The 57671-nt window shown below is 39.4% G+C and carries 45 protein-coding genes and 5 pseudogenes (1 of these 50 running past the window's edge); 24 read left to right on the top strand and 26 right to left on the bottom strand.

All coding sequences use genetic code 11. The annotated features are described in order from the left end of the window. On the top strand, nucleotides 1–984 hold the 3' portion of the coding sequence (locus OCV56_RS18155) for an AbgT family transporter (RefSeq protein WP_206192963.1). 537 nt of this gene lie to the left of the window's left edge; the window shows 984 of its 1521 coding nt (coding positions 538–1521); its start codon lies beyond the left edge, outside the window; the stop codon is at nucleotides 982–984. 389 nt (nucleotides 985–1373) lie between these two features. Here OCV56_RS18155 and OCV56_RS18150 read toward each other — a convergent pair whose 3' ends face one another. The 4 genes from OCV56_RS18150 to OCV56_RS26165 all read right to left on the bottom strand — a co-directional run bounded on the left by OCV56_RS18150 (nucleotide 1374) and on the right by OCV56_RS26165 (nucleotide 4318). After that, a complete protein-coding gene (locus tag OCV56_RS18150; RefSeq protein ID WP_086714187.1) occupies nucleotides 1374–1682 on the bottom strand; it encodes an AzlD family protein in 309 nt (102 codons plus the stop codon). Continuing rightward, a complete protein-coding gene (locus OCV56_RS18145) occupies nucleotides 1679–2410 on the bottom strand; it encodes an AzlC family ABC transporter permease (RefSeq protein WP_086714207.1) in 732 nt (243 codons plus the stop codon). The genes OCV56_RS18150 and OCV56_RS18145 overlap by 4 nt, the downstream gene beginning before the upstream one ends. Before the next feature lie 284 nt (nucleotides 2411–2694). Then, nucleotides 2695–3864: an MFS transporter gene (locus OCV56_RS18140; protein WP_086714188.1), complete on the bottom strand. Its 1170-nt coding sequence runs from the start codon at nucleotides 3862–3864 to the stop codon at nucleotides 2695–2697. Nucleotides 3865–3895: 31 nt separating this feature from the next. Then, nucleotides 3896–4318 (bottom strand): IS1-like element transposase, encoded by a 423-nt coding sequence (locus OCV56_RS26165; RefSeq protein ID WP_086714189.1) that lies wholly within the window; start codon nucleotides 4316–4318, stop codon nucleotides 3896–3898. 396 nt (nucleotides 4319–4714) lie between these two features. Between OCV56_RS26165 and OCV56_RS18135 the strand changes: the two genes are divergently transcribed. Further along, complete coding sequence (locus OCV56_RS18135) at nucleotides 4715–5689, top strand: alpha/beta fold hydrolase (RefSeq protein ID WP_086714190.1); 975 nt, start codon at nucleotides 4715–4717, stop codon at nucleotides 5687–5689. A 161-nt stretch (nucleotides 5690–5850) separates the two neighbouring features. Here OCV56_RS18135 and OCV56_RS18130 read toward each other — a convergent pair whose 3' ends face one another. Beyond that, on the bottom strand, nucleotides 5851–6744 hold the full coding sequence (locus OCV56_RS18130) for a LysR substrate-binding domain-containing protein (protein WP_086714191.1): 894 nt from the start codon (nucleotides 6742–6744) through the stop codon (nucleotides 5851–5853). Nucleotides 6745–6954: 210 nt separating this feature from the next. On the opposite strand from OCV56_RS18130, the gene OCV56_RS18125 reads away from it, so the two are divergent. From OCV56_RS18125 to OCV56_RS18115, 3 genes are all read left to right on the top strand, one after another. Next, nucleotides 6955–7722: a carbohydrate deacetylase gene (locus OCV56_RS18125; RefSeq protein ID WP_086714192.1), complete on the top strand. Its 768-nt coding sequence runs from the start codon at nucleotides 6955–6957 to the stop codon at nucleotides 7720–7722. Nucleotides 7723–7830: 108 nt separating this feature from the next. Further along, on the top strand, nucleotides 7831–9678 hold the full coding sequence (locus OCV56_RS18120) for a hybrid-cluster NAD(P)-dependent oxidoreductase (RefSeq protein WP_086714193.1): 1848 nt from the start codon (nucleotides 7831–7833) through the stop codon (nucleotides 9676–9678). Nucleotides 9679–10160: 482 nt separating this feature from the next. Beyond that, complete coding sequence (locus OCV56_RS18115; RefSeq protein WP_086714194.1) at nucleotides 10161–10910, top strand: 3-oxoacyl-ACP reductase family protein; 750 nt, start codon at nucleotides 10161–10163, stop codon at nucleotides 10908–10910. Nucleotides 10911–11517: 607 nt separating this feature from the next. On the opposite strand, the gene OCV56_RS18110 is transcribed toward OCV56_RS18115, so the two are convergent. Next, the gene (locus tag OCV56_RS18110) at nucleotides 11518–12225 is read right to left on the bottom strand and encodes an SDR family NAD(P)-dependent oxidoreductase (protein ID WP_086714195.1); all 708 of its coding nucleotides are present in this window, start codon (nucleotides 12223–12225) and stop codon (nucleotides 11518–11520) included. Nucleotides 12226–12393: 168 nt separating this feature from the next. After that, entirely contained in the window at nucleotides 12394–13365 is a 972-nt protein-coding gene (locus tag OCV56_RS18105; RefSeq protein WP_086714196.1) for a LysR substrate-binding domain-containing protein, read from the bottom strand. 1120 nt (nucleotides 13366–14485) lie between these two features. On the opposite strand from OCV56_RS18105, the gene rarD reads away from it, so the two are divergent. The 4 genes and pseudogenes from rarD to OCV56_RS18090 all read left to right on the top strand — a co-directional run bounded on the left by rarD (nucleotide 14486) and on the right by OCV56_RS18090 (nucleotide 17460). Then, nucleotides 14486–15415 carry an EamA family transporter RarD gene (gene rarD, locus OCV56_RS18100; protein ID WP_086714197.1) on the top strand — a complete coding sequence of 310 codons (930 nt, stop codon included), beginning with the start codon at nucleotides 14486–14488 and terminating at the stop codon, nucleotides 15413–15415. Nucleotides 15416–15513: 98 nt separating this feature from the next. Continuing rightward, a pseudogene (locus tag OCV56_RS18095) lies at nucleotides 15514–16544 on the top strand (IS630 family transposase). Between the two features lie 359 nt (nucleotides 16545–16903). Next, nucleotides 16904–17065 (top strand): diacylglycerol kinase, encoded by a 162-nt coding sequence (locus OCV56_RS26160; protein WP_206192964.1) that lies wholly within the window; start codon nucleotides 16904–16906, stop codon nucleotides 17063–17065. Nucleotides 17066–17154: 89 nt separating this feature from the next. Then, nucleotides 17155–17460, top strand: a complete 306-nt coding sequence (locus OCV56_RS18090) for an IS30 family transposase (RefSeq protein ID WP_158094629.1) — start codon at nucleotides 17155–17157, stop codon at nucleotides 17458–17460. A 291-nt stretch (nucleotides 17461–17751) separates the two neighbouring features. Here OCV56_RS18090 and mrdA read toward each other — a convergent pair whose 3' ends face one another. Both mrdA and OCV56_RS18080 read right to left on the bottom strand, forming a co-directional pair. Further along, nucleotides 17752–19641 (bottom strand): penicillin-binding protein 2, encoded by a 1890-nt coding sequence (gene mrdA / locus OCV56_RS18085; RefSeq protein WP_086714199.1) that lies wholly within the window; start codon nucleotides 19639–19641, stop codon nucleotides 17752–17754. 187 nt (nucleotides 19642–19828) lie between these two features. Next, entirely contained in the window at nucleotides 19829–21124 is a 1296-nt protein-coding gene (locus tag OCV56_RS18080) for a dicarboxylate/amino acid:cation symporter (protein ID WP_086714200.1), read from the bottom strand. 494 nt (nucleotides 21125–21618) lie between these two features. Between OCV56_RS18080 and OCV56_RS26155 the strand changes: the two are divergent. From OCV56_RS26155 to OCV56_RS18055, 4 genes and pseudogenes are all read left to right on the top strand, one after another. Next, a pseudogene (locus tag OCV56_RS26155) lies at nucleotides 21619–22604 on the top strand (oxidoreductase). A gap of 200 nt (nucleotides 22605–22804) precedes the next feature. After that, nucleotides 22805–23596 (top strand): indole-3-glycerol phosphate synthase TrpC, encoded by a 792-nt coding sequence (gene trpC / locus OCV56_RS18065; protein WP_086714121.1) that lies wholly within the window; start codon nucleotides 22805–22807, stop codon nucleotides 23594–23596. A gap of 705 nt (nucleotides 23597–24301) precedes the next feature. Next, entirely contained in the window at nucleotides 24302–25027 is a 726-nt protein-coding gene (locus OCV56_RS18060; protein WP_086714120.1) for an EAL domain-containing protein, read from the top strand. A gap of 73 nt (nucleotides 25028–25100) precedes the next feature. Continuing rightward, complete coding sequence (locus OCV56_RS18055) at nucleotides 25101–25658, top strand: AbiV family abortive infection protein (protein WP_086714128.1); 558 nt, start codon at nucleotides 25101–25103, stop codon at nucleotides 25656–25658. 1049 nt (nucleotides 25659–26707) lie between these two features. Here the strand turns inward: OCV56_RS18055 and OCV56_RS18050 are convergent. Then, entirely contained in the window at nucleotides 26708–27634 is a 927-nt protein-coding gene (locus tag OCV56_RS18050) for a LysR family transcriptional regulator (RefSeq protein WP_228761174.1), read from the bottom strand. Between the two features lie 152 nt (nucleotides 27635–27786). On the opposite strand from OCV56_RS18050, the pseudogene OCV56_RS18045 reads away from it, so the two are divergent. Continuing rightward, a pseudogene (locus tag OCV56_RS18045) lies at nucleotides 27787–28295 on the top strand (transposase); the annotation flags it as partial. A gap of 280 nt (nucleotides 28296–28575) precedes the next feature. After that, on the top strand, nucleotides 28576–29346 hold the full coding sequence (locus OCV56_RS18040; protein WP_086714118.1) for a TerC family protein: 771 nt from the start codon (nucleotides 28576–28578) through the stop codon (nucleotides 29344–29346). A gap of 770 nt (nucleotides 29347–30116) precedes the next feature. Here OCV56_RS18040 and OCV56_RS18035 read toward each other — a convergent pair. Then, nucleotides 30117–31343 carry a tyrosine-type recombinase/integrase gene (locus OCV56_RS18035; RefSeq protein WP_086714117.1) on the bottom strand — a complete coding sequence of 409 codons (1227 nt, stop codon included), beginning with the start codon at nucleotides 31341–31343 and terminating at the stop codon, nucleotides 30117–30119. 580 nt (nucleotides 31344–31923) lie between these two features. Here OCV56_RS18035 and OCV56_RS18030 point away from each other — a divergent pair. The 4 genes from OCV56_RS18030 to OCV56_RS18015 all read left to right on the top strand — a co-directional run bounded on the left by OCV56_RS18030 (nucleotide 31924) and on the right by OCV56_RS18015 (nucleotide 35685). Continuing rightward, complete coding sequence (locus OCV56_RS18030) at nucleotides 31924–32244, top strand: hypothetical protein (RefSeq protein ID WP_086714116.1); 321 nt, start codon at nucleotides 31924–31926, stop codon at nucleotides 32242–32244. Nucleotides 32245–32357: 113 nt separating this feature from the next. Continuing rightward, on the top strand, nucleotides 32358–33365 hold the full coding sequence (locus tag OCV56_RS18025) for a helix-turn-helix transcriptional regulator (RefSeq protein ID WP_086714115.1): 1008 nt from the start codon (nucleotides 32358–32360) through the stop codon (nucleotides 33363–33365). A gap of 190 nt (nucleotides 33366–33555) precedes the next feature. Further along, complete coding sequence (locus OCV56_RS18020; protein ID WP_086714114.1) at nucleotides 33556–35001, top strand: pyridoxal phosphate-dependent decarboxylase family protein; 1446 nt, start codon at nucleotides 33556–33558, stop codon at nucleotides 34999–35001. A 120-nt stretch (nucleotides 35002–35121) separates the two neighbouring features. Continuing rightward, complete coding sequence (locus OCV56_RS18015; RefSeq protein WP_086714113.1) at nucleotides 35122–35685, top strand: hypothetical protein; 564 nt, start codon at nucleotides 35122–35124, stop codon at nucleotides 35683–35685. 16 nt (nucleotides 35686–35701) lie between these two features. Here OCV56_RS18015 and OCV56_RS18010 read toward each other — a convergent pair. The 9 genes and pseudogenes from OCV56_RS18010 to OCV56_RS17970 all read right to left on the bottom strand — a co-directional run. Next, a pseudogene (locus OCV56_RS18010) lies at nucleotides 35702–36034 on the bottom strand (c-type cytochrome). A gap of 399 nt (nucleotides 36035–36433) precedes the next feature. Then, a complete protein-coding gene (locus tag OCV56_RS18005; protein WP_086714112.1) occupies nucleotides 36434–37123 on the bottom strand; it encodes a helix-turn-helix domain-containing protein in 690 nt (229 codons plus the stop codon). Nucleotides 37124–37218: 95 nt separating this feature from the next. Further along, complete coding sequence (locus OCV56_RS18000) at nucleotides 37219–38100, bottom strand: hypothetical protein (RefSeq protein WP_086714111.1); 882 nt, start codon at nucleotides 38098–38100, stop codon at nucleotides 37219–37221. Then, nucleotides 38090–40474 (bottom strand): fimbria/pilus outer membrane usher protein, encoded by a 2385-nt coding sequence (locus OCV56_RS17995; protein ID WP_086714126.1) that lies wholly within the window; start codon nucleotides 40472–40474, stop codon nucleotides 38090–38092. The genes OCV56_RS18000 and OCV56_RS17995 overlap by 11 nt, the downstream gene beginning before the upstream one ends. Before the next feature lie 91 nt (nucleotides 40475–40565). Further along, nucleotides 40566–41252, bottom strand: a complete 687-nt coding sequence (locus OCV56_RS17990) for a fimbrial biogenesis chaperone (RefSeq protein ID WP_086714110.1) — start codon at nucleotides 41250–41252, stop codon at nucleotides 40566–40568. Nucleotides 41253–41254: 2 nt separating this feature from the next. Next, nucleotides 41255–41980 (bottom strand): fimbrial biogenesis chaperone, encoded by a 726-nt coding sequence (locus OCV56_RS17985; RefSeq protein ID WP_086714109.1) that lies wholly within the window; start codon nucleotides 41978–41980, stop codon nucleotides 41255–41257. A gap of 83 nt (nucleotides 41981–42063) precedes the next feature. Next, complete coding sequence (locus tag OCV56_RS17980; protein WP_017080976.1) at nucleotides 42064–42561, bottom strand: hypothetical protein; 498 nt, start codon at nucleotides 42559–42561, stop codon at nucleotides 42064–42066. 77 nt (nucleotides 42562–42638) lie between these two features. Then, on the bottom strand, nucleotides 42639–43163 hold the full coding sequence (locus tag OCV56_RS17975) for a hypothetical protein (RefSeq protein ID WP_190960448.1): 525 nt from the start codon (nucleotides 43161–43163) through the stop codon (nucleotides 42639–42641). Between the two features lie 755 nt (nucleotides 43164–43918). Continuing rightward, nucleotides 43919–44093: pseudogene (locus OCV56_RS17970) on the bottom strand (low-specificity L-threonine aldolase); the annotation flags it as partial. A 567-nt stretch (nucleotides 44094–44660) separates the two neighbouring features. On the opposite strand from OCV56_RS17970, the gene OCV56_RS17965 reads away from it, so the two are divergent. From OCV56_RS17965 to OCV56_RS17945, 5 genes are all read left to right on the top strand, one after another. Next, on the top strand, nucleotides 44661–48296 hold the full coding sequence (locus OCV56_RS17965; protein WP_086714108.1) for an ATP-binding protein: 3636 nt from the start codon (nucleotides 44661–44663) through the stop codon (nucleotides 48294–48296). Continuing rightward, nucleotides 48286–49452, top strand: coding sequence for an EAL domain-containing response regulator (locus OCV56_RS17960; protein ID WP_086714107.1), 1167 nt, complete (start codon nucleotides 48286–48288; stop codon nucleotides 49450–49452). The genes OCV56_RS17965 and OCV56_RS17960 overlap by 11 nt, the downstream gene beginning before the upstream one ends. After that, complete coding sequence (locus tag OCV56_RS17955; protein WP_086714106.1) at nucleotides 49449–50036, top strand: response regulator transcription factor; 588 nt, start codon at nucleotides 49449–49451, stop codon at nucleotides 50034–50036. The genes OCV56_RS17960 and OCV56_RS17955 overlap by 4 nt, the downstream gene beginning before the upstream one ends. After that, nucleotides 50033–51418, top strand: coding sequence for a sensor domain-containing diguanylate cyclase (locus OCV56_RS17950; protein ID WP_086714105.1), 1386 nt, complete (start codon nucleotides 50033–50035; stop codon nucleotides 51416–51418). The genes OCV56_RS17955 and OCV56_RS17950 overlap by 4 nt, the downstream gene beginning before the upstream one ends. A 182-nt stretch (nucleotides 51419–51600) precedes the next feature. After that, the gene (locus OCV56_RS17945; protein ID WP_086714104.1) at nucleotides 51601–52485 is read left to right on the top strand and encodes a LysR family transcriptional regulator; all 885 of its coding nucleotides are present in this window, start codon (nucleotides 51601–51603) and stop codon (nucleotides 52483–52485) included. A gap of 116 nt (nucleotides 52486–52601) precedes the next feature. On the opposite strand, the gene OCV56_RS17940 is transcribed toward OCV56_RS17945, so the two are convergent. From OCV56_RS17940 to OCV56_RS17915, 6 genes are all read right to left on the bottom strand, one after another. Continuing rightward, on the bottom strand, nucleotides 52602–53195 hold the full coding sequence (locus OCV56_RS17940; RefSeq protein WP_086714103.1) for a response regulator transcription factor: 594 nt from the start codon (nucleotides 53193–53195) through the stop codon (nucleotides 52602–52604). 172 nt (nucleotides 53196–53367) lie between these two features. Continuing rightward, nucleotides 53368–54990, bottom strand: a complete 1623-nt coding sequence (locus OCV56_RS17935) for a response regulator (RefSeq protein ID WP_086714102.1) — start codon at nucleotides 54988–54990, stop codon at nucleotides 53368–53370. A gap of 97 nt (nucleotides 54991–55087) precedes the next feature. Beyond that, the gene (locus tag OCV56_RS17930; RefSeq protein ID WP_086714101.1) at nucleotides 55088–55438 is read right to left on the bottom strand and encodes a hypothetical protein; all 351 of its coding nucleotides are present in this window, start codon (nucleotides 55436–55438) and stop codon (nucleotides 55088–55090) included. 172 nt (nucleotides 55439–55610) lie between these two features. After that, complete coding sequence (locus OCV56_RS17925; RefSeq protein ID WP_086714100.1) at nucleotides 55611–55928, bottom strand: c-type cytochrome; 318 nt, start codon at nucleotides 55926–55928, stop codon at nucleotides 55611–55613. 89 nt (nucleotides 55929–56017) lie between these two features. Further along, on the bottom strand, nucleotides 56018–57022 hold the full coding sequence (gene ltaE, locus OCV56_RS17920; RefSeq protein WP_086714099.1) for a low-specificity L-threonine aldolase: 1005 nt from the start codon (nucleotides 57020–57022) through the stop codon (nucleotides 56018–56020). Between the two features lie 17 nt (nucleotides 57023–57039). After that, nucleotides 57040–57555, bottom strand: a complete 516-nt coding sequence (locus OCV56_RS17915; protein WP_086714098.1) for an NUDIX hydrolase — start codon at nucleotides 57553–57555, stop codon at nucleotides 57040–57042. Between the last annotated feature and the right edge of the window lie 116 nt (nucleotides 57556–57671).

The raw sequence follows: 57671 nt of genomic DNA, 5'->3' as shown, positions 1-57671 counted from the left end.
ACTTATGACGTTGTGATTGCAGGCATCACGACCTCTGCTGCTCAACTGATTGATCCGACTATTATCGTCAGCCCTCTGGCTAACTATTTTTTTATGAGTGCCAGCGTATTCGCTCTCGTTTTAGTAGGCTCGTTTGTTTCGATTAATATCGTTGAAAAGCGTCAAAGTCGATTCGCATGCCATTATGCTACGCCTGAACAAAGGTTCACTGACAGCTATGATTTCGATAACAACAAAGCTGCCAATAATGACAAAGCCATGTGGGCCGCAGCCGTTGTATTCGTCATGGTTGCCGTGTTTGTTGTACTTTCAACCGTCCTACCCAACGGCTGGCTAGCCCCATACGAAGGCCAACCTTTAGGACGCAGCGAAGTGATGCGTGGACTACCTATTATTATTGCCGTTACATTTGGTTTAAGTGGATTAACCTATGGCTACCTCTCTGGAAGCTTCAAGTGCGAGCGCGATCTGCTGAATGCTTGTCAAAAAAGCATGAGCCAACTTGGAGTGTTTTTACTGATCATCTTTGTTGCGTCGCAGATGATCTACCTCTTCAAGCTCAGCCAGTTGTCGGGTGTATTAGCCATGTCGATGAGTAGCTTAGTGACAGAGGTACAACTACATCCAGCAATAATTCTCTTATTGGTCGTTATTTTGTGTGCCTTTCTGAATATCTTTATGGGATCACCGATTGTTCAATGGAGCATGATAGCGCCCGTATTGATCCCTTCATTGTTCTATGTCGGCATTCCACTAGAAGTGACACAGGCGGCGTTTCGGATTGGAGACTCAGTCACCAACATTATTAGCCCACTGTTTGGCTATCTCGGGTTAATTTTAGCGGCCGCACAAGATTACGATAAGGAGGCTAAATTAGGCACCCTGATGTCATTAATGTTGCCTTTTAGCTTGGCGTTTTTGTTGGTGTGGACGACCTTACTACTAGTTTGGGTATACGTATTGCAGTGGCCGATGGGGTTATAGACTTGACTAATTCTGTGTAAATCCATTGTTATATTGATGTGGGTGATGTGGATTGTAATAACCAACTGGAAAAGCAGGGGTAGACTCACTTGCTCGAGAAGTTTCAGACAAGTATCATGTCGCTACTGTAATGGAATTGTTATGTATAGGCGATTAGATTATGAGCTTTTTTAACAAAATTATTTTATTTCTTTGACCACTCTATCTCTATTGGGTTGTAACAATAATGAACAACCGTCATACTGATCTGCACCAGTCAGACTGGTGCAGATCACTTGGTTTATATCCGTCACTTTCAGGTATTGGGTAAGCCTTGATAGCATCGAAAGATGTGACCAAGGCGCAGATGTGGTTTAGCTATTTGGGGAGTTTCGTAGTAGTGGTAATGGCTACAAAGATCGTACTGCCGCCGCGGCAATGATTCCTGCTGCGATTGCTGGTAGAGGTTTTTTGATGACGAACATGACGACAGCTGTAGAAAAGAGTGCAGCTCTAGCTCCGTTGTCACCTTCTACGGCAAGAGGTGTGAGAAGGGCGACTAATACAGAACCTGACATCGCTGTAATAAAACGTTGAACACGCTCGCTAATTGGAACAAATGACATGACATATACACCACCCCAGCGTGTAGCTAATGTGACCAATGCCATTGCAATGATTATCAATAAAGTACCACCAACATTTGTTTCAATACTCATGATTTCTTCTCCTTCCAACAAGCACCCAACACCCCACCAGAAATAGCACCAACAACAACATGGCTGTTTTCAGGTAAATACCAATATGCCAATATTGAAGATGCCGCTGCTGTGGCCCAAATAATAAAGATTCTTGAGTTTTTAGGCCCAACGACGACCATGGAAAGTAAAAAGCAGCCCATAACCATATCGAGCCCAAGCCCCACTGGATCTTGGATTACGCTGCCAAAGTAAATGCCAACCCAAGTGCCGATGATCCAAAATAACCAAAGTGCTAAACCACCGCCAACGAGCAATCCAAAACCGGGTTCCTTCCTTCCAAAGGCATGGAGTGCCATTGCCCAGTTTGCGTCCGAAGCTATCAACATCACACCATATCGTTTTGTCGGGGGGAGTTGACGTAACCAAGGATATAGCGTGGCCCCCATCAAAAGGTGGCGAGCATTGATCGCAAATACGGTAATAAGAACTGGAATAAGGGGGACTTCTGCTCCCCACATATCCAACGTAGCAAACTGTGAAGCACCTGCAAAAACAAGTGTGCTCATTAACATAGTTGGAAAAGAATCCAGTCCAGTTTGTACTGCAGCGACACCGAATGCGAAACCAAATACGATCACAAACATAGAGAGAGGCAAAAGTTGGGTGAAGCCGCTCCAGATGTCGGTACGTGTAAACTCGTGTAACTCAATCGAGGAGCGTTGAAGGTGTTGAGTGTTTTCTGTCATAGAGGTCCTAGCCAGTAGGCAAAAGAGCAGATCCATTGAAGGATCTTTGTTGTTATTTTTTAAGCCGCATGTTTAACATCAATTAGTTAGGCTTTCAAACGTTATGTCACAGATGAAAAAACATAAACGGTGGTGAAGATAGGATCTTGAAAGGGCTTTGTACGTAATTCAGGAGAAATAAACAAGCCCCTACGATCTGAACAGCTGTTTGGGGGATGGAAACTCAAAAATAATGCAGGCTTTCGTGATTAAGGCTCTAGTCACGAAAGCCGCATTTTCATAGACTAATTCACTTTTGAAAGTTTGAGATCTGAACTTTTCTTCTGGTTAAGTAAGATGCTAACTAATGCTAACATCGTAAAGACTAAGCTTGATAAAAATAGATTTTCTACGCCGAATTGAGAGATAAACCATCCCGCGATAACTGAGCCAAGAGTAATTCCTAAGTTAGAAAAAGACACAAAGAGGCTATTTGCAAATACTTTTGAATCACCTGCATTTTCCATTATCCATGTCTGGCTCACGATCAATCCTGCAGAATGCACTGCACCCCAAAACGCGACCATGCCGATCATAAAGTAGAATGAGAACCCCATGAAGTAAACAATTATGAAGGTAAGACCGAATATTATAGGGTACAGCATCACTGTTTTAAGAATATTTTTACTGAGTAGCTTACCAAAAATGAAGTTTCCAAAGATACCAAAGATACCAAACACCATCAGCATTGCACTAATCCACGTACCGTTCATATTCGTTACAGTACTTAAGTATTGAGTAATAAAACTGTACGAAGAAAACATCGCTGCAAAGATGAATATAACGGTGAATAATGACAACCACATTGATTTGCTGCGTAAGATAGTTACTTGAGAGCCGAATGACATTTTTTCCTTAACGGGAGCACTTTCCATCAAGAACATCACACTCACTAACGCAATGGCGCAAGCGGCTAAACCAAAGTAAAAGGCATAAGCGAGAGAATATTCTTCAGCAAGAAAAGCACTAATCGGAATACCAAAGACTAATCCTACGGCTACTCCACCAAAAACTTTAGCAGCGGCGTTGCTTTGTTCTTCAACTGGAACCATTGATGTGACAACCACTAAAGCGACAGAAAAGAATACAGCATGTACTAACGCCGGTAGAACGCGAAATATCATCATGGTTGTGTAATCTTGCGTCATAGCGTACACAAGGTTAGAGACAACGAATAGAGACAAAATGCCGACTAGAACATGCTTTCTATTCCATCCAGACATCATTAACGTAATAAAGGGGCCACTCACCGCGACGACAATAGCGTAGACACTGACTAATAGACCAGCTTCTTGTACATCAATATTGAAGTCTTTCATGACTTGTGGAAGGAGACCAATAATACCAAGCTCTGTCGTGATAACGCCAAAAACGGCTAAAGATAGAGCAAAGATAAACAAGCTTTGTTTTTTCATTGTTTCAACTCAAATTATTAATATGCGGTAATTACGTACCGTCGATATTGGTTGTTGTTAGAGCCCTAAGTCCAAGTGTTGGAAAAGTGGCACAAAAATGTTGTTTTTTATCCAATAAAAATGCCGTTTTCAATGTGATTGAATTCGGCAACGTATCAGAATTCGTATTATCAAAGGGTGGAGACTTTTTTCTTACCCGATGACATGTGCTTAGAACTGTGTTGTAGGCAACGTGTAAATGACGACTGGTTTCTCGCTTTCCATGGTTTTGTGCGGTCATTTCAATAATCCTATTTCGAATTCCTGGTTTGCAGGCCTCGTAACAATAATTCACTTGAAAGGTACGGCGGCAAGCAAGACAGCGAAATCGTTGATGGCCATTGGGGCCATAACCATGCTTTATGACACTGTCACTCTTATGACAGAAGCGGCAGTTGGGTTTATTCGTTGTCACATGGAACCTTAAATCTCACCAAAAGATATCTGTAGTCGTTTAAATTTAATTATCAACTTGGACAGCATAATAACGGATAAAATGAATTCAATTAAGTCTTAATGTTTATTAATAGATATTCCAATTGGGACTTAATGTGTTATTTAGAGGTATCGGTCGCCAAATCAGAAATAGAATGAAACTATTTAAGTTATTGTTTTTAATGTTTTTTATATTCAATTCTTCTTTGGTGGCTGTTGGGAGGATTAGTGCGCGAAATGAAGGCGTTACTCTAATTTGTTAAGAAATGTCCTGTTGACTGCTCTGAAACATCATGACACATTTTGCGCCCTGCTTCGGTATGCCATTAACTTTAAGTGCATATCGACTTAACACGTTATGAGATGATTTAACTTTATGAAAAAATGGAAGAAAACACTTTTAGTCGCATCGGGCATTTTACTTTCCTCAATGGCTTTTGCGGGTAATGAGCAGAGTCAAGCGGACAGTGAGTTTCCAATTCCTTCTGGTTTTGAAAGCAGCTTTAAAGAAGTTAACGGAGTGAAGCTTCATTATGTAATTGGAGGGGAAGGGCCTTTATTGGTAATGGTCCATGGCTTTGCTCAGTCATGGTACGAATGGCACCAGTTAATGCCTAAATTAGCAGAAGATTACCAAGTTATTGCTATGGATCTTCCAGGTCTTGGTTTATCTGAGCCGCTAGACTCCACTTATACAGGGCAGGACGTATCACCTTATATCCATTCTTTAGCTAAGACCTTTAGCCCGGATGATAAATTCAATGTCATAGCTCATGATATTGGTGGCTGGGTCACATATCCTATGCTAGCTCAACATCAGAATGATATTGATAAGGTCGCTCTACTGGAGACCATCGTACCAAGCGACTTAATATACACGTTCCCAGCTTATACTCCTCAGGGAGAGTCGACCGCGTGGCACTTTAGCTTTTTCTCTGCGAAAAACGAATTGGCTGAATCACTTATATCAGGCAATGAAGATAAGTTTTTTAAGCACTTCATTCTTGAGCATGCAGAGAATAAGAATGCATTTTCAGATGAACTGTTCGGTATGTATGCGGAATCTTATAAAAAACCTCAAACTCTAAACGCTGCTTTTGAGTATTACAGAGCACTTCCTGAATCTGTGATTCAAAATGACAATCTATCAGAGAATAACTTGTTGAAAATGCCGATTCTGACGATATCAGGTAATGGTCAAGGCAGTTTAGGAGCGACTCAATTTAATCAAATGAAAGAATATGCTAATGATGTTCAAGGTCATGTGTTGGAGTCATGTGGTCACTGGTTGATGGAGGAGTGTCCAGTCCAGGTTGAAGATCTAGTTATTGATTTTTTTAACAAAAAATAACTTACAAAACGAGAGCTAAGTTTTGTTGACAATGCAGTCTTGATTACTGTCGTAGATTGCCTATCATTGTTAATTCGTACCCTAGAGCCACTCTAGGGTATTTTTATATTTGAACTGCTTATAATTTGTACTCGGTTATGTAGCAATATAACGAGAACTCTTTATCCGTTGTCTATCTCAGAATGTACCCAGCGAGAAAACGCTTGGAACTTCGCTCTGGTTTCCATTCCTTTAGGGCAAACCAAATCGTAGCCTTTTCCTGATTCAATATGTGGAAATGGCGCGACTAACTTACCCGCTTGAATTAAAGGCAGCGCAAATTCTAATCGAGCAAGAAACACACCGAGTGATAATTCCGCTGCTTCCATCGCCAGTCTGTTATCACTATAGAAATCACATCGCTTTTCGCAGTCGATGCCTACACTTATCTCATCTAACCAATACTGCCACGCACTTGTATCCCCTCTATGGATAAAATTAACGTCTGATAGAGTATTGATTCCATTGTTAAGACAATGCTCCTCGGCGTAGTCAGCACTGCACACAGGTGTTCTCTTTCCAGAAAATAAACGCTCACTGTAGTGATTTGGGTATTCTCCTTTACTATAAAAAATAGCTACATCGTATGGCTCAAATTCAAAATCAGATTGGTTTTGTTTGGTTTGCAGCTTGATGCTTAAGTGTGGGTATTGCTGACGAAGTGAGGGGAGTCTCGGGATCAGCCAAGCAGAGGCGAAATAAGGTGATGTGGCTATATGTAAGCTACCAGTCAGCTCTCCGGTTTGAATGTCAGAGAGGGTGGAAAATATGGACTCAAATGATGAGTTTAAAACACTCAGAACTCTTTGCCCCTCTGGGGTGAGCTCTAGCTTTCGGGTCTTTCGAATAAACAGATTGAATTGAAGCTGTATTTCCAGTTTTTTTATTCTCTGACTGACTCCGCTTTGAGTAATAAAGAGCTCCTCTGCTGCTTGGGTAAAACTCAAGTGGCGCGCTGCAACGCTAAAAGTATGAAGAAGAGAAAGCTGTTGTTGTTGATTGGTCACTAAGTTCATGCATTACTCTAGTTAATTTATATTGAAGTTTTGTTCGTTTGTCAGAAGCTTTTAGCTATTATAGAGTAATTTTTGTAATGGGTCATGGGCGAAGTGTTAAATTTTACTCAATCAACAAACGCAAAGTTGTTGTGTGAGATGTTTAAAATAGACGTCGGGTCTTATAGATACGTTACAAGAATTGATTATTTATAAATTGGACAAGATACGATGAAACTTATATTAAACGCTGATGATTTCGGTCTGACGGAATCTGTAAACTTGGGTATCGCTGATTGTTTTCGCGCCGGGACCGTAAAATCGACCACCATAATGATGAACCAACCTGGTGTATCTCACGCGTCACAACTCTATCAGCGTGGTCTTATTCATGAAGTTGGACTGCATTTTACAGTGACATCAGGTAAATCAATATCGTCCCCTAAATTAATTCCAACACTGGTTGACGAGAATGGTCATTTTTTTGATAGAAAGGCCCTGTTTAATAAATCTGATGTGTCTTCTGATGAAGTCTTTAGAGAGTGTATGGCGCAATATCAAGCGGCTTTAGACGCGGGATTTAATATTAATCATATCGATAGCCACCATTTTGCTGGTGCCTACCGTCCTCTTAAGATAGGTTTCACGCAGGCAGCGAATGAAATAGGTCTTCCAGTTAGGCGTATTGATAGCTTTATACAGGGTCAAAGTTTACTGTCGGTTCCTACCCCAGATGCGTTTGATATGGGCTTTCATGCTGAAGGTGTCAATATTGAATACCTCAAAGCAGTATTGCTGGCTTATCAAGACAGCATGCCTAACAGTACGATTGAATTAATGTGCCACCCAGCAAGGACGCTAACTGAAGAGCTAGAGGAAATCTCTAGCTATGCTCATGCTCGTGTTGAAGAGTGGAAGATTTTAACCAGCGATGAGTTTTCTCTCTGGCTAAGAAAAAATGGTATTGAATGCGTTGGTTTCGATGCGCTTCATGCTTAAGTCCGCGAGGTAATCTTCGTAGCGACAAGATAAACCATCTGCCTTGTTAGGTCGTTAAAACAGTTCCTTTCGGTTCAATAAGTCAACACAATAATAAAGGGTGACATTGTGGTAAATCCTACCGTACTTTCCCAAGTTAATATCTATCCAGTCAAATCCATTGGCGGGCTTTCTCTCTCTTCTTCATGGGTCGAAAAGCAAGGCCTTGTTTTTGATCGTCGCTTTATGTTGGCGTTAACTGGTGATGATGTCTCCGCCTCGGCTAAATACCCAACCATGGTGACGGCGCGCCAGTATCCAAATATGGTGAAGGTGAGTTCTAGTCTAATGCCAACCGGTGTCATTTTTTCTTACCCTGGGCTGGCGGCACTAAAATTACACTACTCTACCTTCAAAATGCAGGCGACAGATGCCAGTGTTTGGAGGGACAGCTTTTCAGCCTACACAACAACCGATGAAGCGAATGACTGGTTTAGCCAAGTAATTGGGAAGCGAGTTGAGTTACTGTTTACTGGCGAGCAATCTAAGCGTGTGAAAGAAAATCTTGGTCATAATGTGAGCTTTGCCGACGGATTTCCTGTTTTGCTTATTAGCTCTGGCTCATTAGCGGAGCTAAATAGACGCAGCAGCGAAGTTCACACCATGGAACAGTTTCGTACCAACCTGGTGGTGCAATCAGACGAACCTTTTATCGAAGACTCATGGAAGCGTATCAAAATAGGTGATGTCGAATTTGAAATTGTAGAGCCGTGTGAGCGGTGCATTTTAACGACACTTGATCTGGAAAATGGAGAGTTTAGGAACAGTAAAGAGCCATTGACGACCTTTTCGCGCTTTAGAGCCAACGAGCAAGGCAAAATATTTTTCGGGCAAAACCTTGTAGCGAAAAACGAAGGTGTTGTCTCCATCAATGATGCTATCGAAGTACTTGAGTATAAATCCAAGGAGTTTTATGAAGATCTCGATGCCAAAAAACAAGAGTTGATTTGCGTTGAAAGAGAATCAGTGGCAAGAAGTTTCGAGACATTTTGGTTTGAGCCCAAAAGCGGCATGGTGCCTGAGTATAAAGCGGGGCAACATCTTCCTATTGAGCTCATGATTAATGGCAAACTGACCAAACGAATGTATACGCTGTCATCTAGCCCCTCTCGGCCAGAGCGTTTGTCTATTTCAGTGAAGCGGGTCAATGGTGGTGAAGTCTCCAATTGGTTATTCAACCACTTACAAGTTGGCAATACCATTATTGCGGATCAACCCAAAGGCACTTTCCATATTGCCAACGAATCGAATGAGCCGCTGTTGCTGCTTTCTGCCGGTAGCGGTGTGACACCCATGATCTCCATACTTCGGTACTTGACTGACCAACGGGACACTCGTGATATTGCATTTTATCATCAATGTTTGACTGAAGCGGATATTCCATTCATGGAAGAGCTCCTTATGCTAGAAAAACAACACGTCAATGTCACTGTGACTCTAGCCCTTAGCGAGCCATCAACTGATTGGCTTGGCGAAAAGGGGCATTTTAGTCGTACTCATTTAAATCAAATTTCAGAGTTTCACAAACGACAAGTTTTTGTATGTGGTCCTGGTGGTTTCATGGAGAGTGTAAAGCACTTGATGATAGAGAGTGGGCTGCCTGAAGAACAGTACCACCAAGAGACATTTGGTGTTGCAAGAGTGATCGACGAGAGCCATAAGATGGTCCAAATCAACCTTGATGGAGTCGTATTTGAAGGAAGCAACCAGCGCACCGTTCTGGAGCAAGCTGAAGCTGCAGGGCTTTCCATTTCGAATAACTGCAGAGCTGGTTTCTGCGGCGCCTGCAAAGTCACGGTGAAATCAGGAGAGGTTTACCAGCCGGATGCCCCAGGAATTGAAGACAGTGATAAGGCGAAAGGAATGGCCCTAGCTTGCTGCGCGATACCTAAGACAAATGTAAATATTGTTAGCTAGTATGTAGGTTTTATGATGATTGAGGCCACTATCAAAGTTTGATAGTGGCCTCAATATCGTTGATCTAACTAAAAACAATGACACCTAAAATATCTGATTTACTCTTATTTTAGGTAGAATGTAAGGCGTTTTTATCTAGATAAAAATGATCGCTCCTTTCCTAATGCTCTTATCTAAGTAGCTAGCTCGAGTCACAGGAGCACCCCGTTACTGATAAAATCAGTAGGGCGACGATTAAAGGTGAGCGATAAATCGAATGACTCGAACTTGGATGTTAATTCTAGTAACTTGGGCAAAATTGCTTAACTTCGCTACGATAACCAAGTGACAAACTTCTATAAGCTGACTTTGTATTTACAATTAGTTCCTGTAGGGACTTTTTGATTTTAACTTTAAGGACTTAATAATTGAGATTTAATCGGTTATGATGCAGACATTAAAAAGATGATTCACATTGACTACTTTTAATTAAGGCAAACATAATGAACAACTTAAATAGATTTAAAGGTAAGGTTGCATTTATCCAAGGCGGCAGTCGCGGTATTGGTGCTGCGATTGTTGAGAGATTGGCTTTAGAGGGCGCGTCTGTTGCTTTTACGTTTGTGTCATCCCAGGGTAAAGCAAAAGACCTTGCTGATAGCTTAATTTCAAAAGGTGGTAAAGTTATCGCGATAAAAGCGGATAGCACGAAGCCGGAAGATATCAGAAATGCAATCAGTGAAACCATCAAGCAACTTGGTAAGATTGATGTTGTCGTAAACAATTCAGGTACGCTTATCTGGGATAATATAGAAAATTTGACGATGGATGATTGGGACAAGACCATCAATACTAACGTACGAAGTGTATTTGTAGCTATTCATGAAGCCTCGAAGCATATGAATAATCATGGCAGAATAATTAATATCAGTAGTACTAATGCTCAGCGTATTCCTTTTGCTGGCGGTTCTATATATGGAATGAGCAAGTCTGCACTAACCGGATTGGCCAAAGGTCTCTCTCGCGATCTCGGCCCTAGAGGTATTACGGTCAACAACATTTTACCTGGTCCGGTCGATACTGACTTAAACCCAGACAATGGCGATACTTCAGAGCCTGTAAAAGCTATCGGTGCACTTGGTCGTTATGGTCAAGTGGAGGAGATTGCTAGCTTAGTAGCATTCGTCGCTAGCTCAGAAGCGGGTTACATCACTGGTGCTGATTTGATGATCGACGGTGGCTTTTCCGCTTAATAAAAATATGTGGTCGAGTAACTCGTTACTATCAGTCTAACTTCATGTAATCATCAATACGTGATGAGTAAATATAAGTATGATGATTGGCCTATTTCATAGGTCAGTCATTTAGAAGCTATTGGTTTTAATCTGCTCCAGTAGGAGAGACCCCCGCATTAATCGATACCTTACTTTAGAGTTTTTCGAGGATGGTGGTGGCTCTTTGTCCAGTTTCTAGTTCTTCTGCCCATTCGATTAGCTGCCGTTTGAGCTTGGCAGCATCTGCTGCTAGCTCCTCGCTCTTGCTGATTAGTTTAGAGTCTTCCTTCGAATTCTTTCACCAAGCGTCGATTTGATATTCATGTAAATAAAGCTGTCTTGTTGCCACAGCCCTTCTCACTTTCTCTGCTAGTTTTGTTGCATCTCCTTTTAATTTAAGGATTCTAGTTTCCTTAGACGTCGTTGTTTAAGTCGTTAGTGATCACTTAATTCAGTGTCTAGGAATATTGGTGTAGACCTCCCAGGTTACTCTAACTTTTTATAGTCGAACGATGGCCGTTATAGACCACTACAGTGATGTTAAGTATGGTATTAAAGGTGTTAGAGTTTCTCTGAACGTTCTTTATTACTCTAAGTCTATGATACGACAGCGTATGGAGAGTGTGCTTACGGCTGCCGCAGAAGATAAGCTTCGAATAAAATCGAGTGCTTTTGTTAAATCTTGAGTTTCAATTTTTAATTTATTATCAATTCGACCATCGTTAGTCATGTCTGTGTTTACGACACTTGGGCATAAACAACAAACTTTTACACCAAATGGGAGAAGCTCATGATAGAGCGACTCGCTATAACTGACAATGGCCGCTTTTGAAGCTGCATAAGCGGCTATTTTGGGGACTGGCGTCAAACCTGCAGTGGAACCGATGTTATATATTTCTCCAAACCTTTGTTTTTTCATTTGTTCTGCAACGATATTACAAGCAGTGATGGTAGACAGTAGGTTTACATTCATTAATTCAGAAAGTTTGACTAAAGGTAGTTTAGTGTTGCCTGCTGCCAAAATACCAGCGCTATTGACCATGACCTCAATGTTTTTATTTTTTTTGATGATTGATGTGATTGTTGCTTCTACCTCGGACGGGACGTTGAAATCGATAGGCACTACTTCTACGTTGCACGATGGAAAGAGTGTGTTTATTTCTACTTTTGCCTGTTCAAGATTCAGCTTATTCAAGGACATTAAAATTAAAGAGTATCCTTCCTGAGCGAAATAGTGAGAAATTTTTTTCCCGATACCGCGGCTAGATCCTGTAATTATGGCAACTTTAGTCATGGTGAGCTCCTAATTTAACGTATGAGACGTTGTTGAAGTAACGTATCTAAGATTTTCTTGAATACGAACATATTTCATAAAAAATAGATAGTAGTGCAAACTTTTGCATATAATAAACAGTTGGAGGTTATGTGTCACATTCTTAATGACTTGAGAGGGTAATGGTTGTTACTTATAAGTATGTAGAGGGACAGTCTTAAACCAATCTATTATTTCCGACTTAGTCATATGCTTGGTTTGTTCAATCACTACTTTTGTGAGGTGTGGTGCAAGCTTTTCGATAAAATCATACATGTATGTCTGCAAATACACGTTTTTACCAAAACAAAGCCATGCGTAACAATCGGGAAAAAATCCTTCTAATGAGCGTACGGTAAAAGAATCATCTATTGAGTGGGCAGCAACTGACGCTATGATACCAATACCGACCCCTTTACTGACATATTCTTTTATTACCTCTACATCCATTGCTGTGACAATATAATCTGGGGTTAGGCCTAGTTGAGAAAACGTATTGTCTATAGCGATTCGCCCTGTTGATTTTAATTCATAGCTAATGAGTTTTTCTTTTGCTATTTGTTCAAGGGTTAATGTGTGTGTCTTTGATAGTGGATGTTCAGAAGGGATAATTAAGCTCAATGACCACTTGTAAACTGGGAGTACCGTTAGGCCTGTCATCTCTTCAATATCCTGAGCCACAATCGCAATATCACCGGGTCCAGCCGGCAAGGAATTATTAAGATGACTTGGTTCGATTGTCGACATGTGCAGAGACACATTTGGGTAGCTTGTCAGTAAGTAACGGACGCTTTTAGGTAGTATGAAATTTGCAATGGCGTTAGTTGTAAAGATATTGAGTTTCCCTTTTTTTGGGGATGTAACTTCGGATGAAATAGCCTTGATTCTATCCTCAATCTCTAAGATTTTAATGGCTTCGTTTAGGATTTCCTTACCGACATTTGTAGGACCAGATAAGTGTTTACCTTGTCGATCAAAAATTTTCACGCCCAGTTCATCCTCTAAAAGTGAAACTTGTTTACTGATACCGGGCTGAGACGTATATAGCTGATGTGATGTAAGAGATATGTTATACCCATTTTTTTTTATTTCATTAATGTAACGAAGTTGCTGTAGTTTCATTTTCTGCTCCTTGTTATATATGGTTTTATAGCGTGAACTCTAGCTGAAGGGGTGTATTAATTAAAAAATAGGTATTAGGCGCAACGCCACTGTAAATTTTTTTAAAAGTAAAATTAAGTTAAAAAATAAAAGTGTCTTTTTATAAATCATTCACTTAATTTAAAGTTAAAACCAGGAAAAAATATTCAACTTTAAGGCGTCATCTTTTTCAGTCATCATTAATCATTTTTTCTTGTTAGTTGGAAGTGTAACTTCTGTTCTAGATAATCTATTGTGAGCTCTGATTACTTTGTATAATGTAAAAGATATTTCTATTGTTTGATATTTTTTAAACATTTTTCATGATGTTAAGTCATCTCGCTACGTAATAAAATTGGGAGCTGAATTGTAATGGTATATACCGTTTTCCTTGAGGAATGTGTCATATTTCCTCCCATTTGGCAAGGCGGTTTTTATGTAAAATTAAAATACTATCTAATTTTTTTTGTACCACTTCTCTACCAGGGTACTTCAGTTTAAAATATAACAAATCAATATAAAACAGGTGCTTAGGTTGGGTGTACTTGTCTGACTTTGTTATTAATGATTAAGTCCCGCGGGGACTGTGTGTTTATTTCTATGTGGTCTTAATTGACGGTTAGATTTGAACTATGATGCCTGCTCTTTAAACAATTCTTTGAAATAAAAGATAAATGGTAGTAAGGGTACTAGTAATGATTTTATGGGAGTGAGAATGAAAGTGGTAACCGAAAAAATATCTAGACAAATTTGTAATGAAAATTTTTCTTATAACTCTGTGTTGATATTTTAAATTGGTTTTAATAAAAATTGCTAATTTAAATAAGGTATTAAAAAATATAAGCCAGGTTGGTTTTTTATTTGCAATGCATTGCGTGAATGGTTTATATACCTATAGATTTAATGGGTGAGAATCAGTCAGTCAGTCACTCATTTATTAATTTAATTAAGATGAATTGGCATGCGTGGACTATTTAGATTTTCTAAGTGGCAATTATTTTTAATGTTTTAGTTCGTTCGATTGATAACGATCCAATAAAACAATAAATTAAAAAACTAGTATTTTCTTGAACGCAGCGCCGTAAAAAAGGCCATATTAATCATGACGTGTTTCTATTTTTCATTAAAGTGCCACATTAAAACCTTGCCAGCAGAAACCAAAGGTATTATAGCATCTATTCTTTGTTCATTTTTGTTTGCATTCATACCTGTATATGTCCAGTTTCAACCACCACTGCCCCCAAGTGAGATTACAGGGGGGGAAAGCCATTGGTTAGCAGTGCAGCGTATACTGTGGAGTACAATGTTGCTCTGCTTATTATTATTTATCTCCAAAAGAACTCACCTACTACTGCAAGCTTTAAAGGTGTGGAAAATGTGGCCCAAATACTGTGTTTCAGCACTTTTGGTTGCACCGCAATACTGGTTGTTTGTTTGGGCGCCTGTGAATGGAGAGACTTTGTCTCTTGCATTAGGCTATTTTACGATGCCAATCGTAATGGTTTTAATTGGTCGATTGGTATATCGAGAAACGTTGTCTTTTTATCAAAAGCTAGCGTGTTATCTCGCACTGTCGGGTACGCTTTATACGTATGCTTTATCCGACGGAATCTCTTGGGTGGTACTAGTGATAGCTTTGGGTTACCCAGCTTATTTTATGCACCGAAAAACAATACCATTAGCTACCGATATTGGATTGGCTGTAGATCACCTATTCCTTATGCCATTGGCTTTGTTCGGTTTTTTCTTGCTCTATCCATTAGACTTTTCTTTATCTCTTTCTGTCGGTAATTATGCATATTATGCTGGCTTAGGTATCGTATCTGTAATACCTATGCTTTGCTATCTGTACGCTTACTCTAAATTGTCAGTTTCTGTCTTTGGGTTGCTTGGTTACGTTGAGCCTGCTTTTATTTTTGTTGTTGGGTTATTGATTGGTGACGCTATTACAGTACAAGAAATACCAACTTATTTGTTGATTACGTTATCACTGTTCGCACTCGTATTAGATGGGATTAAAAGGTTTAGGTAAACTAGATTAGTAAAATTTGGGTACGAGTTAATAAGATCTATACCCGTGATCATTGAAGATGCTTGATTTTAGCCAAAATGAGGATCATGCTAGGTGACATGAAAATAACTCTATCCAATGAACAAAAGCTTACGCTGATTAACCAACATGATACAACTCGTGATGATCGAGTTCGCGACCGTATCAAAGCTGTTATTCATGCCAGTAACGGGTGGAGTCCTGAAGAAATTGCCGATGCACTACTTATCCATGAAACAACGGTTAGACAGCATCTCAAAGATTACTCGCTATCGAACAAGCTCAAGCCTGAAAACGGTGGCTCAAAAAGCTACCTATCTCAGCAGCAAACCCAAAGTTTAATCACACACCTAACCGTGCACACCTATCATCATACGCGTGAGATTGTTGCTCATGTTTTCACAGTTTATCGAGTGCAATATAGTGTTGCAGGGATGAACAAGTGGCTTCACCAAAATGGTTTCAGCTACAAGATGCCCAAAGGCGTACCTCATAAATTCGATGAAACCAAACAGAAAGCTTTTATTGAGGCTTATGAAGCGCTCAAAGCAAGCTGTAGTAAAGATGAATCGATTTTATTCATTGATGCCGTCCATCCTACTCAAGCAACCAAAATATCACATGGTTGGATACGAACAGGGCATGATAAAGCCGTTGAAACAACGGGAAGTCGAAGTCGTCTCAACCTCATTGGTGCTTTGAATCTTAACGACATTGGCGGCACTATTATTAATGATTACGAGACCATAAACAGTGAAAGCATCGTTCGATTTTTCTGCCAAATTAGAGAACGTTATCCATTGGAACACAAGCTCCACATTATCTTAGATGGTGCGGGGTACCATCGTAGTGATTTAGTCAGAAATGCTGCTTTTGTCTTGAATATTAAGCTTCACTACCTTCCACCTTATAGTCCAAATCTAAATCCAATCGAGCGGCTTTGGAAGGTGATGAACGAATATTCAAGGAACAACGTTTATTTAAAAACTAAACGGGAATTCAGAGAAGCAATCGAGAATTTTGCACCGTGACTCTTCCAGAGATCGCAAGCTCTTTGACGTCTCGAATAAATGATAATTTTCAGGTGTTCAAGCCAGCATCTTCAAGTTGATTGGGTATAGTACCTGGTTACTCAACGACTAACCGAAGCTGTTTGATGATTGGTTTCATAATAAAAATTCGAAATAGGTGAACTAATTGATATCAAACAATAAGATTTGAATTAGTGGCTGGTTTATTATCTATTTAACTTATTTAAGGGAATATATGAGATTAGATAAGGGGGCTCTAGGTTTAAACCGATTCGAAAAATTAGGAGAGAACTTAGAGGTGTCTTGCTTTCCTTATGGATTTTTCCGTCGCTTACAAATTAGCACTTTTTATCATATTGATGATTGGGTTTTTCTATTTCAGTCAATGGTTAGATTTTAGTTTGGTATTCATTGCGACCGTATTAGTCCAGTATCAGAAATGTTTAATACCGCCATAGAAGCACTATGTGACTTTGTTGAATTAAATCAAAATATTAAAATAGGTCGAATCAAAGATGTTTCTTCTGCCGCAGTAGGTGTAAGTATATTTGTATGGTTTATAATAATCGAAGTATGTCGAGTTTTTTCTAGAGTTGTTTGATTGACATGGGCAATAACGTTTCACTCGATAGATTTTTAATTTTCAGAATTTACATTATCGCGGTTGAGTGTTTAAGAATAATAATGTGCATGATAACAAGAATAGGTTCTTGCCTGACCGCCGATAACGGTAGTGAGTTTGCGAACCACAAAGAGATAGCAACAGCATTAGACGCTGAATTTAACTTTGCTCATCTATGCGGTTCATTGGAGCGTGGATCCAATGAAAATACAAATGGACTCCTTTGTCAGTATGTTCCGAAAGGGAAAAACATAAGAGAAGTTGGCGATGATGTTATCTTGCTTGCTATAGCGAGGATTAACTATAGGCCGGAGAAGTGTTTGGGTTTTAAGCAACTTGCGGTTATATTCAAAGAAATTTGCATGGCTGCTTAAATGGCGAAGTGTCGCACTTAGGACTTGAATACGGGCTATTATTTTTGTCATAAAAACTAATGCCCTAATTCATGTAGCCCCCTAACTACTAAAATCAGATTTCTGCTAAGGGGGTATTTACACTTGTCGGTACAAAAATCTCAAATATTTGTTGTTCCACCCTGCTTATCGGTGGAGGAACGTTCGTACTAAGAGAAAGTAACATCGATACATATTGAAAGATAGTAAATAGCTTTTCGTTATTTCTACAGCTATAGACTATTAACAACTTATCACTATCACTATCACTATCTATTGAACATCATTCTTCTGATTGTCGAAAGCGAAATCTAATAACTTTCTTATGTAAGGCGCACCTACTTTAGAGCCGCCATTACCATTTTCAATTACGACCGTTGCGATATACTGTGGGTACTCGTACGGTGCAAATGCAGTATATAGCGCTTGGTCATGTAAGCTCCTCGCAAGTTTTTTAGAGTTATAAACCTGGCCTTTCGCAAGATTGAAGACTTGTGCAGTTCCGGATTTACCACCACTTATATATTCTACATGCTTGAAAGCATTTCTAGCGCTACCACGGCTACCATGGTTTACCAGACGCATTGCGTTAAGTGGAATATCCCAAACTTTATTTGACACTTCCTTCATGACTCTTATCGGTGCCTGTACAATTATCTTTTGTGTACTAAAACTTTCTCCATGGTTTAACGTTGCTTTAAGTAAATGTGGAGCTGTAACCTGGCCACGATTAACCAAGATGGATGTAGCTTTCGCAAGCTGAAGAGGAGTGGAGGTCCAGTAACCTTGACCAATTCCTACTGGAATAGTGTCTCCTTGATACCATGGGATACGATAACGATCCAGTTTCCATTCTCGAGTCGGGAGGTTAGCGGTACTTTCTTCATAAAGGTCGATTCCTGTCGGTTCACCAAAACCAAACCGTTTCATCCAAGAAGATATTCGGTCTATACCTAAATCAAATGCTGTTTGGTAAAAGAATGAATTGACTGATTCTTCTATAGCTTCGGTAACGTTTACTGGACCGTGCCCCCACCTGTTCCAGTCTCGCCACACTTTCGAGTTTGGTGCAGATCCCGGGATTTTCCATTCACCATGATTATCGCGAATCGTGTTGTTAGAAATTACACGTTCTTGCAAACCAGCGATGGCCATAAAAGGTTTTATTGTTGAAGCTGGAGGGTAAACGCCTAATGTAGCTCGGTTAATCAATGGACGGGCAGGGTCATCTAATAATTTTTGGTAGTTTTTATTAGATATCCCATCGACAAAAAGATTTGGGTCATAGCTAGGAGCTGATGCCATCGCTAATACGCTGTTGTCTTTTGAGTCTAGTAGGATGGCACTACCTGTATGCGGAGCTAGTTGATGAAATAAGTAATTTTGTAGTTCCAAGTCGATGTTTAGAACGATATCTTTACCTGGTAATGCCGGTATGTATTTAATTGTTCTAACGATGCGGCCTTGGCTCGTGACTTCTACTTCTCTGTACCCTTTTTTACCGTGAAGTAAATGTTCATAATATAGTTCGACACCAAGTTTCCCAATCACTTTAGTTGCTTGATAGTTAGCCACTACACCTTTTTTATCCAGTTTTATCAATTCGTTATTGTTAATCCTTCCCACATAACCTAACACATGAGTAAGGACTTCACCATGAGGATAAAAGCGTTTTTTTCTGGCTTCGATAGATAAACCGGGAAATTGATATTTACGAACCGAAAACTTCGCGACCTCTGTTTCATTCATGTTTTCTAAGAGCGTCACCGATTCAAAGGAACGTTTGTTGTTTAAGCGGTGTTTGAAGTTATTGATTTTTTTTGTATCTAGGACTATGAATTTGCTAAGCCTTTGTAGCATCAATTCTACATCAACTGTTTGCTCTGGAATCAATGTCAAAGTATATGTGATCTTATTTTCGGCAAGTAAAGAACCGTTTCGATCATATATTAATCCACGTGTAGGAGCAATAGGAAGTAATTTTATTCTGTTACCATCAGCTAATGCTTTATAACGTTCAAAATTTATCACTTGGAGCCTGTATAAATTCCCAATTAAGATTAAAGTGAGAAAGATTATTCCAGAATATACAACAATTATTCTGGTCCTGAAAATACTAATTTCTCTTTTATGATCACGAAGCTTTATTTTTTTATTATTCATATCAAACTCGACCTTCTATATATTAGAGGCTTTTATATTATGTATGAAACATGTAATTTTTCATTGGTTTGAAGTTATGTTTTATTTTATAGGATGCACTCGTTTATATAGATTGAATTTAAACTTAGTTTTTAGAAGCCTGATATTATTACCAGGCTTTTTTTTTGGAAATAGAACGAGGAATGATTTAGGAGTTATTTCGTATTGGGTGTTCAGTTAAACCTGCCGTTGGATCATTGAAACGAGCTTCGTCTAATGCTCCTTCAGATTTTGCGACAATAATTGTTACTGCGCTGTCGCCTGTAATATTTACCGCTGTACGAATCATATCCAGAAGGCGGTCAACGCCCATAATTAGCGCTATTCCTTCTAAAGGTAAACCTACTTGATTTAATACCATTGCTAACATGACCAACCCAACACCAGGAACGCCGGCTGTACCAATAGATGCTAGTGTAGCAGTCATGATTACCATTAGATAATCGCCCATTGTTAAATCAATATTAAACGCTTGAGCTATAAATGCAGTAGCAACGCCCTGCATTATTGCAGTACCGTCCATGTTTACAGTTGCACCTAAAGGTATTGTAAAGGAAGATACTCGGTTTGCTACGCCCATGCGGTGTTTTGCAGTTTCCATTGTTACCGGAATAGTGGCATTAGATGATGCTGTCGAAAAAGCAAACATGATCGCATCTTCCATTTTTCGCAGAAACAAAACAGGATTCAAACCTGTAAAGCCTTTTAACATTAAGCCATACGTTACAAGACCATGTAAAATTAAGGTTCCGGCTAGAACTAAAAAGTATTCAGCAAGATTGAGTATTGCGCCAATACCCAAGCCACTGAACAGTTTTGCCATCAAGAAAAATACACCATATGGCGCTAGATTCATCAGTAAAGCAACCAACTTCATTATTACTTCATTTAAGTTGGAAAATAATTCAGCAATTTGTTTGCCAGGTTGGCCTGAAATGCTAATGGCTATGCCAAACAGGACTGCAAATACGATAACTTGCAGTGTATTACCCTCAGCCATGGCGCTTATTGGGTTAGTTGGAAACATGTCGATGATCACTTGGCCTAAAGACGGCGCTTCTACCGATTTAAATGAACTAGCAGCTGTGAGATCGGCACCGGATCCCGGTTCAAACAATACGCCCATTGTAAGTGCGAGTGTAATCGCGATAGCAGTTGTTGCTACATAGAAAACTAAGGTTTTCCCTCCCATTCTTCCTAATGTAGATATGTCTTTTAAGGAACTAGTACCACAAACGAGTGAAACAAATACTAGTGGTACAACTAACATTTTTAAACTAGCAACGAAGATTTGCCCCCCGACTTCGAATAGTCCATTTACAATATAGGAATCAATAAACTCGTTATAGGAAAAAAATGTGCGAATTATAAATCCTGTCAAGACGCCTATAACCATCCCTGATATTACACGGCCGGTTAAAGACATCTGCTTGTTAGTTTTCATGAAGATACTCCATTATGTTGAAATCATTTAAAAATGGTTGAGAATACAGTAGGTGGAAATACATGCTCAGTTGTGGACTTGGTGAGAACCACTACTAAAAATTTTAACAAATAAACTATAAAATCAGGTATTTACTTTCAGTTAATATTAAGATTATCAATTTAGAAAAATAATGATGTTAAATCTTTTCCCCTGCTATTTTTCTTGTTTAGAAAAATTTCAGTTAAACTATATTTTTGATGTCGGGAAATATTGATTTTATCAATTTATCTATATTTATATGTTTATGTAAGTTATAAAAGTCCATGTTAAGCTAACCCGGTTTTATCTGGTTTTCAATACTTTGATTGAGTCTCGGTGGGACTTTGTGTTTATACTATAATTATGAAATAATTTATAATTATCTTGGAATATAAATGGTACATTTAAAATTATTTTTTATGTCAATTTAATAATAGGCATTTAAATTTTTGATATTAAAAGAAAGGATTGATATGGTTGATGTGTTATTGCATCCTATTAATTTAGGTTCAATTGTTTTAAAAAATCGTATCGTTATGCCACCTGTAGCATTTTCTGAAGCCACTAAATCCGGAAACTTCGTTAACGATATGATGGCAACATATTATTCTCGACGTTCATCTGCGGGATTGATAATCGCTGTGGGAAATCTGTTTTATCCGAAAGAACAAGAGTATTCGTTGCCTTCTGCTCTCGATACTCAAGAACAGATTATGGAATGGAAAAAAATCACTGATTCAGTTCACAAAAGTGGTGGCGTGATTTTCGCTCAATTATGGTACGGTGGTCACCCCGAAAATATCGATGGTGGACAATCTATTACTTCTTCCGTAGTCAAAAAAGATAGTGTTAAGGTTTTTGTTGATACTAAAAATCGTAATCAGGAGTTTGTCGGGGCAGCAATACCAAAAGAAACTACAAACAGTATTTTCGACATCGCTGAAAAGTATCGACAAGTTGCTTTGACTGCTATGACGTCTGGCTTTGATGGTGTCGAACTACATGTAGAAAATGGCTATTTCGCTCATCAATTCATAGAATCAGAGGGCAATACCTTCGTTTATGAGTATGAAGGTTTTACAGAGAATCGCCTGCTTTTTTGAATGTGGTTGTTGATACTCTTATTAGTGCTATAGGAAAAGACCGTGTAGGGGGTCGCTTGGCTCCATTTGCACCTCTAAACGGAGCTGTCGATAAAAATACAGCAAAAACTTATATATCAGCAGTTAAATCTCTCAATAAATCGCGAGTTGTCTATATTCATATAGATGAATTTGATTCGGGTGATGACCCAGCAATCCCTATAGAGTTTAAAATAGCTATTCGAGATTTATATAAAGGAATAATAATTTCTACTGGTCGATATCATTCCGAACAGGCCAGAATAGCAATAGAGTCTGATTTAACTGATATGGTAGGGTTCGGTCCACTGTTTATGCCCCCCCCTCCAACTTACTGAATAGAATTAGAAATTTTGTAAATATAACTCTAAACTTTATTCACAATTGGTAGAATAGGATTGGTTGATTATTTTTTATTTTATTAAATTGATATTTATTAGCATCTTACGGTACATATGACAACTAATGATGATTTGATTTTATGTTAAAATGGTTTTTATATGGAAACTACTATGCATTATATTAAGGAAACGTTATTATGGATATACTTAAAAAGATAGAAAATTATAAGCTTGAAGAAATTAAGGTCGCGAAATTAACGCGTCCAGAAAAAGAGGTTAGGGAAATAGCTCTTGACCAGCCACCAACGCGTGGGTTCGTCAAAGCATTAATGAACAAAGAACAACAAGGAAAGTTTGGTCTAATTGCAGAAATAAAAAAAGCCAGTCCGTCTAAAGGGTTGATTCGGTCAGATTTTAATCCGGCAACATTAGCAGATGGTTACGAAGTAGGTGGTGCTGCTTGCTTATCAGTTCTGACGGACACGCCAAGTTTTCAAGGCTCTTTAGATTATTTGGCTCATGCGCGCCAAGCCTGCAAGTTACCTGTGTTGCGAAAAGATTTTATATTTGATTATTATCAGATATATGAATCTAGAGCTTGGGGAAGCGATTGTATATTGTTAATAATGTCCGTTTTGAGTGACTCGCAAGTTAAAGATTTCGAAGGTTTGGCTATTGAACTTGGGATGGACGTACTAATTGAAGTTCACAATCAAGAAGAAATGGAGCGAGCATTATTGTTAGAGTCTCCTCTGTTAGGGATAAACAACCGTAACCTCAGAACTTTTGAGGTGAACCTCAACGTTAGTGAGCATTTGTCAAAAATGACGCCCAAAAATAAATTGTTAGTTAGTGAAAGTGGTATTTTTACTAATGACGATTGCCTGAGACTAAGAAAATCAGGTTTTAATAGTTTTCTAGTGGGGGAGAGCTTAATGCGGAAAGATGACGTAGCACATGCAGTTAAAGAGTTAATTGAAGGTATCTAAAGAATTTATTGTTGCTCTATGAGAAGTCGATTATTATTTGTACAAAGTATGATTTCTCAAGATTATTTTAAACAAACGTATAACGATAGCATCAGTTTTTTGTTGGCTTTTAAAACCACCGTCTATGCCGGTGGTTCTTACTTTTAGAGGAAATAACCACCATAAGTGCAGATGTGGGAGGCATGGCCCGATCAAAGGAGAGTGGCATTCTTTTGATCGAAATTTTATTTTCTAAGCTTACCTAATTAATTACTTTACGATTCATAATTTATCTCACTATCGTTGGTTATCATGTTTGGATTGCTTTTAGTGCAGTCTCGATTGCTAGGCTCACAATGGACGATAATCTTGTTCAGCAAGCCACCGAAAAACTTTGATAATGTAGCTGCTATTTCTCTTCAGCTTGACTAGATCAGCGACTTACCGTTATCTATAAACCAGCCTTGCTGTTAACGCTTTGTGCCACTTCTCTGGTTAGAATAGGAACCTTATTACTTGGTGGAGTGTTTTCGATGTTGTCAAAATGGTTGTTTATGGCTTTGCAAGTTAATATTTCAAACGTTCATTTTTTATGTATAAAGTTTTGAACTCTAATTAGGTCTTGTTAGGACTAAGAGAATTGTATTTATTTAAGTTCTATCAAAGAAGTTAATAGGTTATTGTAAGTACAACTATGATAATTTTTTTAGAGGTGCATTCATTATAATGAATGACTTGGTCTTTTTTTATCAACCTAAGGTAGCTGCTAAGAAGGACGGTACTTTCTCCATATACGGCTATGAGGCTTTGTTACGCTGTAAAAAAAATGGGGTTTATAATGTTCCCCTTGATATACTTGAAAAGTGTAAAGATAACTATGAGTTTGATATATTCATTATTAGGTTGTTAAGAGATAGCCTAAAAAAAGAGAGTTGTTTCTCAAATAAAAACATCAGTGTAAATGTACACCCTTCCTTTTTTGAATTTTTTAAAATTTCAGAAAACAAAATTTTTGATGGTTTTAATTGTGCTAGTTTGGATCTTGAATTATTAGAGAGCTCAAGAGTAAACGATTTTTCTAAAGTAAATAAAGTTATGAATTTCCTGACCTCAGAATTTCCCTTTATAAGGTTAGCTCTTGATGATTTTGGAAGAGATTATACATCCTTAGAAAGAATAATTAATATTGAGAATATTAATGTAATTAAGTTGGATAGATTTTTAACCAATGATATTTTAAAATGTGAAAAAAAAAGAAAAGTTTTAAAGTGGCTTGTCGAGTTTACGCATAAAGAGTTAAATATTGAAACAGTTGCTGAAGGGATCGAAGATGAAAAAGTCCTAAAATTTTTATTAGATTTGGGTGTGGTTAATTTCCAAGGTTTTGTCTTTGGGAAGCCAATGCCTATTAATGAAATAAATAATTTTAATCTTTCATTAAGAAATGTTTGACTTTTTTATATGAAATTTTTAATTAGTGGGATCTTTTTGGAACGTTTATTATTAGGAAATAATGGCTAGTGTTATGAAGCATTTAAGTCGTAAAGAGTATAATTTGGCAATCTTTTACGTTGGTGAACTGATAGAGTCAGCTTACGTACTTTTTCTTTCGAAGAAGTATGTATCTAGTTCTATTATTCTAAGTTCAGTATTTGACGAGATATCGAAGATTAAAAAATGGCAAATTGAAATATACGGAGGTTCAAGTGTAGAAGAGCAACGTATAAACTTAGTTAAGAGCACCAAAAAACATGATACTTTGCTCGGTCTTAACTCTAGTGTGGCTAAAAGATTAGCATTAATTATTAGTGATGATCGTGTGAAAGACATTTTTCATAGATACGCATTAGGGGTGAATTTTGATAAGGAAATATTAACTCTTAATAGAGATAAGGATGGGTTAAATTCACCTTTGGATAAATTTGATATTATATTTACTGCTGAGTATTTTATTACAGTAATTAGTGTGTTTAGTAACGAGTTTTGGGGGGTTACATCCGAGTCATCAGTTATTTGTGACTCAATTGATAGTTTGTATAAAGAGGTTGAATTATGGTTAAAAAGCGCTAGAGATAACGGATAATTTGACATTTTATTTTATGGGGTTAATTTTGGGAAGTGGACAATATTTTTGTAATGCCACCAATTTTGATTTAGGGACTGTTATTATATCAAATGGTATAAATGGTTTGTTAGATAGAAATATAGGGGCAAACTTGTGGGTAATTTTTCAACGTCATCGAAATGCTGATTGGGGGCTAATTGATACAAATAGTAAGATCGAAAACGACCTTTCGACACATCGGGGCGGCGTGATCATGTCAAAATACAATTTTTGTAACGATATAATATCAGTAGTGACTAACCAAGATAGTATGGAAACTACAGTCTCTTTGTTTTCTGAGATTAGAGAACTACACGAAAATCTGAATAATTAATGATTGAAAATATAAATTAATCACGATAAAAATATGAAAATAAAGCTAAAGCCTTACTTACTCAAGTATATGGGATTATTATTACTCATTCCACTAATCTCTTTAGCTAAATAATATTTAGGCGAGACTATGATTGTAACTGCCAATGCAGGTCCAAGTGTTGATATTAATAAGGCTCCTGCCATAATGTCGGTGATTGATGTTCAAGAACAAAGGAAATACCATTTAATACTGTTACTTCTTAAGCTTAATTGACGGCTTTGATCTTTCCCAGTTCCAATTGGAGAAGAGAAAATAGATTGGGCGCGAGTTCAGACTTCTATGTCAAGATAGAGGGAGGCATAAAAGTAGAGCTATCGTTATATTAATAAATAGCAATGCTCGAATGAAGTGAACTTTATTTATCAAGAGCATGACTATACCGCCAAGCTCTTATCAGCACAGAAAACCATTTATTAAATTGTCACACGTAAAAATTGAGGCCTGAATGTGGGGCTCTAAATTACTGTATTGAAAAATCCTGTTTAATATTAAAAAATGATCGCAGCTTCTCTATCAAACGACAGCTAATAAGATTTTAAGAGATAATAGTTATGGATGCTATTGGGAGCCCACTTTATTTGGGTTACCAGTAAGTGGGCTTGATAGAGAAATATATAACGTTGTACAACTATTCTTACTAAAAATGAGTGGTTTATTCGTCTAATGAAGCATTGAAAATATTTGGGTGAGAGCTCGCTAAAGCCACGAGTTCATCTATGATGACTCTAATTTTTGGTAAAATATAAGGTGTCTTAAGCCAAATTACACTTATTGGTGAACTTTCACCTGAGATATTTTCCAATACCGGGGATAAATGTCCTTTCTCAATATGCTCTTGAACTAGCCAGACAGGTAATTGCGCTAAACCCGTGCCAGATAAAGCTGACTGTAAGATACCTTCGCAATCGGCTATTTCATGGCGGGCATCAATATGAAACGATTCATTCATACCTTTTTTATTCTTTAATAACCAACTATGCCTTTGTCCTATAGGCCAACCGACGATGCAATCGTGTTGGGCGAGATCCTCTTTTTTGGTAATACGCTCTCGAGTAGCTAAATAAGAGGGTGAAGCGCATATCACCCTTTTTTGCTCCCCAATTTTACGCGCAACAATATCGCCTGAGTTTTCTAAGTGGCCAACTCGAATCGCAAGATCAATCCCGTCGCTGACTAAATCAGTAGGACGGTCATTAAAGGTGATTGATAAATCTAATTGCTCGAACTTGGACGTTAATTCTAGCAACTTGGGCAAAATTGCTCTTCTACCGAGAACAGCTGGTAAGTCGAGACGAACACGTCCAGAAGGCAGTAATTGTTGGTTGTTTAATCGCTTTTCAGCTTCCTCTAAAATCGTCATTGCCTTAAGGCAATCTGCAAAATAAGAATCTCCATCATTGGTTAATGCGATGCGTCGAGTCGTTCTATGCAGTAGTTTTGTACCCAGTTGCTTCTCTAGTCGAAGAACGCTTTTACTTAAGGCTGAGCCTGTCATACCGAGAGCTTGGGCCGCAAGCGTAAAACTACCTAGTTGAGCTACTGTAATAAAGTGGCGAATTTCAATAATATGGCTTTTCATTATACCATTAATTCCCATGTTGACTTTGTATTTATAATTATACGGACTTAATTGGTGTCTGTGAATTATTTAATTTACTCATGTCGGTTTAGGATGAAAATCAGTTATCTTTCTTACACAAATAACAACAATATAAATAGCTTCATTCGGTTCTGACTTTTTGGAGTGATGAAGAGGTGATAATCAGGTGGGCGCGAAGTAAACCGAATAAGCGCTGGAGATCACGTCGGTACAGTGATTTGGCCATCACGACAACGCTTTTAGTGAAACGAGTGTTTTCTATGCCACTGAGATCTCTGCAAGGATTTATCGAACAAAGCAAGTTGAGGTCTCATTTAAGACTAAAACGAGAGGAGCGATACCAACACCTAACCATTGATGCAACTGGCCTTAAGGTTTATGGCGAAGACGAATGGAAAGTCAAAAACACGGGATGGATGGCAAGCGTAGAGTTTAGCGAAAGCTTCATATTGTAGTCTAGACAAACACTCATGAAATTATTGCAGCTAAGCTAAGTTTATCGACGGTTACAGATGGAGAAGCACTCCCGAACTTACTTAAACAAACACACCGAAGCATCCTTGAGGTGTCTGGTGATGGCACTTACTACACGACAGCTTGTCACGCTGCGATTAAGATTAAGAGAGCCGTATTGGTTCTATGACCCCTATGTAGCTCTGTGGCAAAGTTGTTGATTTAAATCATTAGGTCGATCTATTGGGTCTTCATTGGACTAAGTGTTGTGATTTTTATTGTCTTAATCGAGGTGCGTGAATAAGCTATTATTTAGCTGAGTTATTACTGGTTGTTTCTATTATTCGTAACGAAAAGATATTAGAAATTAATTTTTAACCGTTAACAAAGAGGTAATTTATTTCTATGGACGACTCCTTTAGGTGCCGTTGTATTCAATCGTCTTCTTTTATTGAGAGGGCAAGACAATGTTAGAACTCTTTCTACAACCCGAAATCTGGGTAGTATTTACAACCTTACTGATTCTTGAAATCGTTTTGGGTGTCGATAATGTTGTCTTCATTTCTGTTCTGTGTGAGCGACTTCCCGTAGAGCAGCGTAAAACCGCACGTAATTTGGGGATCGGTTTAGCCGTTTTAACCAGAATAGGTTTGGTCTTTTCTATTTCTTGGGTGATGTCTCTTACTCACCCTTTGTTGAGTTTAGCCGATTTAACGTTCACCGGACGAGATATAATTATGATTATGGGCGGTGGATTCTTGTTGGTTAAAAGTGGTAAAGAACTTTGGTCATGGTTGAAGCATACACCATCGTCTTACTCAACTCGTGCCAAGGCTGGACTGGCTGTAGTACTCCTTCAGATCGTAGCGGTAGATGCCGTTTTTTCAATGGATTCAGTTATAACCGCTGTTGGTTTAACGTCTGAAATACCTGTTATGGTAGCTGCTATTTTGACTTCCGCTGTTTTTATGATTTTGACCGCGGAAAAAATAAACAATTTGGTTGTGCGTTATCCCGGGTTTAAGACACTGGCTTTATTGTTTTTGGTTCTCTTAGGCGGATTGTTGATGGCCGAAGGGTTAGCAATTCATATTAATAAAGGTTATGTATACTTTGCTATGGTGTTTGGTCTTGCGCTTGAATTATGTCATATACAAATAAAAAACAAACAAAAGAGAACGTTAATTATCCATCGCATTAAAGTACTTAAGTCTAAAGCGAATCAGATGACGTTATAATAATATAATTTTCTGCATTGACGAGGTTATCAAGTAGAAGTGGAATTGACTACGACTCATTCCACTTAACTGATTGAACTTATTTTTGGTGGGGTGTTCAATAGACTTAGGTTCTAATTTAGGCCGGTTTTTCTTTGTTTACTGGAGACAACCCATTATTTATTTAATATGGCAGTTGTCGGTGCAGTAACTTATAGGTAGTAATCAAAGTCTCTTTTTACCATAATTTGTGTTCGGTGTTCTTGGTATCCACTTGGTCTTCTAGCTTCTATACCCGATTTAGATAATAAGTGCGACATTCATGAAAAGGTGTAGAAGAGGCAGCCAACTGCTGAAAGTGGTATGCTCTTCTCGCCAAAGAAACAAGAAGTACTACCATGAGTTTCTGTCCTGTTAATGCTATGCTATTTGACGTGTGGACGCATATTGAACATTGCGCTCAAGCCTTAAGGCATAATAAAATGGTGTGCGGAATTATTTTCCCACGTTAGTTTCGTTTGCTTAAGTTATTGTCCTTTGGACTAGCGTTCAAACAGTTTTGGTTTTTCAGAGGAAGTTGTTTCCCATTTTCTTTACGTACATTAAATGTGTTTGCGGGCATAGATTAGTAGTTGCCATATGGCAGAACCATCCTAAGCTCGCTTATATAGTTGCTTAATTTACCTGCAGACGTTGTTGGGTCACTCAAGCTATTCTCTATGTTTTGGCCTCTTTAAAATAGAGAGTGCTCCCGAAAGTTAACTAGAGTTATTAAATTTCAACCACCTCATTTACGTTATTCTATCGCTGCTATGCGCTTGCGTTATATACTCACTCCACCAGCGCATGAGCACTTTCCTTTTTTCGAAAAAGTCAGATCTGTTATAACTTGCTCTTGTCGTATTTTTGTCCATGTGTGATAGGCAAGCCTCAATATGAAGCGTATCGTACCCTTGTTCATGTAACGCGGTAGAAGCTATGGACCTCAATCCATGTGCTACAAGTTCATCTTTGAACCCTAAACTACGCTTCAAAGCTGCATTGGCCGTATAGATACTTATATGACTGTTTGGGTCTCGTTCTCCCGGGAAGATGAACTCCTTATTTTCACTTTGAATTCTAATGTATTTAAGAATATCTATTGCTTGTTCGGTTAGAGGTACTTTGTGTTCACGCCTACGCTTCATTTCTTCAGCAGGTATAGTCCAGCAATTATTTTTAAGATCAATATCCTTCCAGCGCGCTCTGGCCGCCTCTTTTGGGCGAGCGATGGTATGTAACTGCCACAGTAGAAGTAGTTTGGTTTTATCTTGGATGTTTTCGTTCTGTGACAAGCGAGACAGAAATTCGCCTAAAAGCTCTGGGCGTATAGTGGGCATGTTTTCAACTTGGTGTTTCTCAAACGAATGGATCATTTTTGTTAGGGGATTAGCTGCTATGACGTCGCTTGCGACAGCGTATTCCATTATTTGATTTAGACTTTGGCAAATTCTTTTAATAGTTGATAGTTTACCGTCGGTTTCCAATGGTCTCAGTGTTTCAATAGCATAACGTCGACTGATCTCACTTATGGGAAGTGCGCCTAAATGGTCGAATACGTATTTCTCCAATGTTCTCCAGGTTCGTTCTGCATGAAAGGGGCTAACAGATTTACGTTTTCTTTCAAACCACATCGTTGCAACAGCAAGAAAGTTATCGTTGTGCTTACGCAGCTCTTCAATTCTCTTATCTTCTTTAAGGCGCTTAGGGTCTAAACCTTCCGCAATTTGTTTCCGATACTCTGCTGCTTCTAATTTGGCGGCTGCCAGTCGTAAAGAAGGATAGGTTCCCATCGAAATTTTGGTTACTTTTCGCGTTACAGGGTGACGATATTTAAACTGCCAGGCTTTCGTTCCAGTTCCTGCACTAGAGCGTTTAGGTCGAATACGGAGCTGTAAGCCCTCTTCAACAGTGTAGGTATATTCCTTGTCTTTGATAACGAGCGCTTTTATTGATGTATCTGTAATCCGTTTAGCCATAATCATAATCACATAGATGAGAAAATAGAGACCATTGTATAGCAAACTAGTCTGGTGGGGTACCGGGTGGGGTACCAAAATGTTGAATTGGAGTGGGATTTACTGGAATGTCCTGGGATGGTTTCTCTATTTAAATGATTGATTTTGTGTTGATTTTGGTATTTATTGGTTGTTCTTGGAATTTTAATTCAGTTGACCCGGAAACCATTGAATAGACATAGAGATAAACCTTGATAAATATATTTGCTGCACATTGTAAGGGTTCGCTAGGGCGTGTAAAGCGCTATGTTGTACTTGAGCATACGTGACAATGCCTTTCATCAGTAAATCTATCGCGTTTTCATTACTTCATATGAGAATTAACTTTTGCGTGTATAGCCCTAAGTTCAATTACTGTTTTATTGCAATATTGGCTACTCCAATCGGTGTTTACTTAGAATTGGTTCTTTTGACTATGTCACCAAATGGCAAGTATGACGTTAGATGAATGATTAACATCCGTTTTTGAATATTTCTTTCAGCTAATTTAGTGGCGCGATAACTGAAATTAAAACAAGACTAACGTTAAACGGAACCGGATATGAAACTGATAAAGACTCTCGCATTATCTTTGATTGTGTTGACTACCAACGCGTATGCAATCACAGATGCCAGTAAGATAGGTGCAAACTCAGGTGCTATGAATTACTGCTACGATAATTTTTCTGATGCTGGGCAGAGTTCAAAATACAAAATTCTTAAGATGAAAACCTATGAAAGGTATCGAGATCTACCTAGCGATGAACGTGCTCGCGCATTATTAATGAAAACCGCTGCTGAAGATGGTGAGTATTTAGGAGATCCTCTGGATAAGAATCGATGTAATAGCCTAAGAAAGATGCTTTATATTCAGTACAACTAAATGATATGGAGAAGCCCCTTATTCTAACTAAAGAATAAGGGGCTTTCTTGTTGCAGTAATGTTTATTAATGGCACCGAGCGTAATTTATCTAATCTAAATAAGGCCTTAACACATGGAAATGACCAGTAAAGGTATTCCGCTAGTCCGTACAGGTTGTGTTCACGATTTAGCCGAACTATTCAGTGATGAAGACATCAACGTCCATTCTTTGATAAGCCGTGTTAAAGCTCCAGTCGATATACAAAGATGTGAATTTCCATTTATACCTGAAACTGTGTTACTCAACATAATAGAGATGTTTGGACAACGCGTTTGTCTAGATACATTTGTAACTCGCGTCTGGTTGATATGTAAAAACGTCTACATACCTAGCGTAATTGCCCAATTGGATAAAGCTAGAGAGGGCACTGTAAAAGAAGCTCTGGAGGAGTTCTGTGAAATCATTCGATATTATTCAAGCGGCGTGACAATATCTTTAAAGCTATACAATGATTGCTATTGGTTAGTTCGTGAAAAAGAGGGGGCTACTGAAGGTTGGTTTAAGTACGCTGAAATATTCTCAGTCATTTTTATGGATGAGCTAATAACTGCATTAACAAAAAATAACAGTAAACAAAAATATATGACAATTGTCAGCCCAGATACGGAGTGCTTTTTTGAGTGCTCGAGATTAGCACATGTGCAGTTTTTCACCCTTCGTTCAGTTACGGGTATCCGCTTAAATGGCGACATGTTGAGCCAGAAAGTTTGCATTCAGAGAAAGTCAGAAAAAAGAGCAGTGCGAGAAGTTATCCCAAGTGACTTTCTGTGTTCATTCAAACATGCCATGCAACCTTACTTATCCCTAGGGAAGCTTCCAATATCAAAGGTTGCAAACATATTAGAAATGAGCCCTCGAACTATACAGAGGCGTTTATACGATGCTGGCGTAACTTACCGCGAAGTCCTAGAAGATATTCTCTTAAATGAGGCTCAGGAACGACTGGCGCGCTCTAAAGACTCAATAACCTCAATAGCAACACGTATCGGGTATGGTGAGTCAGCTAATTTCACACGCTTTTTTAAACGAAAAACAGGGTTAACTCCCTCACAGTTCCGCAGCTTACATCAATGCCTATAGATATTTGTTTGTGAACCACCTCTTCCGGTTGATTTAGCAACCTATCTTACTTAGATGGGTTGCCTTTGTTTTTCCGTTTATTTTAGTCATACGAGATGTATTAAATCTGATTAGCGTGGCGCCATATGACAATTCCTCAAAGCTCGGATCCAATAACATTATTGGGTAGACAATAAATAGAGGAATCATCATGTCACACCGTTTTAATGAATATCGCTTACCCCTTGAAAGCTCTCTGAAACATGCCGTTTCATACCTAGAATCTTTAGCTGATAGACCTGTCGAAAAAGCTACAACGTCACAAGCGTTACGTGAAGCTATCGGAGGAGAGTTACCATTACGACCAACAAACCCATCACAAGTGATTGATGACATGGTTAAGAATGTCGATGCTGGTTTAATGGCATCTGGTGGTGCTCGTTTCTTTGGGTATGCGATTGGTAGCTCTTTTCCTGCTTCATTAGCAGCAGATTGGCTAGTGAGTGCTTGGGATCAAAATGTACCTTATTACGTTTCTAGCCCCGCGATGTCAGTTGTTGAAGAAACAGCCGCAGAGTGGATGGTTGAACTGCTCGGTTTAAATCAAGGAACAGCAGTAGGTTTTACTTCCGGTGCTCAAGAAGCTATTTACACAGGTTTGATTACTGCTCGTAATACATTACTTGAACGCGCGGGTTGGGATGTGGTGACAAAGGGACTGTTTGGCGCGCCTCGTATCAACGTTGTTGTCAGTGATCAGATCCATTCAACAATAAAACGGGCGTTGTCCATGATCGGTATTGGCCTTGAAACGATAGTAAAAGTACCAACGGACGATAATTTACGTATTATTCCAGATAACCTCAAAGAGACTATTTCTGCGCTAGAAGGACCGACTCTTGTTTGCGCTCAAGCCGGTTGTATTGATTCAGGCGCTTTCGACCCATTTAGTGATTTAGCTGATGCTGTAGAGATGCACGGAAACGCGTGGCTACACGTAGATGGTGCAATTGGTTTGTGGGCAGCCGCGAGTGATAAGCAAAAGCATCTATTGGCTGGTATTGAACGAGCAGACTCTATCGATACGGATGGCCATAAATGGTTCAACATGCCATATGACAGTGGAATGATCATTGTAAAAGATGCGGCTGTGTTATCTAAAGCAATGGGCGGTAGCAACATGGGTGATTACCTTAATGATGCAATGGAAAAGCCAGATCGAAACGCGATTAACTTTGGCATCTCTGCATCAAGAAGAGCACGTGGCGTTCCTGTGTATGCAGCATTCAAATCATTAGGTAAAGAAGGGATTGTTGAGCATATTGATCGTTGTACTGAGTTAGCTCAACGTATGGCAAAAAAACTTTCAGCCGTTCAAGGTATTACGATTTTGAATGATGTTGTTTCTAATCGTTTTTCTGCGCAATTTGGTGAAGGTGATGATTCTTACCGAAATGAACTAACCGATCGAGTGGTTCACCGTCTTCAGGAAGAAGGAACATTATACCCCTCGACTTCAGGTTATAAGGGTTTAAAAACGATGCTGTTCTCGGTTCTGAGTTGCCACACTTCCACTAAAGACATCGACCTTTCTGCGGAAAAGATTGTTGAAGTATATCTGACGGAGAAAGAACTGATGGGCAATACCGAATCTTGATTCATCGTTTAGAGAACAAGCCCCAATTTAATATTGGGGCTTGTTCCAAAGGCTCATCTAATGGGGAGTTATAGAACCCTCGGTTTATAAGCTTTAGAAAGAATAATTATGGAGTTAATAATGAAATTAAAAGCTATGGTTTACCTGTTTTTTTCATTCGTATTGGTGGGTTGTTCTGGTTCATATATCGTTGATGAACACGTTATCTCGACTGATGGTGAACATCGATTATTTGAAATCGATAGGAGCTTCGAGTTCGTTGGATACTTTGATTACACTAAGGTTAATAGTAAAAATAACAGTGTGTTAAGTACCAATCATACTAAGGTTAAAGTGTTCTTAAGTAACGGTGGTGAGATTATACTTGCACAATTATCGAATTGTAGTAACTGTGATTTTAATTTAGACCATAAAAGCAGTAAAAAACTTAACCGTACTAGTAACAATAAAAAAGATGTGATGGTTAATCGACAAGATATTAGCGATTTATACAAGCTACACCCAACTTATATTTCTAGCTTAAATCGATTGTTACCGTTGAGTAATCAAATCGATAACATGACTAATCATTGCTTTGACTACTATGAACGTCCTCAGAGGAGAAGTAACGTTAAAGTCGGAATACTTGAATCTTGCGATGTTTCCACTTTAACAAAATCAATTAAGAAGATCGAAGTAATATGATATTTGAACGAAGCTGCTATTTATTCTCGAGATATGAATAAAATGCCGCTATATTTTTCAAATCTTGATCATTGAGCTTACTGAGTTGTGCTCGCATCATTTCCGCATAGTCGCCTTGTCTTTCCCGGTTTTGATACGCTTTATTGTATTAAAGAGATAGAGGCGATCTTGACCTGAAAGGTTTGGATAAATGCTATTTGTTGATGGGTTGATGGGTTGATGGGTTGATGGGTTGATGGGTTGATGGGTTGATGGGTTATGGCAAGAATACAGCTCGGAGATTTCATTTTACCTAGGTCAGGATTACCAAAATCAGCGGCATAAAGCTAGGTGAAAGGGTAAGTAAGATAGAAGCGAAGAACTGGTAAGCGACAGTTTTAGTCCAGTGAAAGCATAACAATAAAGCTTCCCCTTAGGAGAAGTTCAAGGATTATTTGTTCAAGATGAACACGTAATATGGTTTATGGTGCTATTTGTAATTTCTTAGGAAAGCGGCGAGTCAATCGGAGCGCCTAAACGTTTTGAAAGCAGATTTTCACTTACTCGAAGAGTGCAGCGAGTCTTAAGTTTTTGATGATGTGCAGTTGTTGGAGTTTAGAGCAGAAATTTTCCAAGCCGGAACTCGGACCAAATTTTGAAATAAAGTTGTACTGTAACCTATTTATTATTACATATCGAAAGGGGGAGTTTCGCCAACTTTCATCGTGTCTGTTGGTAACTCTAATTTACTCTTATATTTGTATTGTAGTTATGCTTTGAACTTTATGTCTGGCTGTATAATAGTCTCTAAACTATTGATAAAATATGCTTTTCTTATTGCTTCTTTGCGATTTGTAACATTGATTTTTTTATATATGTTGTATACGTGCGTCTTTACCGTACTTTCTGAAATAAATAGTTCGTTTGATATTTCTAAATTTGAATCTCCTCTAATCACTCGTTTGAATATTTGAACTTCTCTTTTCGTAAGGCTAGAAAGTATTACTTTCGACTTGAAAGTGTAATCGTGTCTATTAGATAAAATATGTGACATTAACTTTCTCGGTAACCACAAATCGTCGTCACACACTGTTTTTAAACAGCGGGTAAGGTGATCAATAGGAGCGTCCTGATAGATGATTCCTTTTATATTAAACAAGTTGAATAGTTGAACTACGGTAATACTCTGTCCGGTAATGTCCGCAGGAACGTCATAGACTACCCATTTATTTGACTCTATTTTTGATAAGATGATGTTGATATCTTCGATATTTGCCAAGAGTAAGTAGCTGATAAGGACAACATCGAAAGTTTTATGATTACGTGAGCGCCCAATGCTTCTAATACACTCTCTGCTAAAAGAAAAATCACCGTATTTTTCTATTTCGCGTTGAATAAATTGGTTGTTAATACCGTTGTCACCAATTAGGAGCATGTGCTTTAAATTATTTTTATGCATAACTAATTCCTAGCCTGACAAACCATGTTTTGGTTCTATGACGTCGTGTTTTATAAAATTAAGCTCTGCGGCTTAATTTTTACATAATTGCATAATTACGGCTGCTGTGAAAGTTGTGGTTCAATAGAAATTTGTAATGTGTCGTCATATTGCCCTCCTGGTTTGTTCTCTGTTTCACCAATGACAAAATTCAAAGGAATAGGTTGACCGATCGTAGCGGAAATACGTTGAATTCTTGCTTCCAACTGTTCGAGGCTTATTTTGTCGCTATCGAGGGAAAGTTGGTATGGAATGTCCCATTTGATCTCATTAGATTCATGACGAAGCATTCCTTGATGGGATGATTCAAAGACGATGGTATAAGCTGTATTGCTTTGAACCCATAGGTTAGGCGCAGAACGAATAACCTTGTTTGAATATAATGTCCCTAGATCAAGGTCATAATGTTGTTGGGTTAATCCATAAAAATGAATTTTCGCAGCAGGCGGAACGTCAACAGATATCGGGATTGAGCTAGGGCTAATTTCTATTTGTTTACTATTTGAGTTATAAGAAGGTGAGACTTCTAAAAGCCCCTGATAGGTCCCTGACGCTAACCATTGCTTGCTCGGGAATCGCATTTGTATCGTTGCCGAAGGTTGACTGTCGGTTAATGACAAGTGCCATTGATTAGCCACTGGCATGCCAATCTGCCCTGACCACTCAAAGTTGAGTTTGTCTTGGCTAGTCCCTTTTAACGATCGACTCGTATCGTTAAGCTCCAGAATTAAGCTCAATTTACAGGGTTCGCCAATTATGTTCGCATCTATTCGGTAAGTGTTTATTGTTGCGAACGTTCCTGCGTTGAAAACATCATATTGTGATTTAGATGAGACGGGTTGAATTGTCAACGCACTAGCTTCACACGCGAATGCATAAGGCAGGTGGTTTGTGGCGATGAGGAACAAGGCTCCCCAGAGCATTTGTTTATTCAACATACACATCTCCTAGTCTTATCAAATTGTCGCTGCGCTCACTGAGGGAAATGATGACTGATTCTTGTTCTTTAGTGTCTAGTACCAATTGATAACTCCCCGGCTTTAATCCAGAGATTGCAAATATTCCGTTACGATTGGTAAAGAAGTCAATCGGCAACTGTTTTGCCTCACCAAGGTAATGCGCTACACCAGCGACAAGTGAAATAGGGTTGTTACTTTGACGATCGAATAACTTACCAATCACAGTTAATACAGCATCAGATCCGATCTGTAGTTGGAACCCTCGTTTATAACCAGGCTTAATCCAAAAAGCACCATCACCTAAGTCATATCCTGGTGGTAAGTCATCAACCTCGTAACCGACTACTTGGCTGTTATAAGCAACAAGATCAGGAACCATGGCACTAGCATCGCCTTTAAGATAAACGCGTGCGTACTCACCATCTTTTGTGGGGTCGATAGCTACATCATTTTCTTTCAAGCTTTTGTGCTTGCTGACAATTGCAAATGCTTCGCGCACCGGTCTGCCGAGCGTCGCAGAGGAACCTGCAAAGGCAAGCGCACTACTAATAGTCACGTCAGTACTGTGGTTTCGTGTTTCGCCACTAATGTCTTCGAGCCGCGAAGCGTGGGTCGCATTTAATTCATAACGGTTTGCCGTGTAGTTAACCCCGGCATCTATATCGGCATCTGTTTCTTCGTTAGTAATGACACTCGCAAACGCCGATATCCCCCCTGTGTTACCAATATTATTCTGATAGCTGTAATCTAAGGCGGCTTCATCGAGCTCTGTGGTGTAACGGCCGACAACACGAGTTTGTCGACTAAGAGGCCAACTTATGGTGACCGTAGTGCTGATATCATCGTCTTCGGCTGCGTTATAGCGATAGTTAACGCGGGCACTCCAGGTGGCGGGAGTATCAAACAGTCTGTCCGATAAACTCGGGCTAATTAGCCAATAATCGTTTTCCTTGTCTATTCCTGAGCGGTAATTGAGAGTCATGGCAGCGCGTAAAGACTGACCAAGGTAAATGGAGCTGAATGCAGAGACATAATGAGTAGTTAAGTTGATATCGATATCGGAAGCATCAAACCCTGAGACTCCGGTAAAATTGTTGGCCAGATATTCATAACTGAAACTCAGTTGTGGAGACAGAGTGTTCGTATTGGAAAACTCTGCATCGAACGCAAATTTGTAAGCGTAGCCAGTTCCGAATGTAGGGTGTTCGCTACGCGAAGCATTGATCTCAGTGACGCCCCATGTAGAAGCGAATAACGCGGTGGTACCATACTGGTAAAGATCTTCACGAGTTTGAAAGTTCGTACCCAACGTCAACCAAGGGGTAATCCCCACATCTATATAACCATGTAAAATACGCTCATCTGTTAGGTATTCTAGTTGTCCATTTTCTAATTCAGAGGGCGCTCCATACATGATGCTATATTCAAACTCACCGCTGTTGAGCAAATCGTTACCGGTTGCAATTGAAAACTCTATACGTTCTTCATTTCCTGAACGATCGGTGATGACTAGCACAATATCATTACTACCTTGTGCAAGCGGGATATCACTAAGGTTATAGCTACCAGCGCCTAGAGTTAGTCTTTGGACTGCGATCCCGTCAATATAGACATCGACATTTGAAGCTCTTTGAAGCGTGAATGATTGATTGGCTCGTGGTCGTGCATTTCTGGTCGGAATGAGCGTAAAATCTCGAGTTAAGCCAATACCAAGTATGTCTGTACTGTCCTGAAAAGATTGACCACTGTTGTACATATCGCCTAGGACAAGCCGTGTTCCTTGTTCGGCAAAGTCAATATTAAGACGAGATCCTTCTCTTACGTATAGTGAGTCTTGTGATGAGCTGTTTTCTAGATAGGATTCATACTCAAAGTTTAGAAAACCAATGTTAAGTGCTGAGTCGAATTGGCTGCGATAGAGATCCTGTCTTGATGAGTTTTGGTCGACATATTGGGTTTCATTTACCGAAAGGGCAAAGTTAACGTATCCACTTAACAAACTTGGTTCAACATAGTTATAAAAATCATCTGCGCCGTTCATAGACAGTTGTTGGGTTAAGCTAAATTCAGGCGGTACCGTCACGATGCATTCTAATGAAGAGAAATCGAAACTCAGATCTAATCCTACACTCTCAAAATGGTGCTGAGACAGCATCTTGTCGTTTGTCGTGCCATTGAGCCTCCCAATACCTTCTTGAGTTACGACGGATGAAAGGAGAGAGAGCGTACTTTCCTTCGGTAACAAAATTTCGTTGTTTGCGGTAATGATAATGTCCGCTTCGCCTAGTATGGTGTCACTTATCCTTAGCAAAGAGGTAAGTTGAATATCTCGTCCTGTCGGGTTCAAGATCATTTCCTGTCCCCAAGCGGCAGGGCTTAAGGCGGTGCAATAAAAAAGTACTAATCCCATGGCATGTAAAACTTGCCACATCTTGTGATGGGTTTCAGTTTTCATGTCCATGGTAAGTACCTACTGGTAAGTAATTCAAAGAAGAAGGCAAAGTAATAATGGAGCGTGGTGGAATAAATTGCTCACCTAACGCCTCATGTACTTTTGGGCTCTGAGATTCGAGCCCAGGGAAATGAAGTAACGATGTATAGGTAAATCGCGAACCTGAATTAGTGAGTGTTAGTTTGCCTTGTTCATCTATGTGTAATTTCACGTCAGGCTCTAATGAGGATGAGTGAATGTGCAGCAACGCATTGTAGTGAACTTGCAAATTGATACCGGTGGTTAACCCTATGGGTTTATCTATTCTCGTGTTGTTCTGGCCAATATTCACGGTACTGAAGCGAACGAAGTAACTCTGAGAGGTTTCGAGTGATCTATTTCCCAACCATTGTATGCGAAATACTTGACGTTCTCCGGGTGCTAACATTGCGGCTGGTGGAAATACAAACATCTCTTCACTGGCTAGAGCTGATGTCTCGAATGTGCCGTCAGATAAGAAATTTAAACGACGAACGTTAGCTTCAAGTGGAAGATCCTGTGTCGAGTTGTTAGTCACAACCAGTTGAGATGTTGCCCGGTGGTCTGTGTTGAGCTCGATGACGGTTGGAAACAGTGTAATGCCAAACGTTTGTACACACAGAACGCAATAAATGAGCCCACCCAAGAAATAACGTCTCATGGCTATTGATCCTGCTCTATTTCGATAGATAGAGTGTTCACGTTATAATTTTTAAGAGGCAGCATTTCGAAAAAGCGAGTGGAGTAGGGAAGGACTAAAGTTCCCGGAATACGCTTAGCGATTTCTACGCCTTTTAAATAGGTTGAATTTTTACCATCAGATACCTTCCATGTTGTATTTGTTAATCGACCATAACTATTGCCACTGTTAAGTACTTCAAGAACCCATTTGTTCGTTTTGTCATTTTGTTCGATACTTTTTATTTCAAGCTGAGAGACTGTGTTCTGAGGCCGGACGTTGATAAGCGTATTAAACTGAAGCAAAAGACTTACTTGTCCTTGATTACCGCTTGCTCTTTGAACTTTTACTTGCTTAATAGCAATGCGATACGCTTTAGATTCTGTGATGGAAGGATCGCCTAAATACCGCACCATAATGGATTGCGACCGTCCAGGTTCAATAATTGCGGTCACCGGAATTACTAATAGCTCGTCATCTGCAGGAGTGGTGGTCTCTTTTCCATATTTGTCCATTGTCATATATACCGGAGACAACTCAACCGTGAGTGGCTCTTGAGATGAATTCTCAACCCTCATGGTCATTTGAGCTCTTTTGCCAAGCGGCGTCATTTCCATAGACATCGGTTCTACTTTGAACGCATGAGCGGACAAGCAAGTGAACGACAATAAAAACAGAATGGTCAATTTACGTATGATCCACTGATTCATAGCAATAAGCTCCAAATTAAACTTATGTCGTTGAGATTGAGATAAAGTCGGAGGCCAAATAATAGCCCCCGACTTATTAGCTTCTAATTCGAGGTGATATTTACAGTCAATGTATCTGAGTAGCCACCTGCCCATGGCGAGGTTTCTGTCGTTACAATATCAATGGATGCGGCAACACCTGTCGCTAATGCTCCAGAACCGCCATAAGAATTACTGACTGAAACGTCATTTAGACCTGGGCCCCCAGGTGCATTAAGCGTGAAAGGAGCTAAGCCTGAAGGGTTGAATGTTGCATCATATGTAAGAGCGTAGTCTTCGCTATCGTCTGACTCTAGACCACCTTCAGCACTTGTCAGTGTCACCGTTGCACCATCGACGTCATTACACTTCATGTTAAGACCACTAACAGAAAGGTTTTGAATTTGAGATACGTTACCAAAGTCCATCAGTTGCGTTGAAAGACCAGTAACTTCACATACAGGTGAAACAAAACCAACTAACTGGACATCACCAGGAGCGGCTTGGACTTGAGCACCAAAAATAGCAGTGACTGTTGCTGCGTAGAGTGTTAGCTTTTTCATTAGAAATTCCTTTATCTTAAATGATTGGCTCGAATACTGCTGAGCGTATGTTGTTCTGCAGATACATTGCAGAGTTTTTACTTTGTGACGCTATGAATCGAAGGGTAAACTTCTATCTCAATAACGTCTTGATAATAACCTGCGAAACGCAAGCGATTTTCGAGTGCTACCTTTAGGCTCCCATGTTGAGAGAAAGGAATAACACCAGAACTGTTGATCATTACCGGTGAAGTAAGTTGGCTGCTGTGCCTACTTTCATAAAGACGAATTTCGTCTATTTGTAATGACAAATTGTAACTCTCAATAATATCAACCCCTTGATGTTGATATTTTAATCCGCCATGTTTTGAGTTGATCGTTATACCCAATGGACGGTTACAATAAAGATTAAAAGGCAACGATTGCACATCACGGTGTTCCGTAAAATTCATAACGTTGCCAGAAAAGAAATTTATTTCGCATCGATCTTTGATCTGACCACTAATTCCCAGTGTCAAACTGTTAGCACTGACATAGAATGAAAGTGACAGAGTGAAAATTAACGTGGAGACGATGAGGTTATGAAGAATCATAAATACTCTAATCATAAATTCACCTCTCAACGATTGAATGTAACTTGTTGCTTAACTTTGAAAACTATATGTGCTTTAAAAAATTGCGAAGTAGTAAAAAAAGTTTATTATTTAAGAGAAGTATGAGTTTTGGTATGATTTTAAGCTGAAGGTTAGAGACTAAAAAATAGATAATAATATTACATTCAATTAGATAGATTAATTTTTATCAAGAGTTAGATTGGCGACGGTTTTTTATTTAATTGATAAAGATAGGATTATGGTCTACTGATGGTGATTTGTATTGGATTTTCGATGGGTCATTGTTCATGTCATCATAAAATTGATAAGAATATTAATTTAATTTGTAAGCTGAACGTGGCGATTCTAAGTTGTAATAACGGATAGTGACCATCTAAACTAGATGAAATTTATCTATTAAAATTAATATTTTACACAAACATATTTAAGATTGATGTCTTCTATTTTTTAATTACCGTATGTGTGGTTATTAAAAACTTGAAACTGTTTTAATAAATTATTTATCTTTAGCGGGCATACGATATTTTATGTCACTAATGTAACTCGATTTTAAGCGATAATAGATTGCTTTAATGTGGGGATAATTCTTAGAAGGTATTCTCATAGGCCAAAACGAGATCGTGTTCTGTTTCAGCCAATCAAGTGTACTTATTAGAAAACTAGCAGGTGTCGAAAGCTATTTTGACTGTGGATTTGTTGAAAAAATAGAGCTTCCCAATGGAAGCTCTAGTCTTAATTGCGATAGAGGTTAATCTCGTTAAGAGTTAAAGCACACTTGCCAAATTTGTTAGGAAAGTTGCGATGTCTTCTGAGCTGATATCTCTATGAGTAACAAAACGAACAGGATTCTCTGGTGACATCGTAATGCCTTGTTCAGCAAGTTCACGAGCTATACTCAGACTCATCTCGTTTTGTAAATGTCGTAAGGGTTTGCACAAACTTCGCCCAGAATAACGGTAGGTTGGTCAGATCAAAGGTGGTACCAGAGTCTAACTGTGTTTGGTAACCGAACTCGAATACCAACGTACCGTCCGGTGAGTCATTACGGGAAGTACCCAGTACAAGCGGTGAGCTCGATCTTCGCCGAAATTAATGTTTACGAGACCTAGGGGGAACACAAGGATATGACTATCACCGCGGTTTGAATCAGAATAAGCTCAGAGGGTACCAAACAGTACCTCGCCACTGAATTCCGACCCATTCAACAGAGTATGTACAGTGTTCCGTTGCGAAAGAAGCATAGTTATGAACGATGAAATCTACATAAGATTTTATAATTTCATACATAACATTGACCAAACTCGAGCTTCAGGTGGACTATTTTGTTCCACGTCAATTTCCCTAACTTAAATTCGTAGTCCTTAGCGGAAAAGATTGTGAGAATTTTCCTACTTATTCATATTAAGTTTTAAATAACAGTAACTTATTTTCACATGCTGGTTGTGCCTAATTTGACAAATTAGATGTCAAGTTTAGGATGTCCGACCTGTTTTTTAGGAAAGTTACATGTTGAATTATAGAAGTACCATCGCCTTTATTGCCATTACTTTGGTCTGTTTTGTCATTCCAGAAACTACTTTCGCATCTGATAAAAGGGACGACAAAATCGTTGTGGGTGTGCTCTCAGATAACCGTCATGATGAGTATGGTAACTTTGAGGCTATTTATGGTATCAGCTTAGATTACCTATCAAATATAAGTCACTTTTTAAATCTAAAATTAGAAATTAAGCATTACCAAAATATCCCTGAACTGCTTGGTGATGTTGAAGCAAATAAAATTGATGGGGCATTAGGTTTTAGCAAAACAGCAGAGCGAGAAAAGAAGTTTTCATTTTCGGCTCCCATTTTTTCTACCACTTTGGCTGTTTGGTACCGAGATGCGTATCTGAAAAACAAAAACCAACAGCAACTGACTTGGGCGTGCGTTAATAAAAGCGTATATTGCCAGCTTGTCGAGAAGCGCGGTGCGCAGCAAATTTATCAAGCTAAGTCACGAGATGACGCATTCGAAGCAGTTCTCCAAGGTAAAGCCGATGCGCTGGTTACTACCTACGTTTCAATTAACGAATATCTCGATCATAAAGATGTGATGAGAGGTGCTGTTGATGTTCCTTCATGGTTACCTGAAGAGAAGATTCGTTTTATTTCCAGTAAAGATAACTTAGAACTAATTAAAGACATCGATTCAATCCTTTTGTGGGAAGTGGAAGGGCGTGGCATACGCTCGGTCGCCTCCAAGAACCCTTACCACGTCAGCGACAAGCTTATCTCGCAATATAAAGCTCACCAAAACGGCAAAGATGTCATCACATACAGCTCAAATGGTGAGGCGTATCCGTTTCTTTTCGAGAACGAAAAACGACAGCTCGATGGTATGCTGGTGGAGTATTTAGCGTTAATTTCTGCAAGAACAGGGTTGGGCTTTAATTATGTCGTCCCTGAGTTGAACCTAGAATCCAGTTACACCTCTTACAACGCTGATATTGTTCCTGTGTTGTATCGCGATAGGACCAAAACTAAGGCTGCCCAGTGGTTAATCACCAAACCATTTATGAACGCGAGCTTTACCAAAGTCACCCATAATAAAGTCAGCACTCCGCCTAAAACAGATAAGCAAGGCATTCTTTTAAGTGTCAGCAAGCAAGGCATTATTAATGTAGGTGAGCGTGAAGACAGAAACATCGCACGCTATCGCGATATGAAAGAGATTCTGGATGACTTAAGAAGTGGTGAGATCTCGGCTGCCTATGTGCCGAACGATATTACGTACTCGATGATTCTGAATGATTCGTCTGAAGGACTTACTTTTAATAAAGACGAGGGCATCACGTATTCAATAGCATTCGCAGTTTCCAAGAAAAATGTCGAGCTCAAGAATGTACTGAACAGCATCATTGATACGGTGAGCGTTGAAGAGATAGAAAAGCTTCGCCGTAACTATCGTAAATTCGATCTGGTCTATGGTTACGACAGCAGTAACGTGAATAAATTTGCGGCTTTGGCATCGGTCGTTTTTGTGACTCTGTCATACCTTGGTTACCTGCTCTTGGTGAATCTGCGCTACAAAGTCAAACTTGCGGAGTTGAATGCAGGTAATGAAGAGAAAGAGAAAATTTGGCTCTCTGAAATCATTCAAGAGATCAACAATATCGTTTTTATTCATAATGATAGGAACGAGATATTACTGAGTAACTGTCCTAAGTTCCAATCGAACGAATGTCAGATATGTACCATGAAGTCTCAAGCAAGCGGAGCTTCATTGGTCGGAAATCAGATTGAGATCAAGACGATTCTTGATGGTGATAACCTCAACGATACTCACTTGGCCGAAGACTGCCGTCTAGATATCTCTCATGTTCACAGAGAGAGTAAAACGATCTCATCATCGAACAGTGATAAGCGCTTTATCCTGACGTCTCTACTTGATGTATCTGCGCAAAAGAAGCGTGAGAACGCGTTAATCAAGGCTGAGAAAGAGGCGAAACTTGCAGTTGAAGCAAGAGAGAACCTGCTCACTACCATGAGCCATGAACTTCGCACGCCCTTATCTGCTGTGCATGGGTTGCTTGACATCATTAAGATCAATGCGGTTAACGATAAAGATAGTCATTTAGTCGACCAAGCTATTCGTTCTCTCGATCACCTAAATAAGCTGGTGGATGGTGTACTTGATTTGTCGAAGATCGAATCGGGTGTGCTGTCTGTCAAAGCTGAAAAGGTCGAACTATTACCGCTTCTTTGCGATGTATTTAGAACCTTTGAACCGATTTCTAAAAGCAACAATCTTAATTACCGTGTTGAGATTCATCCCTTTGCTTATCGATGGGTGATGGTTGATGGCATTCGTGTGTCTCAAATACTCACGAACCTGTTGTCGAATGCCGTGAAGTTCACCTCAGAAGGCGAGATCAGTGTTGTCGTTTCGGCTGTCGATAATCAGTTAATTGTCGAGATAACCGATACCGGTATTGGTATGACTCCAACACAACAACAGCAAGTGTTGAAACCTTTCGTGCAAGCTGATGACAGTATAACAAGACACTATGGTGGAACAGGGCTAGGGCTCAGCATTGTTGATCAACTCCTGCAATGCATGGGTGGTGAACTGCATATTGAGTCTGAGTTGAATCATGGTACGACAATTAATGTTTCTATCCCGTTTGTACGACGTGACGATGATGAGGGCTACTCAATCAGGAGCCTAACGTATGCGCGAGACCTCCCTGACAACTTAAAAGGTTGGTGCAATGAGTGGAAGCTAACAGAAGCTGAAAATACACCGGATCTTAATATCACACAGAATTCGCAATCCAACCTTGTCGGCCTGACAGTTCGCAGAGACCTGAATGACCAAATTACGATTGAACTAGAACAGTTGAAATACCCGGACAGCTTGTTGAATTTGATCGTGAGGCCAGATGAGCACACCGTTAACTTACTGACTCCAGACGCAGTGAGTGATTGGCAATATGGCGATGTTCTTATCGCTGAAGATAACCCAATTAACCAGAGTGTGATGACATTACAAATGAATGAACTCGGCATCAAACCTGTATTTGTTGATACCGGACTTCAAGCATGGGATTACATCAATCACAACTCGATTAAGGTACTGCTTACAGATTTCCACATGCCCGAAATGGATGGTTATGAGTTGGCAAACAAGATCAAAAGCAGTGAACAATTTAAAGATATTGTCGTGATTGGTATCACTGCGGAAGACTCACGAGTAGCGCGTGAGAAAACCAAAGACATAGCGATCGATGACATTCTTTACAAGCCATACAGTGTGTCCAAGTTGTTGGATATTTTGGAGATGCATGCAATGCCTGCTGGCCGTGCTCCCAGTTGGTTAGAACGATTTAAAACAAATGACGCGATCGCGGTTGCCAATGTGTTTATCGATACCATGAGTGAGGATGTCGCGAATTTCGATTTCAATTCACCAACCATCAATCGAACAATTCATCGTGTAAAAGGAGCGTTAAACGCCGTCGGTGCAACGGAAATATCAAAATCGTGCGAAGACGTTGAGTGTTGTGAGCCAAAAGCTAACAAAGAAAAATTAAGGAAGTTGGTCGGGGCCATTGAGTCAGAAATTGAATTTACAAAAGCGTGGTTAAAAGCCAATGAACATTAATCTTAAAATCATGATTGTTGACGATCATCCGATCCACCTGATCTTGTTAAAACAGCTATTAACCAAGTTAGGCTGTGAGGTTACCGTTTTCGATAACGCGTTAGAGGCTTGTGAAAGCGTTACTTCTACAAGTTACGACATCATCTTTTGTGATATTCAAATGCCAGTCCATGACGGAATTGACATGATGTTTATGTTGGACGAAGCGAATTACCAAGGCAATGTTGTGCTGATTAGTTCTGTGGAACTGACGGTGATTTCAGCTATCCGTGCCATGTGTGAAGACTTTCCATTTGATGTGTTGGACATCATTGAAAAGCCTTATAGCCAAAAGTCGATTGAAGATGTACTAGCGATGAGGCTCAAGTCAGTCAACAAAGCTTTTCCTGTGAGAAAGAAGATTGAGGTAACCGACGAAGAGTTTCTGGTGGCATTAGCAACCGGGCAAATACAGAACTACTACCAGCCCAAAGTGGATTTTATCACGGAACATTTGTCTGGCTATGAAGCGCTCGCTCGATGGGTACACCCTGAATACGGCGTGCTAACCCCAGATGTGTTCTTGCCTATTGTGACTCGATGTAAGTTGTCAGCAGAGCTGTTTGATACCGTTTTAAACAATGCACTAGATGACATTAAAATTCGAAATCTGGACAAGAAAATCGCCATTAATGTCGATCAGTTCAACTTAGAAGACAGCGACTTTGCCCAAACTTTTATTACTCGATGCCTAGAGCGAGAGGTGAACCCTTCGGCATTCATTATTGAGATTACAGAGCGTGACACTTACCGTAACAGCGTCTCTTTGTACAAGAACCTTACTAAGCTGAGGGTGAATGATGTCACTGTCTCGATTGATGATTTTGGAACGGGTAATTCGACGTTGGAAAAGTTGGCTCAACTGCCGTTCAACGAAATGAAAATTGACCGTTCGTTTGTCTTTGAAATTAAAGATGACCAAAAGAAAAAGAATATCGTTTTATCAATTTGTGGCTTAGCAAAAAATCTTGGCATTAAGCTTGTCGCTGAAGGGGTGGAAGACCACGAAACTTGGTCTTTGTTGAAGGACTACGGTGTAGAAGTGTGTCAGGGATATTTTGTCTCTAAACCGTTGCCATTAGAACTGGTCACAAAAATAGATATAGATATCAAATGAACTGTTTAATTTTCGATGATCACCCTCTGGTTTGTGTTGCGGTTAAATCACTTGTTGAATCTTCACCTCATATCTCTCAAGTCAGCGTGGCTTCAGAGTTAAAAACTGCCAACGAGCTTGTTCGTACATCGGACATCGACTTACTGATCTTGGATGTAAATTTGAATGATTGCGATGGCTTCGACTTTTATCGTCGTATTAGAGCACATGGGTTCAAAGGGCGAGTAGTGTTCTATTCTGCCGAAACCAGTGCTTACTTCAGCGAAATGGCGTTCAAAGTGGGGGCACATGGTTATGTGTGTAAATCAGAGCATTATAACGTACTCAAAGACGCGATTGTAGCCACTACAAAAGGTTACTCGTTTTTCAAAGAGATTAATGACCCACAAAAGGCAAAACGAACACTTAAGCTTTCCGCTCGTGAAGCGACGGTAGCTAAATTATTGCTTAAGGGAATGACAAATAAAGATGCCGCCGAGTTTCTCTCTATCAGTGAGAAAACAATCAGTACTTACAAAAGAAGGATACTTACCAAGTACAGCGTTGACAGTATTGTCGAGTTGTCGAGAGTGATTGAATTATGACGACTAAACGAATTATCAAGTTAATGCCAAAATTTAAAATGGCGACGATTTCACTGACATTTTCTTCAATGTCGTTTCTCTTGTTTATCATCAGTTTTGGCACGGTAGCAATCAACAATGACATCAAAGAGTTTGATTTAAGCACGTTGCAGTTAGATAGACATAAAGACAACTTAGTTCTGTTGGGTTTGTTTACGGAATCTCAGATTAATCAGACGTCAGATTCGGGTCGTCATGACTTCGACAGCGTTGATGAGATTAACTTTGTTGATAGCATTTATCCTCTTGGTGATCCTGAATTGAATAAGGCCGAAATCGCTGTTAGGCATTTAATGCATCAAATTTCGTTGTATAAAAACCTCGGTGGGATCGACGATAATTTCGTCTATTTTTATCGTTCTTACTCGGGTTCAAAATACATATTCCCAAATAAATTTGAAAACTTCACGCCGTCAGAAGCGCGTCTTTCACGAGATATTTGCCTTGGGAGTGAGGTGTGTTCGATCACCGAGAAAGAATACCAGTTGACGGATAGGGTGATCATATCGCCGCCTCATATTGGGCTTATAAGCCAAAAGGAAATTATTTCGATTGTAACCCCAGTTTATGACGAGGGGGTCATCATTGGTGACTACGTGTTGAACGTGAATATAGAGCTGTATATAAGTGGTGGCTTAGATGTGGGTTACGAGACGATAAACAACATCAATAACGTGGTTGTTACATACCCAGGATACCCATATTCGTATTTGAACTATAGTAAAACCGTGGTTGCAGACAATAAAACCACTTACACGTATCGCTACCCATATTTCAAGTTGGTTATTGATTACTTTTGGGTATTTGTTGTTTTGTTGCTCACTAGCCTTAATTATCTTTTTTATGTCAATAAGGCCAGGATCGCCAAAGACGAATTGGTTGATGCGAAACACTCGGCGTTAAAAGACGAGCTTACAGGGTTATACAACCGTCGAATTTACAACGAGACATCATTCAATCAAGCGGTGCAAGGAAAAGCGTGTTCGGTTATCGCCATCGATGGCGACCGAATTAAAAAGATCAACGATAACCTAGGGCACAGTTGGGGAGATGAAGTGATTCAACACATCGCTCATTCAATGAAAGACGTTTTTCGCCGTGATGACTTCTTGATAAGAGTTGGTGGCGATGAGTTCATCGTTATTATGCCGAATTGCAGTTTTGAAAACGCAAACAAAGCTTCTGAGATTCTAAAAAGGCAAGTGACAGAATCTAAAGTTGCTTTATTGGGATTTGATGTGTCGGTGAGTGTCGGGGTTGCATTTAAAGATGAGAGTGAGTCACTGGAGAGTGTACTTCACAAAGCCGATGAAAAACTTTATGAGCAAAAAGCACAGCGCTAATTGGGTGCTTACTTCACCTAACTTATCGATTTGATGCTTTGTTATGTTAGATGAACGTCATATCTAGCGGCTGGTGGAAAGGATAGCGTCAGCAATGCCTCGCTCCCTTGTATTGACTAAACTTAGATACTAACGTGTACATGTTAGCTAAGTTTATGAATTTACGATGAAGGGTTATTGATGTGAATAAAGATTTAGATCTAAATCTTCTACGTATCTTGGTGTTGTTGGATAAACACCAACAACTTAAGCCAGTGGCTAAGATTCTTGGCAAGAGCGAGGCTTCTATCAGTAAGTATTTGGCTCGCTTAAGAGAACAGCTTGGTGATGAGTTGTTTATTCGACATGCACACCATTTTGAAAGTACAGATTTTCTGAGGAAACAGCTTCCTGTCATTCAAGCTGGATTAGACAGCCTTGAATCTTGTATGGGAACGAGTGCTTTTGACCCACTAACTTATGACAAACCCATCACTATCTCGATGCCCCAAGTTGCACAATATTTTCTGGGTGAACTGATATTGAATGACCTGTTTGAACTTTTTCCGAACGCGCCTATTAGTATCGTGAGCCCCAGTGATCGGCCGATAGAAAGCATCTTAGATGGTAATGTGGACGTGTATATGCACAATTTTAATGAAGATTGTCCGAAGAGTATCTATCAGCTACCTGTTGGTTCACTGCCAGTCGGCATCGTGCTTCCTGATGACATGGAAGCAGACTCGTTAGAAACAGCATTGTCTTTGCCTTTTATTTTCTTAGAACTCAAAGGTTGGAAGGGCTCCAAGCAAGTGGTGCGAATGATTTTAGAGAAGAAAGGATTTGAAATTGAATCTAAGGTCACCGTTGGAGATGTAGGGCTGTTGCTTGGACTGTTAAAACGTCGAAGATGTGCCACCATAATGATGAATTTTGGTCGTTCGATTGAAGGTTTTAAATCGATTGAAATACCAGAATCTTACTATGCGACAGGTCGCCCCAAAATCGCGGCTTACATCAAGCAAACTCACCGTAATAACGCGCTACATCGATTGCTCATTGATGTTATGGAGAAGTACTTAAATTAGGATAACTAGATAACTAGATAACTAGATAACTAGATAGATAGATAGATAGATCATAGCGCTGCAACTGATGAACGGTCAGTCATTTCAGCCAAGTTAAGTTAAAGCGAGCTAAGAGGCTAGAGTGTATAGTTCAGTTGAACCAGTTCGACGATTGAATTGGCTCTGTACTTGCTTAGGATACGTGTTTTATAGGTGCTGATAGTTTTGGCACTTAGAGACAGTTTTTCTGAAATAAGTTTGTTCGAGTGTCCTTGAATTAGATACTGATACACGATCGCTTCTTTGTTAGAGAGCTTTGTGTTCTTGCCATTGCTCTTTTGGTCTGATTTGAACAACGAATAACCTTTCATAATGCTAGATAGGGCGAAGTGAATGGATTCATGGCTTTCGCTCTTACTCAGGAACCCGTTGGCACCTAATGACTGAGCTGCCTCTGACAAGCTTGAGCTATCTAATGAAGAAACAAACAGCAACTTGCCTTCATAACCGTGTGCTTTGATTATTTTAGCGAGGTTCATACCATCGTTGTTTGCTAAGGTCACATCAAGAACAATCAAGTCAATGTTCTGATTTTTTACTAGCTTCAAAATCTTATCGGTATCGGTGGTTTTATGCAGATCTTCAACCTTTAACGAGTCCATCACCAACTCGGTAAGGGCTTCACGATAAAGCGGTTGTTCATCTATGATTAGAACGTTCAGATTTTTCATAAGTCACCTAAAATATTGCTGTGTGACATCCTGTCTCTTTGAGTTTTGAGATTGTGATAAGCAATAATTCTATGTAAAAACAAAGTAGTTAGGGTGAAAATGACATTTTAATATTTTGAAAATCAGGTTGTTTAAGAGCGTTTACTTTATTGCTCTCCTAAAACTAGTGTCATTAATAGGTGGCTCTACCACGGGCTTTATACAAGATTTGATTGTACTTTATACTGTCTAGCTCTTCTTTTGTGTGTAAGTTAACCAATACGTCATTGCATTTGTTTATTTTGATACGAATATCATGCTTGCCTTCATAGGGCGTGCTGAGCAGAGCTGAAAGCTTGATTATTGCTAAACAGGTCTTTTTTGAGTGTGGCAAAAGGTCGTGAATGTCTAAATAATAATCAAGGTGCTTGTCTTTCGTTAAACGATCTGACGATTTCATTAAAACCATCTCTTTACGGATATTACTCAAGTGCTGCTGTGAGGTTTGCAGACGTTCTTTAAAACCATTAAGCATATGGATTTGGCTACGAATAATACTTGGATGTTGGTCTCGATTAATGCTGTCTTCCAACCTTTTGACGAATGTTGGCGTTTCGCTCAAGAAAGAGCACTGTTCTAATAAGAAGCACAGGTGGTAGAAGTCATAAAAGTGGAAATCAGAAGTATAATTCAACGCTTGTTTTATACTCAGTGTTGCCGTCTTTAGGTCGCCTTTGATCAATGCTATGTGGGCAGAAATCAATTTATCCTGCAGAATAAGCTCCGGCGTTTTGCCAATATCGTTGAGAATAGAATTGTACGAAGCAAGCTGCCTTTCAAAGAGATTTATTGAGCCACCAAGTGGTTGTTTGTATAGGAAAGTACGCATGAAGTTAATCTTGGTATAAAATCCACCACGAAATGTATGAATGTTCTTTTCGTAATATCTTTTCATATATGTGAACGCGTCTTGATACGCCTCTGCGGCGATAGACAAATTTGCTATCACCAATTCTCGGTGCGCGCCCGCATCCAGTAGCATCGCTGACTGTTTCAAGTGATCGATCGCGTTGGGTAGGTCGTCTCCAATCGAGTAGATGTTCGACATTTCGTCATGAAAGTAGGGGTTATTTTTCTTTGATTTAACTAGGCTGAGTATCTCTTTTGCTTCTTCCACTTGGTCTGTTTCAATGAGCGTACTAGCAAGACCTGTTTTGATCCAATCTAAGTCATCTTCTTCGAGAAGGCTTTTATACTCCTCCTGAGCTTTATTAAATTGTTTACTTTTCAATAACGCAGAGGCTTTGTATTTTCGGATAATCTTTGAGTATTCAGGGTGAAATGGCTGGAGCTCATCACACTCGCGTACAACACCTGCGAAATCGAATTCAGTTAACTTGTCAAAGATTGGTGCAAGGATAAATTTTCGATTGAGGGCTGAAAATATCCGTTTGATAAAGAACTGTTTATTAAACGGCTTAAGTAGGTAGTCGTCAGGATCAGAGTCCACGATTGAGCGCACGACGTTGTAATCATTCTCGCCCGTGAGGAACATAAAAACCGTGGTCGACTTTAAGATTCGAGCATGCTTGAGCTCTTCCAAAAGCTGATAGCCAGTCAATTGGGTTTGGAAGTTATAGTCACAGATAATAATATCAAACGCGTTCTGACGGCATTGGTGGATCACGTCGAAAGGTTTGTATGCATAAGATATGGACTCAAAGCCGATTTGACGCAAGATTGTGGTTACACTACTTGTAACCAGACGAGAGTCGTCTGCAACCAATACCGTATATTTCTTAATATCTTTATTCATTATTTTAACTGTTCACCAAATTTAGTTAATTGTAACAAAATGGAAATAGCTAAAATTGAAATTGAATTAAAATAGGAAAAGCCCTACATCGATCCAATTAATTTCCTACGTTATTAATTTCTAGCCAATCCTTAACTACATTAACGCTATGTGAAATTAATTTAATAGTGTTGAGGTTTGTTTCTTCGACACTATTATTGCCTAATTGCAATGCTGTCTCTTCCGCTTTAATTTGTTGCTCTAGTGAAAAATGCCCAATTGATGAAAGGCCACCTTTTATACGATGTATGACTTGTAAGGTGGTTGTGCGTTCAGGCTTTGGGCCCATTAGTTGTTCTAAGTCTACGTTCATTACGCTAACGTAAACCTGCGCAAGGTAAGATCTTTGATCGCTAGGGTAGTTACTTAGCCAGTTAGTTTCACGACCAATGTTAAGTTCTTTTTCCATGAAAAAATCTATAGGGGAATGATTTATTCATAGTAACTGCAGATAGGTATGAAGGAAAATAACACTCATCTATTGAATATCTCTAATTTATATATCTAGCGAACGTAGCAGGCAGTGTAATTAACAAAAGGTGGTGGGTTTAATTTATTCACTCTCGGTATGGGATAGTTCGCTACTTGGATAGTGACGCGTAATAGGCAGCAATATCTTTTATATCCTGTTCGGAAAGTCGACTTAATTGAGCCTTCATCATATCGGCATAGGCACCTTCACGTTGGTCGTTCTTATACATTTTCATAGCGTTGAACAAATAGAGTGGATCTTGCCCTTTAAGGTCTGGATAGTTTTGATTCGTGTTGTCGCCAGCGACTGAATGACAAAAGACACAGCTCGGGGATTTCAGCTTACCAAGTTCTGGATCACCAAAGTCGCCTGCGTGAAGTGTAAAAGAGAGGGAAGTAGTTAGTAAGATTATGGACTTGTTGTTCACGTATATACTCCTGTGAAAACAAAAGTATAAAGCTTCCCCTTAGGGGAAGCTCAAGTATTAATTGCTATCAGCGGGTGTTTTTTTTAGCTTTAAAGCACTTTATCTAACTCAGTTAAAAATCGAGAGATATCTTCTGCGCTAATGTCACGGTGAGTCACAAAGCGCACTGGGTTGCCTGGAGACATAGTAATACCTTGTTTACCTAGCTCTCGTGCGATGCGGTTGATATCAACAGACTCATCTAACTTAGCAAATACAATGTTCGTTTGAATGAAATCGGGGTTAACCGAGAAGCCCTTAAGCTTGCTTAGGCCAATGGCTAAATTTTTCGCGTTCTCATGGTCGGCTTTAAGTTGAGCAACGTTCTCAGTCAGCGCCATTTTACCTGCTGCAGCAAGGATGCCTGCTTGGCGCATGCCGCCTCCGACCATTTTACGTAGTCGACGTGCTTTAGTTATATACTCTTTACTACCAAGTAGCAGAGAACCAATCGGAGCCCCCAAACCTTTTGATAAACAAATCGTCATCGAATCGAAGTGTTGTGCGATCTCTTTGATGTGCACGTCTAGTGCCACTGCTGCGTTATATACTCGTGCGCCATCTAGGTGCATTTGTAAACCGTGTTGGTTTACGAAATCACGAGCTTCCGCTAGGTAAGACATTGGCAGTACTTTGCCGTTAATCGTGTTTTCTAAGCTTAGGAGTTTAGTGCGAGCGAAGTGGCTGTCGTCAGGCTTAATAGCAGCAGCAAGCTTTTTGAAATCAAGAGTGCCATCTGGGTTATTTTCGATTGGTTGAGGTTGAATCGAGCCCAAGACAGCTGCGCCGCCAGCTTCGTATTTGTAGTTGTGCGCTTGCTGGCCACAAAGGTACTCATCACCACGTTCACAATGCGCCATTAGTCCAAGTAAATTGGCTTGCGTACCTGAAGAGGTAAACATAGCGGCTTCAAACCCTGCTTCATTGGCAGCCCACTGCTCAAGCTCGTTTACGGTTGGGTCATCACCATATACATCATCACCGACTTCTGCGTTTGCCATTACATCGCGCATAGCTTGTGAGGGTTTAGTTACGGTATCAGAACGAAAGTCCATGTTTCTCTCCTAGAGTGTTATAGGTAGCCGCAGAGTTGGGCTTTACTTAAACAAGCGATAGTTTTTGTATCGGTGATTTGATCGTGTCGTATTTTATCTTGCAGCTCTTCTAAGCTCAGTTCGATCACTTCTATGACTTCATCTTCATCACATTCAAAGCGGGTAGTGAGGCTTAAGTCTTTTGCGACGAACAAATGCTGAATCTCATCGCAGAAACCGGCCAAAGGCGTGACTTGCCCTAAACTCTGAAAAGAAGTTGCACTGTAACCGGTTTCTTCTTCTAACTCTCGCTGAGCACATTGAAGAGGAGTTTCGTCGACTTCGACCGTGCCTGCGGGCAGCTCTAGGAGCCATTTTTTAAGAGAAGGGCGAAACTGGTTAATGAGGATGATTTTTCCAGACGAAGTGATAGGAAGAATAACTGCCGCACCAGGGTGGTGTATTGTTGTATGTTTTACCACGACGTTCGTAGGGAGCGTCACGTTCTCTTCTATGAGAGAAATACTTTTCCATTGATGGATAACTTTATTCATGCAGTCTGGCCACATTCCTTGCCAATTTTTCGTATAACTGAAGACGTACACCACCATAACGTCTATGGTGTCGAAAATAAAAGAAAAATTAGGCTTAATAATGGATTTAGTTTCAC

The organism is Vibrio gigantis (genome assembly GCF_024347515.1).
Classification (GTDB): Bacteria; Pseudomonadota; Gammaproteobacteria; order Enterobacterales; family Vibrionaceae; genus Vibrio; species Vibrio gigantis.
The sequence above is the reverse complement of the archived record's forward strand: the minus strand, read 5'-3'. Positions and strand labels throughout refer to the sequence as shown.

What these genes read in the sequence shown, in the direction of transcription:
- OCV56_RS18150 (WP_086714187.1), bottom strand. Translation starts at nt 1,682, where the DNA reads ATGAGTATTGAAACAAATGTTGGTGGTACTTTATTGATAATCATTGCA.
- OCV56_RS18145 (WP_086714207.1), bottom strand. Translation starts at nt 2,410, where the DNA reads ATGACAGAAAACACTCAACACCTTCAACGCTCCTCGATTGAGTTACAC.
- OCV56_RS18140 (WP_086714188.1), bottom strand. Translation starts at nt 3,864, where the DNA reads ATGAAAAAACAAAGCTTGTTTATCTTTGCTCTATCTTTAGCCGTTTTT.
- OCV56_RS18135 (WP_086714190.1), top strand. Translation starts at nt 4,715, where the DNA reads ATGAAAAAATGGAAGAAAACACTTTTAGTCGCATCGGGCATTTTACTT.
- OCV56_RS18130 (WP_086714191.1), bottom strand. Translation starts at nt 6,744, where the DNA reads ATGAACTTAGTGACCAATCAACAACAACAGCTTTCTCTTCTTCATACT.
- OCV56_RS18125 (WP_086714192.1), top strand. Translation starts at nt 6,955, where the DNA reads ATGAAACTTATATTAAACGCTGATGATTTCGGTCTGACGGAATCTGTA.
- OCV56_RS18115 (WP_086714194.1), top strand. Translation starts at nt 10,161, where the DNA reads ATGAACAACTTAAATAGATTTAAAGGTAAGGTTGCATTTATCCAAGGC.
- OCV56_RS18110 (WP_086714195.1), bottom strand. Translation starts at nt 12,225, where the DNA reads ATGACTAAAGTTGCCATAATTACAGGATCTAGCCGCGGTATCGGGAAA.
- OCV56_RS18105 (WP_086714196.1), bottom strand. Translation starts at nt 13,365, where the DNA reads ATGAAACTACAGCAACTTCGTTACATTAATGAAATAAAAAAAAATGGG.
- rarD (WP_086714197.1), top strand. Translation starts at nt 14,486, where the DNA reads ATGACGTGTTTCTATTTTTCATTAAAGTGCCACATTAAAACCTTGCCA.
- OCV56_RS26160 (WP_206192964.1), top strand. Translation starts at nt 16,904, where the DNA reads ATGTTTAATACCGCCATAGAAGCACTATGTGACTTTGTTGAATTAAAT.
- OCV56_RS18090 (WP_158094629.1), top strand. Translation starts at nt 17,155, where the DNA reads ATGATAACAAGAATAGGTTCTTGCCTGACCGCCGATAACGGTAGTGAG.
- mrdA (WP_086714199.1), bottom strand. Translation starts at nt 19,641, where the DNA reads ATGAATAATAAAAAAATAAAGCTTCGTGATCATAAAAGAGAAATTAGT.
- OCV56_RS18080 (WP_086714200.1), bottom strand. Translation starts at nt 21,124, where the DNA reads ATGAAAACTAACAAGCAGATGTCTTTAACCGGCCGTGTAATATCAGGG.
- trpC (WP_086714121.1), top strand. Translation starts at nt 22,805, where the DNA reads ATGGATATACTTAAAAAGATAGAAAATTATAAGCTTGAAGAAATTAAG.
- OCV56_RS18060 (WP_086714120.1), top strand. Translation starts at nt 24,302, where the DNA reads ATGAATGACTTGGTCTTTTTTTATCAACCTAAGGTAGCTGCTAAGAAG.
- OCV56_RS18055 (WP_086714128.1), top strand. Translation starts at nt 25,101, where the DNA reads ATGAAGCATTTAAGTCGTAAAGAGTATAATTTGGCAATCTTTTACGTT.
- OCV56_RS18050 (WP_228761174.1), bottom strand. Translation starts at nt 27,634, where the DNA reads ATGAAAAGCCATATTATTGAAATTCGCCACTTTATTACAGTAGCTCAA.
- OCV56_RS18040 (WP_086714118.1), top strand. Translation starts at nt 28,576, where the DNA reads ATGTTAGAACTCTTTCTACAACCCGAAATCTGGGTAGTATTTACAACC.
- OCV56_RS18035 (WP_086714117.1), bottom strand. Translation starts at nt 31,343, where the DNA reads ATGGCTAAACGGATTACAGATACATCAATAAAAGCGCTCGTTATCAAA.
- OCV56_RS18030 (WP_086714116.1), top strand. Translation starts at nt 31,924, where the DNA reads ATGAAACTGATAAAGACTCTCGCATTATCTTTGATTGTGTTGACTACC.
- OCV56_RS18025 (WP_086714115.1), top strand. Translation starts at nt 32,358, where the DNA reads ATGGAAATGACCAGTAAAGGTATTCCGCTAGTCCGTACAGGTTGTGTT.
- OCV56_RS18020 (WP_086714114.1), top strand. Translation starts at nt 33,556, where the DNA reads ATGTCACACCGTTTTAATGAATATCGCTTACCCCTTGAAAGCTCTCTG.
- OCV56_RS18015 (WP_086714113.1), top strand. Translation starts at nt 35,122, where the DNA reads ATGAAATTAAAAGCTATGGTTTACCTGTTTTTTTCATTCGTATTGGTG.
- OCV56_RS18005 (WP_086714112.1), bottom strand. Translation starts at nt 37,123, where the DNA reads ATGCATAAAAATAATTTAAAGCACATGCTCCTAATTGGTGACAACGGT.
- OCV56_RS18000 (WP_086714111.1), bottom strand. Translation starts at nt 38,100, where the DNA reads ATGTTGAATAAACAAATGCTCTGGGGAGCCTTGTTCCTCATCGCCACA.
- OCV56_RS17995 (WP_086714126.1), bottom strand. Translation starts at nt 40,474, where the DNA reads ATGATCTTGAACCCGACAGGACGAGATATTCAACTTACCTCTTTGCTA.
- OCV56_RS17990 (WP_086714110.1), bottom strand. Translation starts at nt 41,252, where the DNA reads ATGAGACGTTATTTCTTGGGTGGGCTCATTTATTGCGTTCTGTGTGTA.
- OCV56_RS17985 (WP_086714109.1), bottom strand. Translation starts at nt 41,980, where the DNA reads ATGAATCAGTGGATCATACGTAAATTGACCATTCTGTTTTTATTGTCG.
- OCV56_RS17980 (WP_017080976.1), bottom strand. Translation starts at nt 42,561, where the DNA reads ATGAAAAAGCTAACACTCTACGCAGCAACAGTCACTGCTATTTTTGGT.
- OCV56_RS17965 (WP_086714108.1), top strand. Translation starts at nt 44,661, where the DNA reads ATGTTGAATTATAGAAGTACCATCGCCTTTATTGCCATTACTTTGGTC.
- OCV56_RS17960 (WP_086714107.1), top strand. Translation starts at nt 48,286, where the DNA reads ATGAACATTAATCTTAAAATCATGATTGTTGACGATCATCCGATCCAC.
- OCV56_RS17955 (WP_086714106.1), top strand. Translation starts at nt 49,449, where the DNA reads ATGAACTGTTTAATTTTCGATGATCACCCTCTGGTTTGTGTTGCGGTT.
- OCV56_RS17950 (WP_086714105.1), top strand. Translation starts at nt 50,033, where the DNA reads ATGACGACTAAACGAATTATCAAGTTAATGCCAAAATTTAAAATGGCG.
- OCV56_RS17940 (WP_086714103.1), bottom strand. Translation starts at nt 53,195, where the DNA reads ATGAAAAATCTGAACGTTCTAATCATAGATGAACAACCGCTTTATCGT.
- OCV56_RS17935 (WP_086714102.1), bottom strand. Translation starts at nt 54,990, where the DNA reads ATGAATAAAGATATTAAGAAATATACGGTATTGGTTGCAGACGACTCT.
- OCV56_RS17930 (WP_086714101.1), bottom strand. Translation starts at nt 55,438, where the DNA reads ATGGAAAAAGAACTTAACATTGGTCGTGAAACTAACTGGCTAAGTAAC.
- ltaE (WP_086714099.1), bottom strand. Translation starts at nt 57,022, where the DNA reads ATGGACTTTCGTTCTGATACCGTAACTAAACCCTCACAAGCTATGCGC.
- OCV56_RS17915 (WP_086714098.1), bottom strand. Translation starts at nt 57,555, where the DNA reads ATGAATAAAGTTATCCATCAATGGAAAAGTATTTCTCTCATAGAAGAG.